The sequence below is a fragment of the Pseudomonas sp. NPDC089408 genome (genome assembly GCF_044749445.1).
Lineage (GTDB): Bacteria > Pseudomonadota > Gammaproteobacteria > Pseudomonadales > Pseudomonadaceae > Aquipseudomonas.
The window spans coordinates 57,672-107,075 of sequence record NZ_JBIVHY010000017.1 but is presented as its reverse complement, the minus strand read 5'-3'; the positions used below and the strand labels follow the sequence as shown (position 1 = coordinate 107,075).

The 49,404-nt window shown below is 59.6% G+C and carries 46 protein-coding genes (1 of these 46 cut by a window edge); 14 read left to right on the top strand and 32 right to left on the bottom strand.

Going from position 1 to position 49,404, the window contains the following annotated elements; genetic code table 11:
• Nucleotides 1-72: 72 nt before the first annotated feature.
• The 14 genes from ACIP02_RS22565 to ACIP02_RS22500 all read right to left on the bottom strand — a co-directional run bounded on the left by ACIP02_RS22565 (nt 73) and on the right by ACIP02_RS22500 (nt 11,987).
• Nucleotides 73-495 (bottom strand): hypothetical protein, encoded by a 423-nt coding sequence (locus ACIP02_RS22565; RefSeq protein ID WP_400620819.1) that lies wholly within the window; start codon nt 493-495, stop codon nt 73-75.
• A 192-nt stretch (nt 496-687) separates the two neighbouring features.
• Nucleotides 688-1,416: a TIGR03747 family integrating conjugative element membrane protein gene (locus ACIP02_RS22560; protein WP_400620817.1), complete on the bottom strand. Its 729-nt coding sequence runs from the start codon at nt 1,414-1,416 to the stop codon at nt 688-690.
• 24 nt (nt 1,417-1,440) lie between these two features.
• Nucleotides 1,441-3,567 (bottom strand): type IV conjugative transfer system coupling protein TraD, encoded by a 2,127-nt coding sequence (traD, locus tag ACIP02_RS22555; RefSeq protein WP_400620813.1) that lies wholly within the window; start codon nt 3,565-3,567, stop codon nt 1,441-1,443.
• Nucleotides 3,568-3,576: 9 nt separating this feature from the next.
• A complete protein-coding gene (locus ACIP02_RS22550) occupies nt 3,577-3,996 on the bottom strand; it encodes an integrating conjugative element protein (RefSeq protein WP_400620810.1) in 420 nt (139 codons plus the stop codon).
• Nucleotides 3,993-4,547, bottom strand: coding sequence for a transglycosylase (locus tag ACIP02_RS22545; RefSeq protein WP_400620807.1), 555 nt, complete (start codon nt 4,545-4,547; stop codon nt 3,993-3,995). The genes ACIP02_RS22550 and ACIP02_RS22545 overlap by 4 nt, the downstream gene beginning before the upstream one ends.
• The gene (locus tag ACIP02_RS22540; protein ID WP_400620831.1) at nt 4,529-5,203 is read right to left on the bottom strand and encodes a TIGR03759 family integrating conjugative element protein; all 675 of its coding nucleotides are present in this window, start codon (nt 5,201-5,203) and stop codon (nt 4,529-4,531) included. The genes ACIP02_RS22545 and ACIP02_RS22540 overlap by 19 nt, the downstream gene beginning before the upstream one ends.
• A 56-nt stretch (nt 5,204-5,259) precedes the next feature.
• On the bottom strand, nt 5,260-5,931 hold the full coding sequence (locus tag ACIP02_RS22535; protein ID WP_400620804.1) for a hypothetical protein: 672 nt from the start codon (nt 5,929-5,931) through the stop codon (nt 5,260-5,262).
• Nucleotides 5,928-6,437 (bottom strand): PilL N-terminal domain-containing protein, encoded by a 510-nt coding sequence (locus ACIP02_RS22530; RefSeq protein WP_400620801.1) that lies wholly within the window; start codon nt 6,435-6,437, stop codon nt 5,928-5,930. Before ACIP02_RS22530 ends, ACIP02_RS22535 begins: the two co-directional genes overlap by 4 nt.
• Before the next feature lie 130 nt (nt 6,438-6,567).
• Nucleotides 6,568-7,284 carry a hypothetical protein gene (locus ACIP02_RS22525; protein WP_400620799.1) on the bottom strand — a complete coding sequence of 239 codons (717 nt, stop codon included), beginning with the start codon at nt 7,282-7,284 and terminating at the stop codon, nt 6,568-6,570.
• Nucleotides 7,285-7,350: 66 nt separating this feature from the next.
• Entirely contained in the window at nt 7,351-7,845 is a 495-nt protein-coding gene (locus ACIP02_RS22520) for a JAB domain-containing protein (protein WP_400620796.1), read from the bottom strand.
• A gap of 66 nt (nt 7,846-7,911) precedes the next feature.
• Nucleotides 7,912-8,169 (bottom strand): hypothetical protein, encoded by a 258-nt coding sequence (locus ACIP02_RS22515; protein ID WP_400620793.1) that lies wholly within the window; start codon nt 8,167-8,169, stop codon nt 7,912-7,914.
• A gap of 67 nt (nt 8,170-8,236) precedes the next feature.
• On the bottom strand, nt 8,237-8,791 hold the full coding sequence (locus ACIP02_RS22510) for an STY4534 family ICE replication protein (RefSeq protein ID WP_400620790.1): 555 nt from the start codon (nt 8,789-8,791) through the stop codon (nt 8,237-8,239).
• 752 nt (nt 8,792-9,543) lie between these two features.
• Nucleotides 9,544-11,517 carry a DNA topoisomerase III gene (locus tag ACIP02_RS22505; protein WP_400620787.1) on the bottom strand — a complete coding sequence of 658 codons (1,974 nt, stop codon included), beginning with the start codon at nt 11,515-11,517 and terminating at the stop codon, nt 9,544-9,546.
• Nucleotides 11,518-11,642: 125 nt separating this feature from the next.
• A complete protein-coding gene (locus ACIP02_RS22500) occupies nt 11,643-11,987 on the bottom strand; it encodes a helix-turn-helix domain-containing protein (protein WP_400620784.1) in 345 nt (114 codons plus the stop codon).
• A gap of 137 nt (nt 11,988-12,124) precedes the next feature.
• On the opposite strand from ACIP02_RS22500, the gene ACIP02_RS22495 reads away from it, so the two are divergent.
• Nucleotides 12,125-12,352, top strand: coding sequence for a hypothetical protein (locus ACIP02_RS22495; RefSeq protein WP_400620781.1), 228 nt, complete (start codon nt 12,125-12,127; stop codon nt 12,350-12,352).
• A gap of 94 nt (nt 12,353-12,446) precedes the next feature.
• Here the strand turns inward: ACIP02_RS22495 and ACIP02_RS22490 are convergent, their stop codons facing one another.
• The 9 genes from ACIP02_RS22490 to ACIP02_RS22450 all read right to left on the bottom strand — a co-directional run bounded on the left by ACIP02_RS22490 (nt 12,447) and on the right by ACIP02_RS22450 (nt 19,575).
• Nucleotides 12,447-12,884: a single-stranded DNA-binding protein gene (locus ACIP02_RS22490; protein WP_400620779.1), complete on the bottom strand. Its 438-nt coding sequence runs from the start codon at nt 12,882-12,884 to the stop codon at nt 12,447-12,449.
• Nucleotides 12,881-13,390 (bottom strand): DUF3158 family protein, encoded by a 510-nt coding sequence (locus ACIP02_RS22485; protein ID WP_400620776.1) that lies wholly within the window; start codon nt 13,388-13,390, stop codon nt 12,881-12,883. Before ACIP02_RS22485 ends, ACIP02_RS22490 begins: the two co-directional genes overlap by 4 nt.
• On the bottom strand, nt 13,387-14,142 hold the full coding sequence (locus ACIP02_RS22480; RefSeq protein WP_400620773.1) for a PFL_4669 family integrating conjugative element protein: 756 nt from the start codon (nt 14,140-14,142) through the stop codon (nt 13,387-13,389). Before ACIP02_RS22480 ends, ACIP02_RS22485 begins: the two co-directional genes overlap by 4 nt.
• A 151-nt stretch (nt 14,143-14,293) precedes the next feature.
• A complete protein-coding gene (locus ACIP02_RS22475; protein ID WP_400620770.1) occupies nt 14,294-15,514 on the bottom strand; it encodes an STY4528 family pathogenicity island replication protein in 1,221 nt (406 codons plus the stop codon).
• Complete coding sequence (locus ACIP02_RS22470) at nt 15,508-16,059, bottom strand: DUF2857 domain-containing protein (protein ID WP_400620767.1); 552 nt, start codon at nt 16,057-16,059, stop codon at nt 15,508-15,510. The genes ACIP02_RS22475 and ACIP02_RS22470 overlap by 7 nt, the downstream gene beginning before the upstream one ends.
• A 16-nt stretch (nt 16,060-16,075) precedes the next feature.
• Entirely contained in the window at nt 16,076-17,611 is a 1,536-nt protein-coding gene (locus ACIP02_RS22465; RefSeq protein ID WP_400620764.1) for a ParB family protein, read from the bottom strand.
• Between the two features lie 14 nt (nt 17,612-17,625).
• A complete protein-coding gene (locus ACIP02_RS22460; protein WP_400620761.1) occupies nt 17,626-18,504 on the bottom strand; it encodes a ParA family protein in 879 nt (292 codons plus the stop codon).
• 4 nt (nt 18,505-18,508) lie between these two features.
• Nucleotides 18,509-18,724: an AlpA family transcriptional regulator gene (locus tag ACIP02_RS22455; protein WP_400620758.1), complete on the bottom strand. Its 216-nt coding sequence runs from the start codon at nt 18,722-18,724 to the stop codon at nt 18,509-18,511.
• Nucleotides 18,725-18,837: 113 nt separating this feature from the next.
• The gene (locus ACIP02_RS22450; protein ID WP_400620755.1) at nt 18,838-19,575 is read right to left on the bottom strand and encodes a hypothetical protein; all 738 of its coding nucleotides are present in this window, start codon (nt 19,573-19,575) and stop codon (nt 18,838-18,840) included.
• Between the two features lie 535 nt (nt 19,576-20,110).
• Between ACIP02_RS22450 and ACIP02_RS22445 the strand changes: the two genes are divergently transcribed.
• Nucleotides 20,111-22,204, top strand: a complete 2,094-nt coding sequence (locus ACIP02_RS22445) for a TonB-dependent receptor (protein WP_400620752.1) — start codon at nt 20,111-20,113, stop codon at nt 22,202-22,204.
• A 177-nt stretch (nt 22,205-22,381) separates the two neighbouring features.
• Nucleotides 22,382-23,284, top strand: coding sequence for a LysR family transcriptional regulator (locus ACIP02_RS22440; RefSeq protein WP_400620749.1), 903 nt, complete (start codon nt 22,382-22,384; stop codon nt 23,282-23,284).
• A 9-nt stretch (nt 23,285-23,293) separates the two neighbouring features.
• On the opposite strand, the gene ACIP02_RS22435 is transcribed toward ACIP02_RS22440, so the two are convergent.
• The 7 genes from ACIP02_RS22435 to acnA form a co-directional block, all read right to left on the bottom strand.
• Nucleotides 23,294-24,235 (bottom strand): cupin, encoded by a 942-nt coding sequence (locus ACIP02_RS22435; RefSeq protein ID WP_400620746.1) that lies wholly within the window; start codon nt 24,233-24,235, stop codon nt 23,294-23,296.
• A 390-nt stretch (nt 24,236-24,625) separates the two neighbouring features.
• Entirely contained in the window at nt 24,626-26,269 is a 1,644-nt protein-coding gene (locus ACIP02_RS22430) for an acetolactate synthase large subunit (protein WP_400620743.1), read from the bottom strand.
• Between the two features lie 63 nt (nt 26,270-26,332).
• A complete protein-coding gene (locus tag ACIP02_RS22425) occupies nt 26,333-27,058 on the bottom strand; it encodes a transporter substrate-binding domain-containing protein (RefSeq protein WP_400620740.1) in 726 nt (241 codons plus the stop codon).
• 13 nt (nt 27,059-27,071) lie between these two features.
• Nucleotides 27,072-28,325 carry an OprD family porin gene (locus ACIP02_RS22420; RefSeq protein WP_400620737.1) on the bottom strand — a complete coding sequence of 418 codons (1,254 nt, stop codon included), beginning with the start codon at nt 28,323-28,325 and terminating at the stop codon, nt 27,072-27,074.
• 73 nt (nt 28,326-28,398) lie between these two features.
• On the bottom strand, nt 28,399-29,619 hold the full coding sequence (locus tag ACIP02_RS22415; RefSeq protein WP_400620735.1) for a lactonase family protein: 1,221 nt from the start codon (nt 29,617-29,619) through the stop codon (nt 28,399-28,401).
• Between the two features lie 71 nt (nt 29,620-29,690).
• Complete coding sequence (prpF, locus tag ACIP02_RS22410) at nt 29,691-30,839, bottom strand: 2-methylaconitate cis-trans isomerase PrpF (protein ID WP_400620732.1); 1,149 nt, start codon at nt 30,837-30,839, stop codon at nt 29,691-29,693.
• Nucleotides 30,839-33,466 (bottom strand): aconitate hydratase AcnA, encoded by a 2,628-nt coding sequence (gene acnA / locus ACIP02_RS22405; protein WP_400620729.1) that lies wholly within the window; start codon nt 33,464-33,466, stop codon nt 30,839-30,841. Before acnA ends, prpF begins: the two co-directional genes overlap by 1 nt.
• Before the next feature lie 294 nt (nt 33,467-33,760).
• On the opposite strand from acnA, the gene ACIP02_RS22400 reads away from it, so the two are divergent.
• The 7 genes from ACIP02_RS22400 (at nt 33,761) to fecE (ending at nt 41,312) form a co-directional block, all read left to right on the top strand.
• Entirely contained in the window at nt 33,761-35,080 is a 1,320-nt protein-coding gene (locus tag ACIP02_RS22400; protein ID WP_400620828.1) for a CitMHS family transporter, read from the top strand.
• A gap of 88 nt (nt 35,081-35,168) precedes the next feature.
• Entirely contained in the window at nt 35,169-36,476 is a 1,308-nt protein-coding gene (locus ACIP02_RS22395) for an MFS transporter (RefSeq protein ID WP_400620726.1), read from the top strand.
• A gap of 46 nt (nt 36,477-36,522) precedes the next feature.
• Nucleotides 36,523-37,470, top strand: a complete 948-nt coding sequence (locus ACIP02_RS22390; RefSeq protein ID WP_400620723.1) for an FCD domain-containing protein — start codon at nt 36,523-36,525, stop codon at nt 37,468-37,470.
• 138 nt (nt 37,471-37,608) lie between these two features.
• Nucleotides 37,609-38,529 (top strand): Fe(3+) dicitrate ABC transporter substrate-binding protein, encoded by a 921-nt coding sequence (locus ACIP02_RS22385; RefSeq protein WP_400620720.1) that lies wholly within the window; start codon nt 37,609-37,611, stop codon nt 38,527-38,529.
• A complete protein-coding gene (locus ACIP02_RS22380) occupies nt 38,526-39,557 on the top strand; it encodes an iron chelate uptake ABC transporter family permease subunit (RefSeq protein WP_400620717.1) in 1,032 nt (343 codons plus the stop codon). Before ACIP02_RS22385 ends, ACIP02_RS22380 begins: the two co-directional genes overlap by 4 nt.
• Nucleotides 39,554-40,522 (top strand): iron chelate uptake ABC transporter family permease subunit, encoded by a 969-nt coding sequence (locus ACIP02_RS22375; protein ID WP_400620714.1) that lies wholly within the window; start codon nt 39,554-39,556, stop codon nt 40,520-40,522. The genes ACIP02_RS22380 and ACIP02_RS22375 overlap by 4 nt, the downstream gene beginning before the upstream one ends.
• A 4-nt stretch (nt 40,523-40,526) precedes the next feature.
• A complete protein-coding gene (fecE, locus tag ACIP02_RS22370; RefSeq protein WP_400620711.1) occupies nt 40,527-41,312 on the top strand; it encodes a Fe(3+) dicitrate ABC transporter ATP-binding protein FecE in 786 nt (261 codons plus the stop codon).
• Between the two features lie 77 nt (nt 41,313-41,389).
• Here the strand turns inward: fecE and ACIP02_RS22365 are convergent, their stop codons facing one another.
• Entirely contained in the window at nt 41,390-41,800 is a 411-nt protein-coding gene (locus ACIP02_RS22365) for a hypothetical protein (protein ID WP_400620825.1), read from the bottom strand.
• Nucleotides 41,801-41,984: 184 nt separating this feature from the next.
• Here ACIP02_RS22365 and ACIP02_RS22360 point away from each other — a divergent pair, with 184 nt between their 5' ends.
• From ACIP02_RS22360 to ACIP02_RS22350, 3 genes are read left to right on the top strand one after another with little or no spacing between them, the layout of a single operon-like run.
• Entirely contained in the window at nt 41,985-45,182 is a 3,198-nt protein-coding gene (locus ACIP02_RS22360; protein ID WP_400620708.1) for an efflux RND transporter permease subunit, read from the top strand.
• A complete protein-coding gene (locus ACIP02_RS22355) occupies nt 45,175-46,341 on the top strand; it encodes an efflux RND transporter periplasmic adaptor subunit (protein ID WP_400620705.1) in 1,167 nt (388 codons plus the stop codon). The genes ACIP02_RS22360 and ACIP02_RS22355 overlap by 8 nt, the downstream gene beginning before the upstream one ends.
• A complete protein-coding gene (locus tag ACIP02_RS22350; protein ID WP_400620702.1) occupies nt 46,325-47,740 on the top strand; it encodes an efflux transporter outer membrane subunit in 1,416 nt (471 codons plus the stop codon). The genes ACIP02_RS22355 and ACIP02_RS22350 overlap by 17 nt, the downstream gene beginning before the upstream one ends.
• 152 nt (nt 47,741-47,892) lie before the next feature.
• Here ACIP02_RS22350 and ACIP02_RS22345 read toward each other — a convergent pair whose 3' ends face one another.
• Nucleotides 47,893-48,798 carry a LysR family transcriptional regulator gene (locus ACIP02_RS22345; RefSeq protein WP_400620699.1) on the bottom strand — a complete coding sequence of 302 codons (906 nt, stop codon included), beginning with the start codon at nt 48,796-48,798 and terminating at the stop codon, nt 47,893-47,895.
• A gap of 87 nt (nt 48,799-48,885) precedes the next feature.
• Between ACIP02_RS22345 and ACIP02_RS22340 the strand changes: the two genes are divergently transcribed.
• Nucleotides 48,886-49,404, top strand: the 5' portion of a protein-coding gene (locus ACIP02_RS22340; protein ID WP_400620697.1) for an SRPBCC domain-containing protein. Its footprint extends 15 nt past the window's final position; only the first 519 of its 534 coding nucleotides appear in the window; it begins with the start codon at nt 48,886-48,888; the stop codon falls past the right edge of the window.

Below are 49,404 nucleotides of genomic sequence, written 5' to 3'. Positions count from 1 at the left end.
CCGACACAGCAGTGCTATGCAGCTGTCTCCAATAGAGTATGAGAAACGCTATTTCCTGAGCTTGGAGAGTGTCTAGGAAACCAGGGGCGATTCAGGGCTTAAGATCGATAGATTCCAGCTTCTGGCTTCTATTTCTTTATTCTTTGCGTGTTTTAGTAACTTGTTGTCTGAGATTTCTGGGGTTACAAAACACCAGTTTTTAATCAGGGTGCCACCAAGGCGTGAAACTAGTTCTGCTTCGTTTAATTTTAACTTGCTTATGTCTTTGGTGATTTTGTTACGCTGCTTGATATACAGCCTATCGGGATTGTAGTGTTTGTCTGGGCAGTAGCATTGAAATGCTATGCCGCTTGCTACATAGCCTTCAATACCAAAATCACCTGGAGAAGTAGGCATCTCGAAATAGCCTTCTCCTCCATGCCTATCCTTGAAAATTCGCTGTAAAAGCGACTCCCAAGACTTCCCGTCAAATAGGCCGAACCTAGATTGGAACATCTGGTTTTGACTCCATTCCTTTGCGCTTCCTGGCCCAGTAAGTTTCTGGGACGATGTGGTAATGGCAGGATACTCATAAGCCCGAGCTTGCGCTAGCAATTGGCTACTATGCGGTGAGTGTAGGCAGAGAGCAACGCGGTAGGTCCAGGCGACCGGTACGGTCGTAGTGAGCCGAGCTCGCACAACCAACTGTCAAAGGTATTTTTTGAACGTGGTAGTAGTAATGCCGACCATGCAACCGAGCAGTGTGGCACACGGCAGCAGCACCCAGATGGGATTGATGGACCACGGCAGTGAGAGGTAGATCACCCACGGGCTGATCATCAACGGTAGCAACGTCCGCCGCGCTCGGTGATAGACAAAGCTGCTTTCGCGGTCTGCGCTGAACTTGCGAAGGTCGCGACGCATCAACCCATCGACCGCGCCGGTGATAACGGCCACCAGGAATAGGGGCATCGCCAGGGTGAGGACGGCCAGGCGCACGACGAAGGTAAAAACGGTGAATAAGGCGGCCAATAGGTAGTCCTGCATCACCACATAGGCTTGAGCAAACTGTCCCTGCACCGACATTTCGTGACTTAGGAGCTTCAGCTGAGTGTCAGATTGTGCCCAGCCGGAGCGGACCACGACCCATTCACTCAGGTGCTGAAGGACCTCTGCGGTGGCTTGCGCGGGCTCCTCCACGAGCAGCGAGTTTTTGAAGTGATCGCTGAGCCATCCCAGCTCACTGAGCCACATGGCATGGCTGTGATGCCAGCCCTGGTCGGGCCAGAACCACAGTATGCCCATGAACTCCAGGACGATGGAGAAGATCAGCGAAGCGAACAGCAGACCGAGCATTCGCAGGCAAAGCTCGAGCGTGCCCAAGATGAATCCCGGACGTCGTTGCGCAGGAGGTGGGCTGGCAGGAGAGGTCGTCATAGGGTCTCCGCAGTACTCGGTCGCTTATGGCGCGTGCCTGCGCCCTGGTGGAGGCATCTCGGGATCGAAATCGGCCGTGGGTGCGCCTCCCTCGTTACTCCACCAACGACCCGCATTGGCGTTGTACGATTCGCGCATGCGCGCAGCCAGGGTCTGCAGATCCGCAGGCATCGCATCGTCGCTGGCGGGCTTCGGTAGTGGCATGCGCACCTTCCACAGCTGGCCGCCTTCCTGGAACGAGAACATCTGCCCCTTGGGCAAGGCGATAATGTGCGCCGGTTCGATCAGCGGTACCGCAGTGGTGGTGACGCGATCCTGTGAGGACGAAGTGAAGTCGGTATGGGCATCAGGATCGGCGGTGTCCGTCGCCCCGGAGACCAAGGTGCGTGTCTGCACGTTGACCTTTGGCAACTGGTTAGTCAGCAGTTCCGCCGTCGCGGTTTCTCGCACGCGTAGCATCTGCAGGGTGTTGAAGTTGCCGATGACTTGACCAGCCTTGGCCCGGTTGCCAATACGTGCCTCGATGTCGCTCAAGGTCTGGGTATAGGCCGTGACCTGAATACCGGCACCGCCGCCCTTGTTGATCAGCGGGATGAACTCATCGCCCATCAGCTCGTTGAACTCGTCGGCGTGCAGGTTGATCGGCACCTTGTCCGCGGCGCTGGAGGAACCGGGCAAGCCGTGATCGATACCGTGCTTGTAGATGTGGCCGGCAACGGAGACCAGGTCGGCGAACATCGAGTTGCCGACGGCGGCGGCCACTTCGGCATCCGACAACGCGTCCAGGCCAACATAGACGATGCCGCGTTTGCGGATGACCTGTAGCCAGTCGAAGATTGGCCGCGGATCGTCCAGGTCGGAATAGTTCGGGGCCAGCAGCCGCGCGGTCTTGCCGCTGGTGAGCTTTTCCAACAGTGGCAACAATGAGGCGACGATCTTGTCGAAGTAGGTGCGGTCGTAGCGCACGGCCGAGCGCAGGCCGTCCATGACGGGGTCGAAAATACGTTTGGCGGTCAGGTACTGCTCAATGGCAACGACGCGCTTTTCCCGGCCAACCATGTGCCGCGGGAGGTTCTTCTCGTTCAAGCGGCCTTCGATCTGCACGATCGCTTCCCAGGCCTGCGGATCATGGCGGGCGAAGAAGTGCTGGGCATACTCAATGAACAGCGCGTCGATGTTCACCACATGGCGCTGGATCTGTAGGTAGTCCGGGCGCCGGCCGAGCTCGATCAGCGCTCGGGCGATGATGTTGACGAAGCGCCAGGCGAACTCGCGGAAGGCCGCCGAGTTGCCTTCACCACTCAACTGGCCGGCGATTCGGGTGGCTACCTCCGAAATGCGGCCGAAGCGGCCGATAGCGTTGTAGCGTGCGGAGATCTCCGGCCAGCCCAGGTGAAATACATAGAATTCATGCTCACGGCCGGCGCGACGAGCCTCGACGTACATGCGCTTGAGCAGGTCGGCATCGCCCTTGGGGTCGAAGACGATGACCACTTCCCGGCTCGGTCGGTGGATGTCCTGAGTGATGTACACCTCGGCCAGGCGCGTCTTGCCCACCCGTGTAGTGCCCAGCACCAGGGTATGTCCCACCCGTTCGCCGAGCGGCAGGATGGCTTCCTGTTCCTTCGGCTCGACGCCGTGCAGCAGTGGCGAGCCACCCACCGGCGGTAGCGGACGCACGGGGTTGAACGGGCTGTCCCAGGCGGTCAGACGAGGCAGCAGCGACAGCCCTGGCGGGGCCTTCTCCAGCAGCTGTTCCAGCCGTCGCGCCCACTGGTGGGCAGCCGACTGGTTGACATAGTAGGCCAGCGCCGGGTCCTGAGCTTCGAGCAGCCGCTGCGTGTGTAGGCGCGTCCAGCGAAAGCCGCGGCCCATGAACAGGCGCTTGCTGCTTACCGGGATCTGCCGGCTGGTCAGCGAGTATCGGGGCAGGCGGCGGATATTGCGCCGGTAGCGCAGGACGATCCGCGCCTCGTTGAGCCGTTTCAGGCCGAACGCGGTGTACGCCAGCGCCATACCTGCCCCTACCTCGGGCGACAGTGCCACGGCCCAGGGCGAATGCAGGCACAGCGCACCGGCGCCGGCGCAGATACCCACGGTGTACAGTTCCACCGCAGGTCGCAGCAGGGATTCCATCGCATGCTCGCCCATTAGGTGTCCTCACTGTTCCAGACCGGTGGGCGTGATCAGTACCGGGTAGTGGTCCAGCTCCAACCGCTCGGCGATGTCGTCACCACTGACTGGCCAGATATTCAGCCCAGGCGCTGCCGTCTGGATGCGACGCAGCGCCCGCACGTCGTCGACCTCGACCGCCAACCCATTGGCACCTAGCTCTTGTAGCGCCTGGGCGTGCTGCGACAGCCACTCCAGGGAAGCAGCGTCCTGCCCAACCAGAAATAGCGGCGTCATGCTGGGAAGGCGCAATGCCCTGGGCGGCACGATTCCGGGCAAGAGGCGAGCGCTGCGCACCGGCAGCACCCAGTTCAGCGTGGTGGAGGCGGGCAGACTGCTGGACTCAGCGCTAGCGGCAAACGACAGCCAGGGGCAGAGGGCCAGGGCCACCGAGCGCAAGCAGCTCATGGCAGTGACCCTCCTGGGGCAGCCGCGATTGACTGGACGCGTTGCCAATGACGGCTGAATTGCCGGCGATAGCGCGCCGCAGGATCACCACCGGCAGGCCGGTGATAGCGGCCGGCGGCGACAACCCAGTCACCGGTGTCGGCATAGTGCGCGCGCAACAGCTCGGCGGTGACTGCGAGGTTGGTGCGGGGATCGAGGGCATCGCAGGCGCTGGGGTAACGGTCCGGGTGATAACCTAGGTTGGTTTGTCCAAGCCCGACATCAATGCGCTTGGGATCGTGGCGGCTGAGCGCCTCCCTCAGTGCGGCACACGCCTCATCGCGCCGGGCAAACCGCAGTGATGATCCAGCGACATTCAAGGTCCACGGCCAGGGCATGAGCTGCCCGCGCAGCGGAGTGCCACTTTCTTGCAGGGCAATGGCGAACAGCACCGACGCGGGAATGCCGGCGTGCGCGGCCGCCAATTGATAGGCCGGCGGCGGCAGTGTGCCTGCGTGAACGCTGGTCGCCCCGACCATCGCCAGGGCGAGAATCAGTCGATGCGCTGCCATTTTCCGTCCACCTGCTGATAGCGGGCTGGCAGGGGCCGGCTGGCACCCAACGCAAACCAGCGGCCGCGGTCATGGTTCAAGGTGACCTGGCCTCCGCTGACCTGGGCGGCAGTGACGCCTGCGCTCTGCGCCCATTGGCGCAGGCGCGCGTCGTTGCCTTGGCTGCCGACCAGGTACACATCCAGCCGCGCACCGGCCTGCAGCCACTGTCGGAGGCTGGTCACGCAGGCGGCGCATTTGTCTTCCAAGAACAGCGCCGTGCGGCTGCTGCTCAAGGGGCCGGCATCGTCGCTCATCCCCTGCACAGGCTGCAGACCCGGAAACAGCCGCGCCCAGGCCGCGGAGTAGGCTTTCTGATAGGCCAGTTCGCGCTCGGCACGCTTGGCCTCCAGACGGACCTGCAGCTCGGCGTAGCGCTGCCGCTCCTGATCCGAATTGGCCTCGACACCCAGGGTGGTGAGCGGGTCAAGTTGCGGCGACCAGTAATGGCGGGGGCCGGTCTGCAGACGCTCAAAGGTGGCCCATTCGTCATCTGTCAGACCCCAGGCCTTGGCCTGGTCTGCTGCAGACGCCTGCCGTGCCAGCGGCGACTGCTCGCTAAACTGCACCTGAGCGTCGACATGCTTGGCGACACTCGAGCCCTGGTCGGCGAACACGTAAGCCGGCAACAGGATGAGCGCAACCGCTGAGTACCTATACAACGTTCATCTCCTCACGGGATGGGCAGGGTGCGATCGCCATGGCCCGGGACGTGGAACACGGCCCGGCCCTCGCGAATCGCCCGCAGTTGCCAGCCGTTCAAGCTGTCACCGGGCTGGAGCAGGTGCACGGTGGACAGTGCATGGGCGCCGGCAGGCAACGCGGTCACGAACCTGATGGTGCCGCGCGTCTCGATACCCTGCAGGGCGAAAGGCGGCTGCAGCGCCTTGGCTTTTGATTTTTCACGGTTGGAGGCAGATTGGGATGCGGCGGTAGCTTCTGGCACCTTAGGAGCGGTCGACAGCTTCTCGAGTGCCGCTTCCGCCACGCCCATGCGTTGTGCCAGAGAGCTCAGGTCGGCGCTGCTCGGTCCTGGCGGTACCGCTTGCAACACCTTGACGGACGTCGCCAACTCGTCGAGTTGCTGGCCGAGCATTGCCTGCGCACTGGTGTGCTGGTGCTGGAGGTCTTCCAGGGCCGCGACTCGAGGCTGCAGGGTGGTGAGCTTGGTGCGCAATTCACCGATGTCGCGACGCAGTGACGGGCCAGTGTCGGCCGGCGCATTGCGTGCGGCGGTCTGCAGTTCAGCCAGTTGCTGGTGCTGGTTGTAGCTTGCAGCCGCGAGGACGGCAGCACCCAGGCACAGGGCGCCGATCACCAAGGCCTGAAAATGGTGAACCTTCATGGTGCGGTCTCCAGTGTCGAGAAGGGTGGTTCGGGCGTGGGCAGGCGCAGGGCGTAGCACACGCTACGCTCGACTGGATCAATGTCGAGCCGCCAGGCGGGGCCGCCGATGATGGTCAAGGCATCCAGCAGCGAGATCGGCCCGAGGACGTGATGCACGGCCGGCAAGGGGCGGTGGAACAACCGCGCCACGGCAGGGTTATCGGGACAGAGGGAGTAGCCCGAGTGCTGCAGCACGTGGCGCAGTGCTTCACCGACCGTTGCGTGCAGCACAGGGGCGATCTGGACGTTGACCAGCTGATACAGCGGTTGGCGCTGCTCCAGCGTTGGCCGGGTGCTGGCCAGAGTGTAGCGGTCCTGTCGGACCCAGGCGGGTACCGGGGACTTTGGCTTGGCCACTGCGGTCGGGGCCGGTGCGGGTGGTGCAGGGGCGGGCGCCGGTGGCGGCGTGCTGCAGCCCAGCAACGTGAACATCAGTCCAAGCGAGAAAAACGTGGGGATGTGCATGACCAGGTCTCGACAAAAGATGCCGACACCTTGTCGAAAAGCCAGAGTGCACCCCCACTGAAAAATCGAAGTTCGCCGACCGGATTATGCTGGCGCAACCATGAAAAAGGCGCCCGGAGGCGCCTTGAGGTCAATCTTCGACAAACATGGGTAACTCGGAAAGCGGCGTTGCATCAGGGTCGAAGATCAGCAGGCGGGTGTCGGCCTCACCGGCCAGCAACAGCAGGCGCAGCAGCACCGGTGGCACGTGATCTGCGCGCAGACGTGCAGTCACTTCCTCGGTGCTGAAGTAGGTGCCGCCCGAGGTAATGTTTTTGAGCCAGGGCGTCGAGTACAGCTTGCAGCCCACCGCGTTGTTGCTACTCAGCACGAAACATTCGAAGAAGCCGGACGGTGAACGACACCAGGCGCACACCTGCAGAAACTCGAACTCTTCTGCAGGCAGGTGTGCGCTGTTGATCTCCCAACTGCGACTGTAATGCCCGGTGGCAAAGGACAGCTGCTCGATCAAGTGCTGTGCAGCTTCCTCGCTGGGGAGATCGCTGACGTGTCGCCGGCGGCCATGGTGCAGCCCTGTGACCTGGTAGAGCACCTGGCTGACGGTGCCGTCGGCAGGGCACCGCATGCGGACAAACTCGGGCACGCTTTCGCCGTCAGTAATCACCGCGAAGTCATCATCGAATAGGCACGGCTGGAAATTGATGCCGTCATCCGGCAGGTCATGTAGCGCAGGGTGAAGGGATCGGTAGCAGGGAGGGCAATCGTCGGCATAGCTGATCTGCACCACGCGTTCGTAGCTCAGGTCCTGGAAGCCGCGGAGGAAGGGATTGCGAAGAGGTGTGGACATGATGGCGCTCCAAAAAATGCGAAGGTCACCCCGTACAGGCGGTGACCCTCCAGATGGTGAGGATGGTCAGATCCAGCCGTAATCGGCCAACGACAGCGGTGTGCCTTCGCCCACGATGATGTGGTCCAGCACACGCACCTCAACCAAGGCCAATGCCTCGATCAGGCGAGCAGTGAGCACCCGATCGGCGCTGCTCGGCTCCGAGCAGCCGGAGGGGTGGTTGTGGCTGAAGATCACTGCAGCGGCGTTGTGCTCGAGTGCTTTGACGACGACCTGGCGCGGATACACGGAGGCGCCGTCGATGCTGCCGGTGAAGAGGATGTCGAAGCTCAGCACGCGGTGCTGTGAGTCCAGGCAGAGCAGCGCAAACACCTCATGGTGATAGGGCGCAAGCTGCAATTTCAGATAGGACGCTGCATCACACGGTGAGATCAGTTGCTCGCCGCGCTGGAAATATCGTTGATCCAGCAACTCCAGCGCTTCGCTCAGCAGCGCATCCTCGCGGGCACGCTGGGCCAGTGCAGAGTCGAGATGCTCGACCCGATTGTGGGCAGTGTTCATGGGCAATTCCTCGTGGGAGACGGAGCGCCCCCTGGGGGAGTGCCCCAGACTGGTGAGAGAGGTGAGTCACAGACGTGTAAAACGATGACGCGCGCCGTGCAGCGGGCTGTGGCAGCCCTCGCACGGGTGGGTGGAAAAGGCCTGAATGCCTGCGCCAGTGTGCGGATCGAAATCGGCGCTTATGGGCAGTAAGGCCTGCAGTTCGTTGCGCATAAGAGTGATGCGTTGTTCTACTTCAGCCTCGCTGTAGTAGAGCGACAGCGCGCTGAAGTCCTCGTAGGCAACGGCCTGCAGGCAGTCCTCACAGAGCCAGAAGCTTTCCATGGCGACCTCGGACGTGAATGAGCAACAGGCGCTCTTGGGAGCGCCTGTTGCTGGTGGTCAAACTGCCTCAGGCAGACTGATGGGCTGCGGTGGGTTTGCGCGCGGCGGTCGGGGTTGGCTGACCTTGATCGGAGTCACCGTCAGTGTCTGCCTTATCTCCATCCGTCTCCGCGTGCTCAGCACCCTCAGCACCCTCAGCAGCGGGGGCAGCGTCGGTGCGGGCGGGCGCACGGTAGCTGAACTGGCCATCGACCTTGATCCACTCGATGAAGATCAGTCGGCCTTTGAGGCTGGCGCCGGGTTGCCCCTTGCGTTCGCCTTTCTCGTACAGGAACGGATCGACCCAAAGATCGCCGATGCGAAACGCGATGAGTACCTTGCGTTCCGCGCGGACGTCTTCCAGGTGCTCACGGATCAGCCTATCGGCTTCGCCGCTGGCGACCTTGCAATCGAAGCGGGTGTACTCGACGTCATCCGAGGCACCGTGCAAGGCCGCGATGTCACAGGCCATGAACGCTTGTCCACGGCGGACCGGAACTTCGCGAACACGGTTCAGATAACCGATGCCTTGGGTGTGCAGGTTGAAGTAGGTGGTGGGGGCGTTATTGCTTGCAGTAGTCATGGTGGAGCTCCTGTTCAGCAGAAACGCGGATATCCACCGGCCCTGGCGGCTGGTGAGTTCCGCAAGGGAGAGGTGCAAAAACGTGATCGGTGTGGAGGGCGCTCATCATCGATGGGGCGATGACCGTGCGAGCTGCCGAGCGCGAGTCGCACTTGGGGAGAACCACCCGAAGCGGGCGCAGCCTTGAAGGTCCTGGCTGTCTGGGTGCTGTCAACGACAGCGGCGTGCAACTCATCTATAAAACGCTGCCAAAGGCGCGTCAACCGAGGATTGCAGGCGGTCTGAGGGAGCGGAAGTGGGTGGTTCTCAGTGGATTTTGGACGGCGAAAAAATAGCCCGACGGTCATCAGGCTAGGAGGAGAGGGACCACCTTTGACTCGTATCCGGGCAGCCAAGTCATCGCAAACCTCAAGCTGTCGTTCCGCGCAATCAACCGACCCTTGTCGTGGCCTGGATCGGAACCAACTGGCACGCATCCGCGCACAAAAGGTGCCCAGTCTTTCGCCGGCGGGCACCGGGGCTGAGCATCGTCGCCGAAGCGGATGACCCGTGCAGCCTGGTACAAGCTGCACGGGTCATCCGCCTAGAGGACTTGGAACGCTGAGAAGGCCTCCGAAGAAGCGGTGAGGGTGGCTCCGAACTCAATGAGTCTGACCGAACTGCCCGGAGCGAATCGGTCTGGGATCGCCAGGGGCGATGTGCAGTCCCACTACAGCAGCGCCGCCGGTCGACGTCAAGCGTTGGCGCCACCGCTACTTGGATCTGACCGGGCGCTTGCTCGTCTTCACGGGCTTCGTGCCCTTGCAGTCTGGGTAACGCGTGCACGACCAGAAGTCTCCGGTCCGGCCCTTGCGCTGGCGCATGGCACTGCGGCATTCCGGACAGCTTGGGCCCTTCGGGGCGGGCAGTGGCAGCGTGAGCGAGCGGTGGTTGTGCACCAGCTGAGTCAGCCATGCCGCCTGCTTGGCGAGGAAGGTATCGACGCTGAGCTGGCCTGACTCGATACGGTCCAGCGCCTGCTCCCAGAGAGCGGTCAGTACAGGATCGGCGACCTCTCGTGGTACGGCCTCGATCAGCGTGTGCGCGGCGGCGGATGCCGCCAGGCTGCGTCTTTTTTTCTGCAAGTACCCGTGATCGATTAAGCCTTGGATGATCGCCGCGCGGGTGGCTTCGGTACCAATGCCGATACTGTCCTTGAGCTTCTGCTTGAGCCGCGGATCGTCCACCTGGTTGGCAATGGTCTTCATCGCTTTGACCAGGGTGCCTTCGGAAAAGGCTTTCGGGGGTTGGGTCCGCTGAGCGGAGACAATGGCGTCCAGCACCGTGATGTCAGCTCCTTCGCGCAACGTGGGCAGCGGTTGGCTGGGTTCTGGCCGATCGCTGTCACCGAGCTCGTCGATCACGGCTTTCCAGCCGCGCACTTGGATTTGTTTGCCGCGGGCGATCAGACGGTCTTGACCTGCCTGCAGCAGCACTTGGCTCTTCAGGTATTCATGATCCGGGAGGAATTGGGCCAGGTAGCGGGCGCGGATCAGCGAGTAGACGGCGCGCTCCTGCTCGGACAACTGCGCCAGGTCGATGACCACCGCGGTGGGGATGATGCCGTGGTGGGCGGTGATCTTGGTCGTGTTCCAGGCGCGCGAACGTCGTGCTGGGTCAGCCGATTTCAACCACTGCGACAAGGCCGGCGACGCGGCGGCGAGGGCTCGGAGTACCTTGGGTACGTCATCCAGCATGCTTTCGGGCAGGAAGCCGCAGTCGGTTCGTGGGTAGGTTGTGGCCTTATGGTTCTCGTACAACGCCTGCGCTGCGGCCAGTGTTTCTTGAACGCCCAGGCCCAGTTTGGCGGAACAGACTTCCTGCAGGGTGCCCAAGTCAAAGGGCAGGGGCGGACCTTCGCGGACGGCCTCGATGTCGACGTTGCTGACCTGCGCCGAGGCTCGATGCTCCAGTCGTGCGGCGGCTTCCTGCGCGACGGTTTCAGTGATGCAATGACCGCTGTCATCGCAGGCGTTTGCAGGGGGCTGCCAACGTGCGCGAAAGCGCGTGCCGTCGGCCTCCAAGGTGGCTTCAACGGTCCAGAACGGTTTGGCGACAAAGCTGGCGATGGCGCGATCGCGCTCGACCACCAAGCGCAATGTCGGTGTCTGAACGCGGCCCACTGGCAGTATCCCGTCAAAACCGGCACGGCGGCCTAGCAGGGTGAACAGACGACTGAGGTTAATGCCGATCAGCCAGTCGGCGCGGGATCTCGCCAGCGCACAGTGATACAGCGGCAGGGTCTGCTCACCCGGACGAAGCGCGGCCAAGGCCCGGCGGATGGATGCCTCATCCAGGGCAGACAGCCACAAGCGCAGGATCGGTCCGCGGTAATGGCAACGCTCAATGATTTCGCGAGCGATCATCTCGCCTTCGCGATCGGCGTCTGTGGCGATTACCACCTCGGAGCATGACTGCAGCAGGCCCTGGATAACCTTCAACTGCTTGGCCACCTTCGGTTTGACGACGACTTGCCACTGCCCGGGGATGATGGGCAGGTCCTCTAAGGTCCAGCGCTTGTAACGGTCGCCATAGCTTTCCGGTGGCGCGGTCTCCAGCAGATGGCCAACGCACCAGGTCACCATCACTCCCGACCCCGCCAGGCGGCCGTCGCCGCGCCGCGTGGCTTGGAGCACGCGAGCGATATCGCGTGCTTGCGAAGGTTTTTCACAGATGAACAGACGCATGAGCAGGCACTCCCAGTCGGTTCACAACAGCGTGCCGGGGTGGGAAGGGGAGGCTAGCGGAAAGCCGAATGGGCGCTAATCACTTCAGCGATTGGCCGGAGGGGAACGTGATTGGAGTACGCGGATCAGCGCCGGGCGAGGTGTGTGGCCAGTTGCCGCAAGTTTTCCACGGCATACAGCCGATCGGCTTCATTCAGGTCTTGCAGCAGCTCAGCGATCACCAGCCCTTGATCGAGAGGCCGGCTGCTCGCGGCCAGCAACAGTTCGTCTGCCGTGCATTGGTAGATGTCCGCCAACCGCAGCAGCTTGCTTACTGACAGGTCGACCTGACCCCGCTCCATACGGGAAATGGCCTCGCTGGTTACGTGCAGCTGCACGCCCACTTCTTCCTGCGTCAGATTGCAGGCAGTGCGGACCTTGGCCAATTGGCGGCCAATATGATGGCGTAGGCTAGGCTTCTTCGCGGGCAATGGGGCGTTCTCCAATTCGACCCATATGGTTGACCATCAACCCGCGCATATGAACGCCTCATAAGGTTGACTATCAACCTTATGAGGCGTATCACCCCAATAAAGTGCAGTTGCCAACTCTCGTGGAGGGTAGGGACATGAACGAAAGCAAGGACGGTGGGGCCGAGGCTCTGCAGTTGAAGGCGTACCAGTTGTTGCTGGCCACGCACCTGGAGCCGGACAACCCTGACGCTCGCACCCGGCTTGAGGTATGGCTGCGCGAAAGTCCCGAACACTGGCGCGCGTTCCGCGCTTTGGATGAACATCTGGAGCAGGCCTCGTTGCTGCTGGCCCACAGCAGACTGGCCTCATCATCGCGCCACTGAGCGACCCCCGGCGGCGTGTCCCGCGCTCGGTGGGTGGCCGTGCTGAATCAGCTGCACGCTGGCTCGGCCAGTCCACCGAGTACCACAAGACACCCTACTTGCGTGGGCTCTTCTTGCTCGCGGGTTTACGACTAGTGCTGGCGCCGTCGCCTTTGCCGCCGTCCTGGTTCTTCCCGCGCATGGTCACTGACGCCAGACGGTGGGGCAGGATGCCAATGCGCCGGGCCTCGACCTTGAACGTCACCCGCGCGTTGTCCTCGCTGTCCTCCCACTCCTCTTTGACCGTACGGCCCTCGACCAGGATGCGCATGCCCTTCTGGAAGAGCGTGCTCCAGTGCTCGGCATCGCGGTGCCAGAGTTCGACCGGGGCCCAGTAACCGCCACGGTCCTCGTAGTTGCCGTCACGCGGTACAGGGTTGTCGAAATACACATTGAGCCGCAGCAGGCGACGCGGTTCTTCAGGGTTGGTGTTGAACTCCTGAAACTCGGGAACGCTGCCGATGTTGCCTTCGCCAACAAATAACGTGCTCATGGGATTGACTCCGGGTTGGGGGAAACGGAACTGCCGAGGGCGACCTCGGCGTCGAGTAACTGGTGGGCGGACGCCGAAGCCTGGCGGTGCAGTGAGTGCAGGCTGCTCATTTGTAGGTTCAGCACCACGCGGTTGACCTCCAACTGGTGCAGTGCCTCGCGCACGGTAGGTGCGAGGTGCGGCTGCTCCATCGCCTGCTTCCACACCTCGACGCCCATGCGACTGAAGTCACGGCTGCGCCAGCGCAGAAAATCCGTCCCGGCTGCGCTGTGCTGCACCACCAAACGCAGGTCCAGCAGCGAGAAGGGCGGCTGCGCCACGATCGCCAGCATGCCCGCCATCAACCCTGAGACCTGGGTACGCAGGCGCAGGATCGATTCGGCGAACTGCTGCAGCTCCCCCTTACCCTTAAAAGGCTTTAAAAGGCCTTTTAGGGAGGCACCCTGTTCGAGCTGACGATAGGCATCCGTTGAAAGGCGCCGCGCGATGGCTTCGGCCAGGGTCATACGTCACCGCCTTCCAACGCGGGCGGCGGGATCAGGGGCTCGTCGGCGATCTCAGCCGCTGCTGTGGCCAGACTTGCGTCCATCGTTTGGCGCAGAATGGGCGGGGCGAACCGAGAGCGGCGCGTGCCCTCGAGGACGTCTTGCGGGGGTAAGCCGAACTTTTCGACGGCCTCACGCGCCCGGGCGCTGTTGGCAGCCACGTCGTCGCGGCTGACGCCGGCCAGGCGGTAGCGCTGGGCCAGGCCGAAAACGCTGCGCAGCAGGTGCGCGCCGCGGTCGATCCAGATCTCCATGTCGCCACGGCCAACCAAGGCGGTGTGATGCGCCAGCAGTACCCGTCGCACCAACGTGTCGTAATCGGTCAGCAGGTAGACGGCGAGAAAGCCCAGCTGGCTGCCGATGAACAGCGGCAGGGTCACCGGATGGATATTGAGGTTGTCGCCGACATCGACCTGAGTGGGGAGATCGCGCTCCACCAGGCTGACCTGTTCGGTCAACGTCTGCAGATCAGTCTTCGCCTGCAGCAGCTTGTCTTCGAGTTGCAGCATGAACCAGTCGGCGAAGGGATCGTCCTGGCTGCTGGCCTGCTTGAGCAGGTTGGTCACGCTGATATAGCCGGCCATGCCAAGGATGCCATGAACGCCCTCGCGGGCGGCTCGTCCCTGCCACAGTCGAGCGGCATGGTGGGTGTGCAGGGTGAGCGTGATGCTGCTGCGCAATGAGCCCAGATTGAGCTGGTAGTGATCGACCATCGCCGGATCCTCGCCGTTGAAGTGAGGCAGACGATGAGCTGTGTCATCGCCCTCGGCGTGAATCAACGCGAAGGTGCTGAGCTCGCATTTTTAAAGAGTGGACGTCCGTGGATTTGATCACACTAGGCATCAAAGCCACTGCGTTCCAGCGCTAGGTCGATGCAGCGGGGACGCGGCAACGCAGTTTGAGTTCTTCCAGGCAGGCGAGGGCAAGTGGCGAGGCGATTCGTTGCTCGCCGGGCTGTCGGCGTTCGCGAGGTGGTTCAGGTTCCGGCGCCGCAGTCGGCGGCCGCCGCGGTGTGTGCGCTGGGGCAGTCGTATCGCTGCGTGCGGCCCACAGGTTGAACTCGCCGCGGCACGCCCGCTTGATCAACCCCATCAGATAGGCGACCGGTTTTCGGATCTCGCCGCGAGCGCACCGCACCGCCGCCTCGTTGATTACCGCTTGTTGCTGTTCCGGCTCGAGCGGGCGCATCGCCTGGGAGGCCATGCGCCGCTCGGCAGGGCTCAGTTTGAGATCCTCTGGCCAGCGTGCTCGTCCGAACTCCACGTGCGCCAGTACTGTACTTTTTTTGCTTTTGTCTTTCTGTACTGTACGGCCATTGTCGGCATTCCGAACGGCAGCGGAAATCGGAGGTTTGCCGCAGGATTCGGAATCCCTTGCCGGCGCCGGGAGATTCCGAACCGGGTGGCATTCACCGCGTTCGGAATCTGCCGCCTCGTGGTTGGTCAGCGGCAGTGAGTGTTGCTCCGCCACGGCGGGGGGCGTAGCAAGGAAGGCTTTGTCGGAGGTCGCGACCTTGGAGTCGGCCTGGATGTCCGCGATCACATGCTCGGTGACATCCCTGACGCCCTTGGTGGCATGGGTGATGTTCTGCAGCAGCAGTGATCGGTAGCCACTGTCGAGCTCGAGCTGCTCGGCCGCCGTCAACGGATCTCCGTGCAGCACATAGACGCAGCCGCGCAGACAGCCATGTGCATCCCGCGAACGCTCGACCAGACTGAGCCAGCGGGTGGTGCGCAAGACATTGAGCGCCCGAGCGATCGTTTCCCGGGAGGCCTGGGTGCCGCAGGGGCTGGTGGCCAGGTAGGGCTGAAGGTCTTGATAGCGCGGTGTCTGCACCCTGCGCTCGGTGATCAGCCAGCGCAGCACCTGCCAGGTGTTGCGCTCCAGGGGCGTGAGGCGGCGGTCGAGCAACAGCTTCATCGGCAGTGGATCGTTATCGCCATAGTAGATCGTGCGGATCGGTGCCTCCGCAGCAGCGGCCTCTGCCAGTTTTGCCTGGGCGGCCTGCCATTCCAAGCGCCGCCGAAGTGCGTCGTAGCACTGACGCACGACGTCCTGCCAGTCGACCTCATAGAAGCTCAGCATGGAGCACCTCCGTACAATTCGATCTGTTGCCAGATCAGCGTCAGGCTGATGTGCTGCTCTTCGGCGAGCATCATCATTGCGTCGAGTGGATCATTCTCCGGGTCTTCCTCGCGCAATTGGCTCCAGCGATTCCACACCGCATGTTCCTGCGCCTCGGTGAGTTGTACCGGTCGACCGCGGTGGGTTTCGATCTTCAGTATTCGGCGGCGCAGGGCGGTTTCCGAATGGTCCAGGCCGAAGCAGCGATACATGATGCTGGAGCTGGCGCCGAGCTTCAGCGCTCGGTTGATCAGTCGCTCGTTCAGTTCGTCCCGCTCGGCCTGGGCGATGAGCCGTCTCAATACAGTGGTGTCGACCTTGATCTCGACCCAACTGATCGTAGAGTGGGCCAGCTGCGACAGTGTGGTCGGCGGCAGCGACTGCAGCACCTCAATGTCCTCATCCGCCAGGCCGAGCGCTTTGCAGCGTTGCAAACGCCCGTGGCGCAGCTCATGCAGCACCTGATTCAACATGGCATGATTCAGCAGGTTGAAAGTCGTGGTCATGAGGTGGCTCCTCACGTTATCGGAGAGTCGACAGCGTGGTATCGATCAGCTGTCGTGCATGGCGTATCAGGGCAAACAGTTGCTCCAGCTGCTCGTCTGGCAAGCGCTCAAGGCCAATGGTCAGGGCAGGGCGCTCGGCAAACGGCAGGTCGTACGCGCCAATCAGCAACTGCCCAAACAGAGCGGCAGGCAACTGCTGACGTTGCACCCAGGCCACGTCATCCTGCAGGCGCAACAGCGCCGAGAGCACCAGCTGAATGCCCGTACGTCGAGGGGTGAGGGGGGAGTACTGGTCCAGGGCGAGGATGAAACCGAGACCCTCTGATTGCCGAAGCACCAAGTCGTTGGCATCGGCGTAAACCGCCAGGTCCTGCGCCAGCTCGGCACAGGCTTCCCGCAGGCCGTCGATGTCATCGATACGTTCAATTCCAGTGTTCGGCGGCCCCGTGATGCTTCGGTCTGAACCATCGACCTCAGGTGGTTGGGTCCCGGACGATTGGGTTTCAAGCGCCTGCAGGATATGCGGTAGCCGAGGTTCCGGGTTGGGGGTGACCTCAACACTGGTCACGCCCGGATTACAGTTCGGGGTCTCGGGAATTTGCGCTAGTTCGATAACCTGCTCCCCTGATTGTGCACGGCTGGGGCTCGCGTCTTGTTTAGATAAGCTCGGAATTGGCGGTGCCGGGTTCGGCAGCGCGCGACGGTCCTGATGGATGTCCAGCGCCAGGACTCGCGGCGATTGGTTCAGGTACAGAGCCATCTTGGCGATGAGCTCATCCTGCACATCGCTGGCATCCAGCTCGGGTTTCTCGTCATCGAAGGTGGACAGCACCTCCATCCAGAGCAGCGCAAACTGCTGGGGATCACCGAAATACTGATTCCAGGTAGACTCTGCTCGGCGTCGCAGGGTAATCACGCGCTCGATATTGGGTTTGCCGAGGCCTGCATACAGCACTTGGGGAATGGAGGGCAGGAGAAACTCGAGTGCATCGAACATGCGGCTGATATGCGATTGGGAGACGGGATAGCCACCCTTGCTCAAGCGTGTAGCGAGCTCACGCTGGCTGAGGGCCTCGCCGGGCTCCTGCAGCATGTCCAACAGCTTCGCGACCGCCAGCGCCCGCTCGATAAACGTCAGTTGTCCATGCAGATCGCTTTCTGCCAAGTGCCCGAGCAGGGCATGCGATTCGGATTGCCAGGGGCGGAACAGGCAATTGAGACGAAAGAAACGTTCCTCACGGGTTTCCTGCCATAATTCGCCGAGGATGCTCAGGCGAGTGTTGCCGCCATTACGAATGATGAAGTGCTGCTCGTTGGGCCGGCGTGTGATGGACGGCGGATGGTCAAGGCCACGTTCGCGAATGGAGGCCTTGAGCTCGTCGTACAGCGGGTTGCGCACCACGCGAGGATTCAGTTCGTAGGGTCGCAATTGCTCCAGCGTCACGACCATTGCCGTTTCACCGACTGGGTTGGCCGGCTGTTCTCGGCTCTTCTGCGGGAAGTGTGCCTGCTGCAGTTGACGGGTGACGTCTTCGGAGGTTGGCGGTTTCATCTCGCATCCCCCGATCAGCTACGTCCAGCCAGTCGACGGCCGCTGGCATCAGCTCGCCGACGACCGTTCACGGTCGCCAGACAGAGCTTGTCCACCCACTCGGGAAACAACTCGATCGCCAAGCTGGTCATGACAGCCGCTGCGCAGCGGCTTCGGCTACCGGCTGGAGGCGTGGCTTCGACACGGTGCACCGGCAGCCCCAGCGACGCTGCGTTGAGGTACGCGACTCGGTCCGGAATGACCGTGTCGCAGACGCTGACATGCGGATCACCTTCAAAGGTGTTCTGCAGGCTCTGCATGATCAAACGGGTGTCGCGGCGGTTGGCATTGACCTGGTTGAGCAGCAGCTTCACCGACGGCAGTGCCACGCCCAGATACCGATAGGGCTCCAGTTCTTCGAACAGTCCCAGCGTGCCACGTCGGAGTTCGCGCGCAGCGAGCATTTCCGGGGGCAGCGGACACAGGGCGCAATCGGAAGCCAGCACGGCCATCTCCACCACTACGCTGCGAGCACCTTGGGTATCCACGATCATCACATCGAACTGATCGGCGAACGCCGGCAGCAGGTTGCGTAGGCGCAGGCGGCCATCGGCAGCATGCAGCAACAGGGTGCTCAAGTGTCCCGCCCGGTCGTTGGAAACAATCAGCGACAGGCGAGGGATGACTGTAGCCGTGATGACCTGCTCTGCACCCAAGAGCCCTTCGGTGATCAGCTCGTAGCACCCGACCTCACACGGTGTACTCAAGGCGTAATAGCTGGACAGCGTCGGCTGACTGTCCAGGTCCAGCATCAACACCCGGAGCCCCGCGTCGGCCAGCAGGCCGCTGAGGTTGGCGGCGACCGTGGTCTTGCCAGCGCCGCCCTTGGTCGAGATCAACGAGAAGACTTTCATGATCTCAATCCCCCGTGGAGAGACGGTCTTTCACCCACTGCTCGATTTCGAGCGAATCCCAGCCCACAGCGCGCGTGCCGATACGCCGGCACTGGGGAAACAGGCCGGCTTTCATCAAGTTGTAGATGTGTGAGCGTTTGAAGCCGGTTTTCTGCTCCACCTCATCTCGCCGCATGATGTGGCGGTCGGCGGAAGCGGAGGTAGGGGCTGTCGGTTGCATGATGTCACTCCTTAGCACCGGATGGCGCGTGGTGGGATGTGACATTCAGTCAACAACTGGAATCGATAGAAGTCATTGCCAGGCAATCGCTCGGATTGCCTGGCAATCGCGGCTCATGCCCGCCCGGCTTGAGCGAAACGACGTCGGGCTTCCGCAAATTTCCGATCAAGGGTGCGTTTCTTCAAACCGCGGACACCCGGGAAAAGCGTCGTGATGGCGTCAACGATCGCTGCCTGATCATCGAAGATGGATCGGGGCAGACCCTTCTCCGACTTGCCCAACATCAGAACGAGCAGGGCACCCACGATCACGTAAAGCAGAAGTGCGGCATTTTCAGAAAGAACTCCGGATTTTGACGTGGATTTTTGAGCCTTGGATAGATCGTCAAGCTCAGGTGGCTCCTGGTCGCAGAGTGCCGAATGCGTTCGACGGAGGTTTTCGAGCTCTCGCAGCAAGACATCTCGATCCGCTTGAAGTGCGAGATGCACGCCCAGGCTCACGCAAAGAGAATGATCACTCTCCCGGGAAAACAGAAATGCCGGCTTTTCGTGCGGATAGGTGCGGGCAAACCAACCGTACAGATCTGGATGGCGAATTGACCAGTACGCGCGCTGCACAGGATCATCCAGCCCAATGGGGCCTCCCAAATAGGTTGCCGGTAATTCCCCATAGATGATCGCGTCGCAGATGCGCTCGGCGTAAAGGTGGAGCGTAGGCCATTGGGGGAAGTGCTTGAGCAAGCCGCCAGGATCAGACAGCTCTACTTGCAAGATCTCGGCTTCGTGGTCGGCGAGATCACACCAGAGAATTGCCGCATCAATGGGATGGTAGGAGCTTCTAAATGAGACCATGGTGACAGCCTCCTGCTTAACACTTCCTTTCCGCTGCGTTGCCCTTGTGGCACCACTTCAGCGAACCAGATCCCTTGTTTTTTTGGATCCAAAGATGGTGACAGCACCATCGAAGCATCGTTCCTAGGGCATGAGCTCATTCGCGACAGGTTTCGACGTGGTAGAGCGAAGCGGTTGCTCCGGTCGTGTGAATGTTCCACTGCTCCAGCCAACACAACAAAGACATTATCTTTGTGTTTTTTGTTACATTAAGCGCAATTAGATTTCGACATGTCAATTTGGATAGCCTTACCTTGCTTGACGGTTCAGTCAGCTTTTGATGATTTTTCATGTCGTAAATCAATGTTATTAATAGATTTTTATGAATAATTGTGTTTGTGTATTTGGTCGGGTTGGTCGCTCGAATGAGAAATGCAAATCTCTCAGAATGATTTTTCTTGAAATTAAGATCAATTCTCATTAAATTCTCGCCCCGTCGAAGGGGCGTTGCTGCCTGGTCCTTCGGTGCGGACGGTAGGCAGCCCGAGAAAAGAGAATGAACAGAACGGCCTTTGTTGCAGTGATCAGCATGTGCGGTAGCTCGATAATGGGCGGCGCGCAGGCGAGTGAGCAGGGGCAGCTGACCTTGCCTTCCACAGAAATTTCCGCAGAACAAGCTAGCCAGCCATACCGCTCAACCACCGCCGTCACGGCTACCAAAACGGACATTCCGCTCAAGGATGTGCCACAAACCGTCGATGTTGTGCCGGCGGAGCTGATCAAAGACCGCAACATTACGACATTGCAGGGCGCCCTCAAGAATGTCCCTGGTGTTTCTCAGGACGCAGGTGATGGCCAGCGGGATCAGTTTGTGATTCGCGGCTTTTCGGCGCTGAATGACATGTACCTGGATGGCATGCGTGATGACGCCTATTACTTCCGGGACCTGTCCAATATCGATAGGGTCGAGGTCCTCAAGGGGCCTTCTTCTGTGCTTTATGGGCGCGGATCGTCAGGAGGGCTGATCAACCGAGTGACGAAAAAACCTGAGGCTAACCCTGTTCAGCAGCTCAGCATAATGGGCTCAACTGAAGGGCAGCGCCGAACTGAAATGGATCTGGGGGGGGGCAACGAAGACGATTCCATTCGTGTCAGGCTCACAGGCGCCCTGGAGGATTCTGATGGTTTCCGTGATCGGTATTTTCTTGAGCGGCAGGCCTTCGCGCCTTCTATCCAGTTCAACATCGATCCAGATACAACCTTGACATTGCAAGCTGATTATCTCCACGACAAACGCTTGGCAGACACAGGTCTTCCCGCTTATGGCGATCATCCGGTGGATGCTGATATCGACACGTATTACGGGTCGCGTGATGCGAAAGGCCAGAACTACGTGGAGACGACGGTGAAGGGCTCGACGATCACCCTTGATCGTACATTGAGTGATTCTCTCAGCCTGCATAGTGCTTTGCGGGCATACGATTCTGACGTGACCCGGAAGTACGTGACATTCGGTACTGTCAACACGACGACAAACAAGGTCAGTATCAACCGCGCTGCGCGTTACAAGGAAGAACACGGGGTATTTTGGCAGAATGAACTGAAGCATATGTTCGAGACCGGCCCGTTCAGTCATGAGGCGCTCTACGGTATCGAGGTCGGCTACCAAGATCGGAAGGATAAAGGCCTGACGCTTCGCAACGTCGCCACCTACGATGTGTTCAATCCGCAGTTGATCGACTTCCCGGAGATTCCTGGCTCCACGGCGGCCAACCCGGACGCTGATACCCATATCTCGATTGCCGGCTTATATCTTCAGGACCTCATCACAATCACCCCTCAGTGGAAGCTGATGATGGGCGGACGCTTCGATCGCCTGGCGACGAAGCGTAGTGATGATGGCACCGCTGATATGGACTTGGAACGCACGGACAACACGTTCAGTCCCCGCATTGGCCTTGTTTATGAGCCGACGGACTGGGTGTCGCTTTATGCCACCTACAGCCGGTCCTTCCAGCCAATGGCTGATAATGGAGAATTGCGCCGAAACAGCGATGAATTGGACCCTGAGGAGACCGTCAACAAAGAGGTCGGCGCTAAGTTCGACATCAACGAAAAGTTCTCGGCGACGGTATCGGTGTTCGACATGACCCGAACTGGCATCTTGATGGACGATCCAACAGACACTCGTTTCTCCCTGGACGCCGGTACACAGCGCACCCGCGGTGTTGAACTCTCCATCAATGGCGATCTTGGAAATGGCTGGTCGACTTATGCAGGTTACGCATGGTTGAAGGGTGAAATGATTGATTCACCGGTCGAAGCCATTGTCGGTAATACGAGCCCCCTTACCCCAAAAAGCAGCGCGAGTGTCTGGTTGAAGAAAGAGCTGGGGGCCGGCTTCTATGTCGCTGGGGGCGGGCGATACGAAGGAGAGCGATTCACCTCTCCAAACAATAAGGTGTCGCTTGGCTCGTACACCACGGCTGAACTGGCAGGCGGATATCGTAGCGAGCATTACGACGTGACTCTCAATGTTGATAATCTATTCAACCGCGAGTATTTCGTCTCTGCCAAGGCTGGCAGCGATAATTCAAACTACCCAGGGCCCCCCCGCAGCGCGAGCCTCCGAGTGGATTATCGTTTCTAAGTCGAATGATGTAATTGGTTGACCTGGGCTCTAGTGACCGGGCAATCAGCAGTCGCCCGTGTGGCCTGGTCGGCAAATCATCTGTCAGTCAGGCCTAGCGGTTTTACCGTAACACTTTGTAATATGACCATGCGATGGGCCATGGAGGCGTGACAAGGCGAGGGCGGAGGTACACTGTTGGACTACTTCAATGCGTTGAACGCTTTCGTAGAGGCAGCACGTTTCAATAATTTTTCTCGTGCGGCCGAGGAGTTGGAAGTCAAGGCTTCAACCGTGTCTCGCTATATCAGTGACCTTGAAGCCGACCTTGGCATTGCGCTCTTCAACCGCTCAACCCGCTCGCTGAAGCTGACAGAGGGCGGTCGTACCTTTCTTACGCATGCTCGGCGGGTGCTGGAAGAATTGGAGACTGCGCGAGCGGCTGCATCCTCACTGAACGACGCGCCTCGTGGAGTGCTCCAGCTCAACGTCCCACCTGCTTTCGCACGACACCATATTGTGCCGGCTCTAGGACAGTTCCGAGAGCAATTTCCGCAAATTCAGGTGGATTTGACGTGTGACGATAGTCAGGTCAATCTCATCGATGCCGGAGCAGATCTTGCGATCAGGATCGGATCTCTACCGGACTCTTCATTAAAAGCTAGAAAAATCGCGGACGAGCAGTGGGTGCTGTGTGCTGCAGCCTCCTGCGATAGTGGGAATGTGCCGCTGCACCCCAGAGATCTGAAAAATGTGGGTTTTATCTGTGGCAAGGCGCAGCTCAATCTGAATTGGCGCCTGGGCGATGATGCGTTGACCCAAAGTCAGGTTGTGTCGCTCAGAATCAATGACCTAGAGGCGCAGCTGATAGCCGTTGTAGAAGGGCTAGGAGTCGCTCTGCTGCCCACCTGGCTGGCACATGCACCTTTATGCCGGGGTGAACTGGTGCGTTGGCTTCCGGAATGGGAGTGCCAACCTGATGGGGGCAGGAGCTCGTTGTGGTTCATCTACCCGCCAAAGCGAATAGTTTCCTCGAAGGTGCGCTCGTTCATTGATTTCATGGTCGGGCGTATTGGTCATTCTCCCTATTGGCGGATGTGATCCTCGCGATCAGCTGAAGCGGATATCCAGCGCTCTCAGCCAAGTCTGCAGGCCCGCATCTTGGATAGGGATGAGGAAGGCTTCTTGACTCGATTCGTTGAAGTGCGCATGCCAATAACCTGGAGGGGTAACGAACGCTAAACCTGGATTCCAGTCGATGCGGGTAGGGTTGACGATGTTCCCCGCGTCGTCGATTTGGGTCCCTACGAGGCTGTAGCACCCGGGCGGGCAGTCTACAATAAAGTCCAGTGCAATCGACTGGTGCCTGTGTGGTTTTTGTACTGCACCTGCCGGAACCAAGCCGTACATTGCCCACAGCACATGGGTAACCGTGCGCGTCTGCGGAAAGTTTCGGTTACCGAGAAGGATGCTTATTCGGCTGCGATCGCTTGCCCGCGGATCTGCGGCAGCTTCACGCAGGTAGGCATTTGCCTCTTCTCCTGTGTACAGCGTCGGCACAAAGCGGTCAACACGTTGCTCAACGCCGAGATAACGCAGTAGCGGCTCGTCGTGCACGTAGTAGAATTGGCAATCGGAAGCTGCTTTCAGCTTGGTCGTGTGGGTGGCCGGCAGCGCTATGAAACAGCCTTTGCTCCAGTTAAACGTGGTCTGGTCATAGGTGAGATGCCCTTCGCCCGTGATCACAAACAGAACCTGAGAAGTCGCATTCGGTGAAAGGTGCAGCGTATCTCCAGCAACCAAACGGATGAAGTTCGCGCAAAGTCCTGGGCCTGTGGCTGGACCAATGCAACCCAGGTCTTCGCTCAAATCGAGAGGCACGATTCTCGATTCACCGTCCTGATGAAGAGAGGCAGGAAATGTCCGGTAAGGGATTCTAGAGATGAGCTTTGACCCGATTGGGTTGGCAGCTTTGCTGTACTCAAAGAACTCTGCATCCGCTTGGTAAGAAGGGATGGGTGATTCGATTTGCTCATGGATGGGGCTGTTCACGGTAGGACCTCTCTTCTGAAAATGTCGTATTGCGAGGACCAATGTAAGAACTGAATGTACTTGGATTAAGACCCCTGCCCGCACAGGTGTTGTGTCAGTGGGGGATGTAAGGGGCATTCTGAGCAACGCAGAGAAAATTTGGCAAATGTCGCGAGAACGCGTTCTGGCCTTCAGGACCACAGAGCTAGGAAATCAGCGCCTCGGCTTGGTGAGCGAACCTGCAGTTCCGAAGAAATAAATGGGCGCCTGCCTACGCTAGTTATCTAAAGAGCAAAAAAGCCCGCGAATGCGGGCTTTTTGTTGACCAATGCATCTCAGGGTTGGGCTTTTGCCAGTCACCGTTTGAGAAACCTCTAGCAATCTTGACAACCTACAGGCCATCTAATCGCCTTAAATGCCCATCGAGCGTTCGCGAAGATCCATGTTCAAAATCCGATCGTTCTCGCTGTAGTCGACCGGGCAGTCGATCACGTGCACGCCTGGAGTCTTGATGCAGTGCTCGAGCAGCGGCAGGAAGGCTTCGGCGCTTTCCACGCGGTGGCCATTGGCACCGTAGGCTTCGGCGTATTTGACGAAGTCCGGGTTGCCGTAGTCCAGGCCGAAATCGGTGAAGCCCATGTTGGCCTGTTTCCAGCGGATCATGCCATAGCCATCGTCACGCAGGATCACCACGGTGATGTGCATGCCTAAGCGCACTGCGGTTTCCAGTTCCTGGCTGTTCATCATGAAGCCGCCGTCGCCGCACACCGAGATCACTGGGCGATCCGGGTAGACCAGGTGCGCCGCCATCGCCGATGGCAGGCCAGCGCCCATGGTCGCCAGGGCGTTGTCGAGCAGCACGGTGTTCGGCTTGTGCGCTTTGTAGTTGCGCGCGAACCAGATCTTGTAGATGCCGTTGTCCAGGGCGACGATGCCTTCGGACGGCAGCACGCGACGGATGTCGGCGACCAGGCGCTGCGGGTAGACCGGGAAGCGGTTGTCGTCGGCGCCTTCGACGATTTGCGCTTCGTTGGCTTCACGGATCGCCATCAGTCGGGTGAAGTCCCAGTGCGCGGTATCGTTCAGCGCTTCGCTGATCTGCCAGACGGCGTTGGCGATGTCGCCGATCACTTCCACCTGCGGGAAGTACACGGCATCGACTTCGGCGGAGCGGAAGCTGATGTGGATCACTTCGGTGCCGCCACGGACCATGAAGAATGGCGGCTTTTCGATCACATCGTGGCCGATGTTGATGATCAGGTCGGCCGCTTCGATGGCGCGGTGGACGAAGTCACCGGACGACAGCGCAGCGTTGCCGAGGAAGCGCGGGTGACGCTCATCGACCACGCCTTTACCCATCTGGGTGGTGATGAACGGGATGCCGGTCTTGTCGATCAGCTGCTGAAGAACCTTGGCGGTCATCTTGCGGTTGGCACCGGCACCGATCACCAGGATCGGGCTGCGCGCGTTCTGCAGTTTTTCAACGGCGGCTTCAATCGACTTATGTTCGGCCAGTGGGCGGCGGTGCAGGCTGCGTGGGACCGGCAGGGCATCAGTCTGCTCGGCAGCGATGTCTTCCGGCAGTTCCAGGTGCACGGCGCCCGGCTTTTCTTCTTCAGCCAGGCGGAACGCTTCGCGCATGCGCGCCGGGATGTTGTCGGCCGAGGCGAACTGGTGGGTGTACTTGGTGATGGGGTCCATCATGCCGCACACGTCGATGATCTGAAAGCGGCCCTGCTTGGACTTCTTGATCGGTTTCTGGCCGGTGATCATCATCATCGGCATGCCGCCCAGGTAGGCGTAAGCACTGGCGGTCACCAGGTTGGTTGCACCAGGGCCCAGGGTCGACAGGCTGACGCCGGTCTTGCCGGTCAGGCGCCCATAGGTGGCGGCCATGAAGCCCGCGGACTGCTCGTGGCGGGTCAGGACGAGCTTGATCTTCGACTTGCGCAGGGATTCCAGCAGGTCGAGGTTTTCCTCGCCAGGAATGCCGAACACATACTCGACACCTTCGTTTTCCAGGCATTGCACAACGACATCGGCGGCCTTGGCCATCTTGCTTATTACCTCAGTTATCACGGTTTGAAGCAGGCGAGACGCACCTGCAGGCTATCGACCTCAGCGAGGTGCGCTGACGTCTGTTTGTCCACTGGCCAGTAACGCGCCTCGGACGAAACCCTCGGCAAGTCGTCGCTCGACGAAATCCCGGACATAGGCTGCTCCCGCATCACGGCCGCGTGGCACTGCGACTGCTTGGCGGATAGCGGTGAAGGCTCCCTGCATCACCCGATAATTCGGATTCTTGGCTGCGATTTGTTCCAGCGGTTGCCTGACCCCGGCGGCAGCATCCAGGTCTTGGTCAATGAATAGGTCTACTGCACCTGCAGACGTGTCAGCTCGGTGTAGCTCTGCATGCTGCAACGTACGTGACAGGTACAGGTCGTAAGCAGCGCCGTTGCCTACGGCAAGCCGAAGTCCAGGTTGATCCAAGTCCTCGATTTTGGAATAGGGCGACTCGGCCTTTACCAGATAGGTCCCTTCGATAAGTACGTAGGGTTCACTGAAGCTGATCTGGGCGGCGCGGACAGGCTCGATAGCCAGGAAGGCCAACGTCCACGCGTTTTCTTCAAGTGCAGCGAATACCTTCCCGGCCGCGTCGTATGTGCGCAATTCGAGACCTACGCCCAGCTCTTCGGCCAGCGATTTAGCAAGTGCAACAGAAACACCATGCGGTTCTCCGTCAGCGCCTGGCTGAGCCAGCACTGGGTTACCGAAGTTGATCGCCGCATGCAGAATGCCGTTGGGCGCCAGGTCCTTGAGGACCTGCTGGGCAATAGGGCTCATACCTTCTCCAGGGTTAGAAAATTGGGAATGTGTAGGACACGATCAGGCGGTTTTCATCCGCGCCACGTGCAAAGCTCGATCGATAGCTCGCGTTACGCCACCGGACCGACACGTTCTTCAGGGCACCGGATTGCACCACATACTGCAGTTCAGTGTTGCGCTCCCATTCATGGCCCTCACCGGTGATGGTCGCTGCGTCGGCCTGGTCGCCTCGCAGGTAGCGGGTCATGAAGGTCAAGCCAGGAATGCCGAGAGCCGCGAAGTTGTAGTCGTAGCGCAATTGCCAAGACCGTTCACCGGGCTCGGCGAAGTCGTTGAGCTGGACGAAGTTGACCAGGTAAGGATCAGTTCCATCGAGATAGGGCATGGAGGTAGAACCGTTCATCTTTTGCAGTCCCAGACCAAGCGCATGTCCGCCCAAGCTGTAGGTGAACATGCCGGAAATTGCTCTGCTATCGATACGTCCGCCCAAAGCTCGACCGTCATCGTCGCTATCCATGTAGCGAAGATCAGCTTTGATCTTCCCGGGGCCCACTGGAATCGAATAGTTCGCCCCCACGAAGTGTTGGTGGTAGACCTGTTCCAGCTCTGCATATTGATAGGTCAGTAGCAGGTCTTTTGTGAGCTGGTAATCCAAGCCGCCCAGCCAGAAGGCGTCACCTTCGGCATTGCCTGTGAAACGACGGTTTTTGTTGTTTAGTGTGATCGGTACGCGGTCTGTCGAGTCGCGATCGGTTTGGCGCTCGAAGCGGGCACCGATGAAGGACAGCGAATCGAATTCTTTGCTGGTGAGCAGGCCGCCCTCAAAGGTCTGGGGAAGGAGGCGGCCAGTGTTGGCCTGAACAGTGGGCAGCTTGGGGATCAGAGTGCCGTATTTAAGCTCTGTCTCGGATAGGCGCATCTTGCCAGTCAGGCCCAGGCGGCTGAACTCGTCGGCTGCGCGACCATCATCATGGGTCGGCAGCAGGCCGGTACCGGTTCGATCGGGACTTGAGTCCAGCTTCAGGCCGAGCATGCCCAGAGCATCGACCCCAAAACCGACTGGCCCTGGTGTGTATCCGGACTTCGCATCGAGAATGAAACCATGGGCCCATTCTTCGCGCTTTGACTGGCCAGCACCGTCACGGAAATCGCGGTTGATGTAGAAGTTCGTCGTTTGCAAGGTGACCTTGCTGTCGTCGATAAAGCCATCCCCATAGGCCGTAGCTGCGGCCAGGCAAGGAGTAACGGCAAGAAGCTTGCAACCAATCTTATTTTTGTTATGCATGTGTTGCTCCATCAATTGGAACGTGGGGTATAGGCGTGCCTCCCGGCACGCCAGGATCAGGAAAAACTGAGGTTCAAGCGGTGCGGAAAATCATGCAGACCGGGCTCCCGGTCTCGATGTGATGCTCCAGCAAGCCCAGTTCGCCTTTCGGGCTAATGGAGAATGTCTTGATGTTGTCGCTGTCTTCGTTAGCGACGAACAAGAAGCGACCGTTAGGGGACGCGGTCATGAACCGAGGCTTCTTGCCCTGGCTAGGTACATTGCCGATCGGGTTGATCTTCCCGGTAGGCTGATCCACCGAATAAATGGTCACGCTGTCATGCCCGCGATTGGAAGAGAACAAATGTACTCCATCCGGTGCCATGACCAGCGCTGCTGCACGGCTGTCCCCTACAAAGTCCTGAGGGAGGGCTGGAACCATCTGGAATGGAACCAGGGAGCCGTCATTCTGGTTGTAGCGGTAGCTGGTGATCGTGCTGTCCAGTTCGTTCACGACGTAAGCAAATGACCCGGTCGGAGAGAACACCACATGTCGAGGTCCGGCCCCCTCGCGTGTCTTGATTTCATGCGCTAGTTCAGGCTTCAGTGCGGTCCCGTTCTGCTTCAAATCGAACACAAAGACTTTATCCAGTCCTTTGTCCGGGACCACCAGGAAGCGGCCCGATGGATCGCGTGGGATCATGTGCGGGTGGGAGCTCGCCTGCTCGATCTTGTGCGGGCCAGGGTTGCCCGGAAGGTCGTATTTGCTGATGACGGGTTGCAGGTGGCCGGTCTTATCGAACGGCAGCATGACAATGCTGCCGGTGGCATAGTTGGCCACAGCGAGGAATTTGTTGCTCTTGTCCACGGTAAGGTGGACGGGGTTCTTCCCTTCGCAACTAACCGAGCTCACCTTCGTGAGCGTTCCGCTGGCTGGCTCAATTTGGAATGAGCTGACAGTGGACTGGTCGCCATGCACGCAGAACAGCAGGCTCTGGGTTTGGTCGAGGCACAGGAAGGATGGATTGGTCAGATCGCCGACGGTTTGAACCAATTCGGAGCGACCTGTCTGCGGATCATGTCGATAAACCGTGATGCCTGCACCGCGGGCGTTACGCTCGCGAGTAGTTCTGGAGCCCACATAGACAATTTGGGTTTTGTTCGAGTTGGCAGGCTGCATAGAGTTCTTCTCAGGTCCTGATTTGGCATCTGCCGCTCCCGCGCCGAGGCCCAGAATGGTTGCCGCAGCGACGATGGAAGTAGAAGAGAGCAGCGTGCGTCGAGTAATGGCGGGTAAGAACGGTGATGGGCACATGGCAAAATCTCATCGTTGTTTTTGTTGTGATGAGTACCGCCGACCTTCGAAGGTCGGCGGTAGCTGAGCAATCAGTACTTCGACGGTACGAGCACCCAGCCTTCCATCAGACGACGGGCGCTTCGGCTCATGACGGCCTTGTCCACAATCCAGTTGCCATCGACTTGGGTGGTCTGCGCGCCTACGGCAACGGTGCCGGCGGTGTGGCCCATGTTGACTTGGCGTTCACCGATATCGCCGACGATACGGTTGACCAGCGTGCCTTCCAGAGCGGCCGCCACGGCAACGGCTACGGCGCCAGTGCCGGTGATTGCGTGGTGCAATTTGCCCATGGAAAGGATGCGGGCGATCACATCGATCTCGCCGGCTTCGACTGTCTTGCCACCGGCAGCGCCGTAGGTTTGCGGCGGAGCTACCAGGCAGAGCTTCGGCGTGTGAGGGCGAAGGCGCGTTGCTTCTTCAGCGGTAGCCGCCAGACCCATGGCCACGGTGCAGTGTGCGCGGATGGTTTCCAGCGACTGCAGCAGTTCGGCGTTGCCGTTGACCTGGTCTTGGGTCTCGGTCCCGGTCAGGCCAACGCGCTGGGCGTCGACGAAGATCGTCGGGTTGCCTGCGTTGAGCAATGTTGCCGGCAAGCCTGGGAAGCCAGGGATATCCAGTTCATCCACAACATTGCCGGTTGGCAGAATGCTGCCGCCCGAACCGCCAGGCTGAAGGAATTCCACGACGATTTCGGCAGCAGGGAAGGCGACGCCATCCAGCACGAAATCACCTTCTTCAACGACCTCGCCATCCTTCATCGGGACATGGGCGATGATGCGTTTCTGAATATTGGCCTGCCAGATGCGGATGGTGGCGATGCCGTCACGAGGAGCATCGACGAGCCGTTGGCGAATGGCGAATGGGCCAACGGCTGCGCTCAGGTTGCCGCAGTTACCGGACCAGTCGACCACCGGGTTTTCGATTGCCGGGGCGCCGAACAAGTAATCAACATCGCAATCGGTACGACCCGATTTACCGATGATGACGACCTTGCTGGAGCTGGAGGTGGCAGCACCCATGCCGTCGATCTGCTTGCCATAAGGATCTGGGCTGCCGATGACGCGAAGCATCAGTGCATCACGCTCGGGGCCTGCAGCCGGAACATCTTGCTCCAGGAAAAAGACGCCCTTACTGGTGCCACCGCGCATGAATACGGCAGGGATTCGAACTTGAGTCATTACACTGCTCCTTCCAGTTGCTTAGCTTGTGCAGCCTTGTCCATGCTCTCCACCAGCAGCTGCGGCAGCAGGCCGCCGCGGCGGAAGTAGCGCACGTCTTCATGCGTATCCAGGCGGCTGGTGACAGTTACGTTTTCAGTGGTGCCATCTGCACGCTCAATGACGAGTTGCAGCTTGTCGCCAGGCGCGAAGGTGTCGTCGATGCCTTCTACCGAGAACTTCTCGTGACCGGTCAGGCCCAGCGTCTTGCGAGTTACACCTTCTGGGAACTGCAGCGGGAGGATGCCCAGGCCAGCCAGGTTGGTGCGGTGGATGCGCTCGAAGCTCTCGGCCACGACAACGCGTACGCCCAGCAGGCGAGGGCCTTTGGCTGCCCAGTCACGCGACGAACCGCTGCCGTACTCCTTGCCTGCCACTACGATCAGAGGCTGCTTGCGATCGGCATAGGCTTGGGCGGCTTCGAACACGGTGCTCACGCGGTTTTCCGGCAGCAGCAGCGTCCAAGGGCCTTCGCGGCCGTCAGTCATCAGCTCGTTCTTCAGGCGGGGGCTTGCGAAGGTGGCGCGCTGCGCGGCTTCGTGGTTGCCGCGACGAGTGCCGTAGGAGTTGAAGTCATCAACACCAATGCCATGGCCTTTGAGGTACGAACCTGCGTCGCTGTCCGGCAGGATGGCGCCCGACGGCGAGATGTGGTCAGTAGTAATGTTGTCCGACAGCATCACTAGAACGCGCATGTCTTTCAGGTCGCGTTGAGGGTCGGTAGCAGTCAGCTCATCGCTCCAGTACGGCGGCTTGCGGATGTAAGTGCTGCTCTGGTCCCAAGCGTACTGATCGGTAACGCCGGCGCGCAGGTCAGAGGCGATGACGCCCGCTTCGCGAGGTACCGAGCTGTAGGCCTTGTCGAACAGGTCGGCCGACAGTGCTTTCTTCTCGATCTCGTCCAGCTCTTGATCCGAAGGCCACAGCTCGCTGAGGTAAACCGGCTTGCCTTCGGCGTCGGTGCCGAGCGCATCCACTTGCGGGTCGATGCGGTAGGTGCCAGCGATCGCGTACGCCACGATCAGGGGAGGGGACATGATGAACACTTCACGAGCCAGCGGGTGTACGCGACCTTCGAAGTTGCGGTTACCGGAGGTAGCGGCAACGGTCTCCAGCTTACGAGTGCGGATTTCGTCCTCGATCTCTTTGCTCAGCAGAGGTCCGGACATGCCGTTGCAGGTGGTGCAGCCGTAGCCAACAACGTTGAAGCCCATGTTGTCGAGGTCCACGTTCAGACCTGCACGGTCCAGGTAGTCGGCGACCACCTTGGAGCCGGGTGCGAAGGAAGTCTTGACCCATGGAGCACGACGCAGACCGCGCTTGAGTGCATTGCGGGCGACCAGGGCCGCAGCGATCACACCACGAGGGTTGGAGGTGTTGGTGCAGCTGGTGATAGCGGCAATCACGACCGAGCCGTTATCCAGGCCGGTAGGGATGTCTTTTGCTGCTTCGCCTTTACCCAGCAGGATGCGCTGGTGAGGTTGTTTCGGGCCGGCAATCGCACGACCAACGGTGCTCAGGTCGAGGGTGACGACACGGTCGTACTCGACCGACTCCAGGCTGTCATGCCACAGACCTTGATGCTTGGCATAAGCCTCCGTCAGCTCGGCAATCTCACCGCCGCGACCGCTGAGTCGCAGGTAGTGCAGGGTGCGATCGTCGATCGCGAACATTGCTGCGGTAGCGCCGAACTCAGGAGCCATGTTGGACAGGGTGCCACGGTCCGCCAAGGATAGGGCGGCAACGCCTGGGCCATGGAATTCCAACACGCTGCCGATTACGCCGGCTTTGCGCAGGCTTTCGGTCAAGGCAAGTGCGATATCGGTAGCAACGTAGCCAGATGGCGGAACGCCTTCCAGCCGGACGCCGACGATTTCTGGAACCCGCATCATCAGGGCTTTGCCCAGCATTGCGGCTTCTGCCTCGATACCACCAACACCCCAGCCCAGTACACCGATGCCATTGATCATGGTGGTGTGGCTGTCAGTGCCGACTAGCGTGTCAGGGAAGGCCCACAGATCACCTTCGGTTTCGCGTGTACCGATGACGGTGGTCAGGCGCTCCAGGTTTATCTGGTGAAGGATGCCGTTACCGGAAGGCACGATCGACAGATTGTTGAAGGCCTTGTTGCACCAGTCGAGGAATGCAAAGCGTTCGGCATTGCGCTCGCGCTCGATGGCTTCGTTATCGGCCAATGCGCTGGCATCACCCCATCGCTCTACGTTCAGCGAGTGGTCCACGACGAGGTGAGTAGGGGTGACTGGGTTTACCTGGCGTGGATCACCGCCTGCTTTTGCTACTGCGTCACGCAGGCCGGCCAGGTCGACCAGGGCAGGGGTGCCGAGCAGGTCCTGAAGCACGACGCGAGCGGGGCGGAAGGGGATGTCGCTGTTTTTAGAGCGAGTGCAAATTACTTTCAGCGCCTCGTTCGGCTCTGCCTCGGTACGCAGGACGTTCTCAGCGAGGATCCGGAGGCTCATTGGCAGGCGGGCGAAGTCGCCGCCTATCGCTTTTACAGCTTCCGATACGTTGCAGACGCGGTACTCGCGACCGTTTACGGCCAGGGTTTGGCCAATGTGCTTGCTCATGCCGGGGACCTCACAGGCGTGTTTTTTGTGAGGTGATATTGCACTTTGTCTAAACTTGAGTCAATTTATCTCCAGCAGAAAAACATCGCTCGAGCGCCGAATGGTCACCTTGAAGCCTGAAGAACGGCCATTTATCTGCCTGCCAGCCTTTCCCGCACAAAGACAAAAACGAGGAAATTCAAGATGAAATGCAATCAGACCTACCGTAAATCCGCCCGGCACCAGTCCGCTCAGTCCCTTTCGTTCCGCTAAAGCTTGGCTTCGCGGCACTAAAACAATAAGGAGAGAGCCATGCTGCTGACCGTGCTCGGTTTTTCGATGGTCACCTGTTTCATGTACCTGATCATGACCAAGCGGCTTACCGCCCTGGTTGCCTTGATCGTGGTACCGATCGTGTTTGCCCTGATTGGTGGCTTCTATGCCGGCCTGGGCGGAATGATGCTCGACGGCATCAAAACGTTGGCGCCGACTGGTGTCATGCTGACCTTCTCGATTCTTTACTTCGGCATCATGATCGACGCGGGACTGTTCGATTCATTGGTGCGCTGCATCCTGAAGATCGTGAAGGGTGACCCGCTGAAGGTGTTGGTCGGAACCACGATTCTGACCATGCTTGTGTCCCTGGATGGCGACAGCTCCACTACCTACATGATCGTGGTCGCCGCATTCCTGCCGCTTTATCAGCGCCTGGGAATGAGCGTTCTGGGCCTGACCTGCGTGGTCAACATCGCCAACGGCATCATGAACATCTCCCCATGGGGCGGCCCTACTGCCCGCGCTGCGGCTGCGCTGCATGTCGACGCTATGGACATCTTCCTGCCGATGGTGCCGTCGATGCTGCTGGGCTGCGCTTGCTTGCTCTTCATCGCAATTCTGCTGGGTCGACGTGAGCGTGCGCGCCTGGGCGTGATTGCCGTGGATGATTTCCACAACGGCTCTATCGCGTTGGGTAATGGTTCGCACGAAGAGTGCGATCGCAATCGCCGCCCGCACATGTTCTGGCCCAACCTGCTGCTCACTGCAACGATGATTGGCGTGTTGATGGCGGGTATCGTGCCGATTCAGGTGCTGTTCATGGTCTGCTTCGCAATCGCGGTGATGATCAACTACCCGCACCTGGAGCAGCAGAAAGAACGTATCTCAGCTCACGCGGGCAACGTTCTCGCGGTGACTTCGGTCATTTTCGCCGCAGGCATCTTCACCGGCATTCTTTCAGGTACCGGGATGGTCGATGCGATGGCGAAAGGGCTGTTGGCAGTCATTCCTGATGCGTTTGGACCATACATGGCGGTGTTCACTGCCTTGGTCAGCATTCCATTCACCTTCTTCATGTCCAACGACGCCTTCTATTTCGGCATCTTGCCTGTGATCGCTCAGACCGCCGCTACCTATGGAATCTCGCACTTGGAGATCGCTCGGGCATCGGTGGTGGGTCAGCCTGTCCACTTGCTCAGTCCGCTGGTGCCTTCGCTCTACCTGCTGGTGGCGTTGGCGAAAGTCGATCTGGGTGACCACCAGCGCTTTGCGTTGAAGTGGGCGCTCCTGGTGAGCATGGCCATGTTGGTAGGTGGCGTGATGTTCGGAGCATTCCCGCTCTATCACTCAGCTTCGTGAGTCGGTGGCTGGCCGTCGGCTCTGCTGGCGGTCGGCTGCCGGTGCTTGTAGCCGGCGCAACCGCGCCTAGAAAAATAAAGGTGTAACCATGCCGTACCGTAGAGCCTGGATTGCTGTATTTCTGTTCTCTCTGGCGATGATCAATTACATGGACCGAATTGCCCTGTCCATCGCTGCCAAACCCATCGCCGAGGAATTCAATCTCAGTGCAGTCGGCATGGGATACCTCTTTTCCTCATTTATCTGGAGTTATGCGCTCTTCCTGATTCCTGTTGGTCTGCTGATCGACCGCTACGGCGCCAAGCGCATCGGTGGTTTCGGTATTCTCGTGTGGTCGGCAGCTACGGCGCTGACCGGGGCAGCGATGAACTTCGCTTCGCTGCTGGCTGCGCGGCTTGTTATGGGCGCCGGTGAATCGGTCAGCAACCCGGTCGGGGCTAAGGTGATTCGTGAGTGGATCCCGAGCCAGGAACGCGGCACCATCACCGCTGTTTTCAACAGCGGCTCGTACGCTGGGCCAGCGATTTGCTCGATCGTTCTTGCGATGCTGGTCGCCAGTGTAGGATGGCGCTGGTCCTTCGTGATTGCCGGCGGCATCGGTTTCGTCTGGCTGTTGGCTTGGTACCTTTTCTACGGCAAGCCTGAAGATGTGAAGTGGCTGAGCAACCAAGAGCGTAAAACCATCCTGGACTCGCGCTCCGGTGGTGGCAAAGCGGGTGGTGCTGCAGTCGCTCCGTATGGTCTTAAGCGCCTGCTGAAGACTCCGACCCTCTGGGGTCTTGCTCTGACCCAAGGCTGCAACGTTTACACCCAATACCTCTTCCTGACCTGGTTGCCGAGCTACCTTCAGCAAGAGCGTCATTTGACGCTGGAAAAAAGCGGTCTGGTGACTGCTATCCCTTATGCTGCCGCTGTTGTGCTCTGCATCGGCCTGGGCAAACTCAGTGACTGGTACCTGACTCGTGGCGGGGGTGTGAGCTCGGGTAAGCGCCGCAATGTAATTGCGATCTCGATGCTGATTGCGAGTTGCATCCTTTTGGTGCCATTCGCTGACTCTACTGCATCGCTGGTCTTGATTTCGTCGCTGACCTTGGCAGGTATTGCTTCGACCACTTCGCTGAATTTCTCCCTGCTCAATGATCTGCTGCCAAGTGCCGGGGATGTTGGTCGTGCGGTAGCGTCCATTGTTGTTGGCGGTAACCTCTTTGGTGTGGCGGCTCCTATCGTCACTGGCTACGTTGTCCAAGCCACAGGCTCGTATAACTGGGCCTTCATGATCGCAGGCATCCTACTGGTGGCTGGTGCGGTTATTGCACTGACTATGACTCGTAAGCCAATGGTCCCAGCTACAGTTGAGTCCGAACCCCATTTGGAAATGAGCCCGCAAAAGGCATAATGTAGGTGCTGTGGGGCTCGTCTCAATGGAAGAGCCCCACAATCCCATGCCCCAACTCGGAAAAGATATGAATCTGACGCCTCTTCAAGCCCGCGTAGCTCGCGATATCGTTGCCTATGTTCGCCAAGAACAACTGGCTGCGGGGCATCATGTCTCGGAGCTAGGACTGGCCAAGGCTCTGAAGACGTCTCGGACTCCTATCAAGATTGCTCTGAACTACCTCGCTGAGCGAGGAATGCTGAGTCAGGACCGTAATCGCGGTTTTTTCCTGGCCAAGCCCTATGATGATCTGGCTGAAATTGCCCAAGATCTGTCGGTCTCCATCGACGACCCGATCTATCAGCAGATCGCGGTGATGCGACTGAACGGACAGATTCCTGAGCAGTTTGCTGAAACGGACCTGATGCGTTTATTCAACATTTCACGCTATATGCTGCGTGGGGTGTTGAGCCGCATTCAACAAGAAGGCTGGATTGAGCAGCGTGCCGGCCAAGGCTGGCAATTCCTGCCGATGATCGACTCCGTCGAAGCCTATGAAGAAAGCTATTCCTTCCGAGCGATCATTGAGCCGGCAGGACTCCTCGCCCCAACGTTCATGGTCGACACAGAAGCCCTGGCTCGCTGTAAGAAACAGCAGCAGTTCATTGCAGATGGCGGATACCTGACCATGACGCCTCAGGAGCTATTCGAATCGAATGCTCAGTTTCACGAGACGCTTGCCAGTTTTTCCGGCAATAGATTTCACGTCCAGACGGTTCGTCGTCTCGACCAGCTTCGCCGGCTGGTAGAGTACCGTCAGGCTAGCAAGCGCGCACCTCGGCGAGAGCAGGCGGTTGAGCATCTCGCGATCCTTGCTTGCCTTGAAAAAGGTGATCGGCTGGCAGCAGCTGACCATATGCGTAAGCACCTGGAGCAAGCTCGCCGGCATAAAGTCGCAGCTGAGTTGTTTGAGGCAGTTGAGCTGCCTGTTGAGGCTGCTGTTGAGTCGGCCTGAGCTGACAGTCCGAACCGCTCGTTCTGTGCCGTTGTCTTTCCGCTTTAAATCGCGCATCGCTGACCTTTTGCGTCAGCGTGCGCCCATCCGCTCCGCACCTGTCGACATCCGGCAGAGTGACGTCACCAAGGGACCACTATGCGAACCCCCGCACCACTCAGGATTCTTTTTTCCTGCGCGTTGATTGCTTTCTCCTGCATCAGCCATGCAGCCCCCATCGAAGTGAATGATGGTCAGCACACAGTCAAACTGGCGGATGCGCCGAAGCGCGTGGTGGTCCTTGAATTTTCGTTTTTGGATAGCTTGGCTGCCGTAGGGGTTACTCCCGTCGGTGCCGCTGATGACGGCGATGCGCAGCGGGTGCTTCCCAAAGTTCGCGATGTCATTGGAACGTGGACGTCGGTTGGGCTGCGCTCGCAGCCAAGCATCGAGCAGATTGCATCGCTCAAGCCAGATTTGATCGTGGCTGACCTGAATCGACACGAAGCACTATATGACGACCTATCCCGTATCGCTCCGACTCTGATGTTGCCATCTCGGGGAGAGGATTACGAAGGAAGCCTGAAGTCAGCTCAGCTGATTGGTGTAGCGCTGGGCAAAGGCCCTGAGATGGAAAAGCGAATCGCTAAAAACCGTGCCCACCTTGCTGAGGTGGCAAAGCAGATTCCGTCCGGGGTTACCGTCCTGTTTGGTGTCGCTCGTGAAAGCAGCTTCTCTCTGCATGGCCCGGCGTCGTACGCCGGCAGCGTGCTGTCCACTATCGGTCTCACCGTTCCAGCTGTCCGCCAGGGTGCTGCACCTACGGAATTTGTAAGTTTGGAGCAGCTGCTGGCCCTGAACCCATCATGGCTTCTGGTGGGGCACTACCGTCACCCAAGCCTTGTTGATACCTGGAGCAAGCAGCCGCTGTGGAGTGTTCTCTCTGCGGTGCGTGATCAGCATGTGGTCGATGTTGACGGCGATACTTGGGCACGGAACCGCGGTGTGATGGCATCTGAGCAGATCGTGGACGAGGCGTTGGCTGCACTGAAAGGTCCCCAGGTCGCCCGTAGCCAATGAGTTACCGTAGTCTACTTGCCAGTGTGATGACCCTCCTCGTTGGGGCAGGGTTGTTTTGGTTTTCGCTGTTCACCTGGTCACCCTTCACGCTGACAGCCGTTGATGCCTGGAATGGTTTGGTGCATCAGGGGACCGTAGGTGGAAACATGGCCTACGTCGTCTCACAAATCCGTGTGCCTCGCACTCTCTGCGCAGCACTGGTGGGAGGGAGTCTCGGGCTTGCCGGGGCGCTGATGCAGGGCATCACGCGAAACAGTCTCGCCTCACCCTCGCTTTTCGGGGTGACCGCGGGTGCGGCTACCGGTCTGGCTTTGTTCTCTACCGGCTTGATTGCGCCTATGTTCCCGGGTGGTGCTTTGCTGATGACCTGCATTGGTGGCGCATTGGCCTGGGTTACCGTGTTTAGCCTTGGTGGCGCATTGGCCTGGGTTACCGTGTTTAGCCTTGGTGGTGCTTGGTCACAAAGCACGTCGCAAGGGCGCCTAGTACTGGCAGGAGTGGCCGTGGCGGCACTGTGCGCTGCGCTCACCCGGCTCACAGTCATTCTGGTCGAAGCCCAGGCGCAGAGCGTACTGAACTGGCTAGCGGGTTCGCTTGCAAACGTCACTGATGCGCAACTGAACATACTCTGGCCGTGCGCATTGGTGGGTACATTGTGGGCACTGATGCTCGCGCCTCGACTGAACATCATCAATCTAGGTGAAGATGCAGCTCGATCACTTGGAGTGAGCATCACTGCGCTGCGATTGCAGGTGTTTGCGATCAGTCTGCTACTGGTTGGGGCTAGTGTCTGCGCTGTGGGGCCGGTTGGGTTTGTGGGGCTGATTGCCCCCAACATTCTTCGCCAGTTCCTGGGCAACGATTATCGTTGGCTGGTACCACTGAGTGCTGCCCTTGGTGCTGTGATCGTCTTGGCAGCTGATCTGGTGGGGCGCATGGTTGCTTTCCCGGCCGAAACACCCGCCGGAGCTGTCACTGCGATTGTTGGTGCGCCGTTCTTCCTGTTTCTCGCAAGGCGCAGCTTATGAGCGTGGGTCGCATTCGCCTGGCAGTTCTTGTCGGCTTGTTGGTGTTGGCGGCGTTCGCCAGCTTGAGCATCGGAACCACCTGGTTGAAGCCTGAGGCAGTTATTGAGCGGCTGGTCGCTCACGACGGCGCCGACTTTGAGGTGTGGAATCACCGTCTGCCTCGAACAATCCTTGCTGTCCTGGTCGGTGCAGCGTTCGGCTTGGCGGGCGCCATCGTCCAAGGTGTGATCCGTAATCCGCTCGCTTCGCCGGAGATCCTTGGTGTCACGCAGGGGGCTGGCTTGGCGCTTACCGTGGCGATCATTGGCTGGGCGCAAATTTCGCCTATCTGGTTCCCATTGATTGCATGCGCCGGCGGGGCTGCGGGAGCATTGCTGCTGATCGGCTATAACGCGGGCATCAGCTTTTCAGGCGTTCGCTTTGCGCTGTCAGGGGTGGCTATTGCGGTCACGTTGGCAAGCATTACCGAGTTTTTGATTCTGTCCCATCCTCTGGATATCAACACCGCTTTACTCGCGCTCACTGGCAGCATCTGGGGGCGGAACTGGCACCATGTGGCCCTAGCCACGCCGCTGCTGGTGTTGATCCCAGCGGGAATGCTGTTGGCGAAGTCCTTGAACCTCATCGCCTTGGGAGATGAGGCGGCGCATAGCCTGGGCGTGCGGATGGGACCTAATCGGGGGGGGGCAATCGGCTGCGCCGTGCTCCTGACAAGTGTAGGTGTGGGGATCATCGGCCCCGTTGGTTTCATCGGGCTCGTTGCGCCTCACATGGCCCGGCGACTCGTTGGTGGTCATCACCAACATCTGATTCCTGCAGCGATGTTGATCGGTGCAGTGCTGCTGGTTTCGGCCGATACGATCGGGCGAGCGTTGATTGCACCCAGCGAGATTCCCGCCGGCATCTTCACCGCAGTGATAGGTGCGCCTTATTTCCTGTGGCTGCTGTCACGGTTCAAGAGCTAACGACATGAGCATTATTCAGGCACACAGCGTCGACGTAGGGTATGGCACGTCACCGATTGTCAAAGGGCTGTCCTTCTCACCGCCGGCTGGAAAGGTCACTGCGTTGATCGGCCCAAACGGCTGTGGAAAGTCGACATTGCTTAAAGCCCTCGCAGGAATCATCCGGCCCTCGGCTGGGTCGGTGTCGGTCGATGGAAGTCCGTTGCCCCGATTGAAAAACCAAGAGCTCGCACGTCGAGTGTCTTTCCTGCCGCAGGTGTTGCCAATCCCTGAAGGGGTGAGTGTCCGTCAGCTCATTGCCTACGGCAGAAGTCCGCACAATTCTTTTTGGGGGCGGCTGAGTGGAGCGGACAAGGGGCATGTCGATCAAGCGATCAAGCGGATGGAGCTGGAGGCGCTCGCAGTCCGTCCACTTTCCGATCTGTCCGGCGGCCAGCGTCAGCGTGCCTGGTTAGCCATGGTGCTTGCTCAGGACACAGAAGTGGTGTTGCTGGACGAGCCTACGACCTACCTCGATATCTGCCATCAGGTTGAGCTGCTTGACCTCATGCAAGATCTGGCTAGGGAAGGGAAGACCGTCATTACGGTGCTCCACGACATCAATCAAGCGTGTCGGTACGCAGATCACATTGCGGTAATGCGCAACGGAATCCTCGTGGCTAATGGTAGTCCCACCGAAGTTATGAGTGTCGACTTGGTAAGGGAGGTCTTTGAAGTGCAGGTTCAAATTGTAAGTGAACCTGTTTCAGGTACGCCTATGTGCGTAGTAGAGAGGAGTTCGAGGGGGTAATAAGGAAGTGGTTTGTCTGCATGATTCCTCTCTTGTTTTGCTTGTTGAGGATCATGGATGCAGACATACAGCTTAAATCATCCCGCCATGCAGTTAACATCTGGCGAGTGCGCCAAAGGCTTATCTGAAGCATTATACAATGTGACCTTGTACTCCTGGCCCAGGCTGCTTTCTACCAATGTATAGTGCTTGCCTGCTTTAAAGTCTTGGTAGGTGACGCTAGCGTTACAGGTAGCGCCGTTGCTGTCGCCTTCGCCCTCCACAAAGAGGGTAGCCCCCAGCGTATGCTTGCCTGCCGATACCTCAAAGAATCGACCATCATCGAGCCGCTTGCCATCCACGGTCTCGGCCATTACAGTCGTCGTGGGCTCCTCCTTAAGGCCTATCCAGGCCTCGTCCGCGCTGGCTTTTGGTATCTGGCCGGCGCAGCCGCCCAGTGTGCTCAAGACCCCGAGCAGTGGTACAACTAGCCGCCATTTTGTGCCTATTTTGATCCCCATACGATTTCCCTCAGATGCTGCTGTGATTGATTTTTCTATGATGGTCGGTGCAATCGCTGGCGGCAAGTGAAGACTCGCCATAGATTTCCTAAATTTACTTTAATGGAGGTTTAACAGTAAGTTTTTAAGAAGTCGTGGAAGACTGCGCCGATTCAAGTTTCGGAGACTCGGCATGCTCGGTCTAGTGAAAACTGCACTTCACAAGCCTTACACTTTCTTAGTGTTGGCGATAGTGATTTGCATAGTGGGTCCTTTGGCGGCGGTACGTACGCCAAGCGATGTTTTTCCAGACATTGGGATACCCGTCATTGCGGTTGTTTGGCAGTACGCAGGTCTTGCTCCGGATGCTATGTCGGGCAGGGTTGTCTATACCTATGAGCGTGCACTTAGTACTACCGTCAACGATATCGAACACATCGAATCGCAATCGCTGCCAGGTATGGGCATCGTAAAGATCTTCTTCCAGCCAAGCGTTGACATCCGAACTGCCAACGCCCAGGTCACCGCCGTTTCGCAGACCGTGCTCAAGCAGATGCCAGCTGGCATCACGCCGCCGCTGATCCTCAACTACAGCGCCTCCACCGTGCCGATCCTGCAGATGGCGTTCTCCAGCCCGACGCTGTCCGAGGCGCGCATCCGCGACCTGGTGCAGAACAGCATCCGCCTGCCGCTGACCTCGGTGCCCGGCCTGTCGATGCCGACCCCCATGGGCGGCAAGCAGCGCCAGATCACCCTCGATCTCGACCCCCAGGCCCTGGCCGCCAAAGGCCTGTCGGCCCAGGACGTGGCCAGTGCGCTGGCCGCGCAGAACCAGATCATCCCGGTGGGCACGGCGAAGATCGGCCGCAACGAATTCACCGTGCTGTTGAACAACAGCCCCAGCGCCATCGATGAACTCAACGACCTGCCGGTCAAGGTCGTTGACGGTGCACAAATCACCATCGGTCAAGTGGCCCACGTGCGTGACGGCGCGCCGCCACAGACCAACATCGTGCGGGTCGATGGCCGCCGAGCGGTGCTGATGCCGGCGTTGAAAAACGGCAACAACTCGACCCTGTCGATCGTCGACGGCATCCGCGGCATGCTGCCGCGCATAAACGAAACCCTGCCACCGGAACTGAAGACCTCGCTGCTCGGCGACGCCTCTACTGTGGTCAAGGAATCGGTCGGCAGCGTCGCCCGCGAGGGCGTCATCGCCGCGCTGCTGACCAGCGCCATGATCCTGCTGTTCCTCGGCAGCTGGCGCTCGACGCTGATCATCGCTGCCTCGATCCCGCTGGCGGTGCTGTCGGCGATCGCCTTGCTGGCGGTCAGCGGGCAGACCCTCAACGTGATGACCCTCGGCGGCCTGGCGCTGGCCGTGGGTATCCTGGTCGACGACGCGACGGTGACCATCGAAAACATCAATTGGCACCTCGAACAAGGCAAGACGGTCAGAACGGCGATCCTCGATGGTGCCAAACAGATCGTCGGCCCTGCGTTCGTGGCGCTGTTGTGCATCTGCGTTGTATTTGTTCCGATGTTCATGCTCCAGGGCATCGCCGGATACCTCTTCCGGCCCATGGCATTGGCAGTGATGTTCGCCATGGGGAGCTCTTTTATTCTGTCGCGCACTTTGGTGCCGACCCTGGCCATGTTCCTGCTCAAGCCGCACCGGGTGGAGCAGGGCGAGGGGCGGCACCCGGAGGATGCGTACCTCAACCACCACGAAGGCGATAAGTCGGCCAACCCGTTGGTGCGCCTTCAGGCTGGTTTCGAAGCAGGCTTTTCCCGACTACGCGATGGCTATCAGGGCTTGCTGGAACTGGCTCTGACCAACCGAAAGCGCTTCCTGCTCGGCTTCCTCGGTTGCGTGTTGGCCAGTTTCGCGCTGCTGCCAACATTAGGTCAGGACTTCTTCCCCGAAACCGATGCCGGGGCCATGGCTTTGCATGTGCGCTTGCCTTTGGGCACGCGCATTGAGGAAAGCGCTGCAGCGTTCGATCGCATCGAAAGCCGCATTCGCGAGGTGCTGCCGGCCGACCAGGTGGACTCGATCATCGACAACATCGGCCTGCCCATCAGCGGTATCGACATGGCCTACAACACCAGCGGCACGGTCGGCCCGCAGGATGGCGATATCCAGGTCTCGCTCAAACCCGGCCACGGCCCGACCGCCGACTACGTCAAACGCCTGCGCGAAGTGCTGCCGGACAGCTTCCCGGGCACCACCTTCGCCTTCCTGCCGGCGGACATCAGCAGCCAGATCCTCAACTTCGGCTCGCCGGCGCCGCTGGACGTGAAGGTCTCCGGGCCGAATGATGCCGCCAACCGGGCCTATGCCGCCGAGTTGATGCGCCGCCTGAAGCATATTCCCGGCATCGCCGACCTGCGCCTGCAGCAGTCGGAAAGCTACCCGTCGTTGCAGGTCAACGTCGACCGCAAGCGCGCTGCCGAGCTGGGCATCACCGAACGTGACGTCACCAGCAGCCTCGGCGCCTCGCTGGCCGGCACCTCGCAGACCGCGCCGACCTACTGGCTGAACCCTGCCAACGGCGTGTCCTATTCGGTGGTCGGCTCGACTCCGCAGTACCGCATGAGCAGTATCGCCCAGCTGGAGGCGCTGCCTATCACCGGCAGCAACGGCCACACCGCCGTCCTCGGCGGCATCGCCAGCCTGGCGCGCACCGACACCGCCGACGTGGTCAGCCACTACAACATCACCCCGACCTTGGACCTGTACGCCAACGTCCAGGGCCGTGACCTGGGCGGCATCGCGGCAGACATCCAGCACGTCATCGACGACACTGCGCAGTTACGCCCGAAAGGCGCGACCGTCAGCCTGCACGGCCAGATCACCGCGTTGCACGAAGCCTTTCACGGCCTGGGCCTCGGCCTGCTGGGCGCGGTGGTGCTGATCTACCTGCTGATCGTGGTCAACTTCCAGTCCTGGGTCGACCCGTTCGTGATCATCACCGCGCTGCCCGCCGCGCTGGCCGGCATCGTCTGGATGCTGTTCATCACCGGCACCACGCTGTCGGTGCCGGCGCTCACCGGGGCGATTCTTTGCATGGGCGTGGCCACCGCCAACTCGGTGCTGGTGGTCAGCTTCTGCCGCGAGCGCCTGGCCGAGCATGGCGATGCCATGAAGGCTGCCATGGAGGCCGGCTTTACCCGCTTCCGGCCGGTGCTGATGACGGCCCTGGCGATGATCATCGGCATGCTACCGCTGGCCCTGTCGCAGGAGCAGAACGCACCCCTTGGCCGCGCGGTGATCGGCGGCCTGATCGTCGCCACCTGCGCCACCTTGTTGTTCGTCCCCGTCGTGTTCAGCCTGGCCCACCGCCGCTCAACCCCTCACGCTGTCGTTGGAGAAAACCTGCATGCCTAGTCGCTCCGTAGCTGATCGTCGGCGCCTGAAGCTCATGGGAGGCGCCGGCCTGGGCCTGGCGGCCCTGGTCGTCGCGCTGGGGGTGTATGCCCGTCAGCACCAGGCTGCTGCAGTGCAGGCCTGGACTGAAAGCCGGGCGACACCGGCCGTGGTGACTTTCACCCCATCCATGAATGCTGCCGGCGAAACCCTGAGCCTGCCCGCGCACTTGCAGGCCTGGAACATGGCGCGGGTCAATGCCCGAGTCAGCGGTTACCTGAAAAGCTGGCAGGTGGACATCGGCACCACGGTCAAAGCCGGTCAGCCGCTGGCGGAAATCGACAGCCCCGAACTCGACCAGCAACTGGCTCAGGCAAAAGCGCAACTGGCGCAGCACCAGGCCAGTGCCTCGCTGGCACAGAGCACTGCCGAACGCTGGAAGCACCTGTTCGACAGTCATTCGGTGTCGCGCCAAGAGGTAGACGAGAAGGTCGCTGCCGCCGCCGTGGCAAGTGCCGATGCGGAAGCAGCGCAAGCCGAATATGCGCGCCTCAAGGACCTGGCGGCCTACAAGACCATCCGCGCCCCGTTCACCGGCACCATCACCGCCCGCAACGCGCAGATCGGCCAGCTGATCAAGGCCGATAGCGATAACGCCACTTCGCTGTTCGACATTGCCGACACCCGTCGCCTGCGTTTGTACGTACCGGTACCGCAGAACTACGCCAGCCAAATCTTGCCAGGCATGCAGGTGCATCTCTCGGTACCGGAGCGCCCCGGTCAAACCTACTCAGCCGCGTTGCTCGGGACCTCTACGGCGGTCGATCAAAGCTCTGGGACGCTGCTAGCGCAGTACGCAGTTGAGAACACCATTGGCGCCTTGCTGCCGGGTGACTATGCCAATGCCAACATCACTTTGCGCAGTGATGCCCAGGCCGTGAGTATTCCCGCCAGCGCTCTTATTTTCAGGGCCCAAGGGCCACAGGTAGCGGTACTTGACGCCCAGAGTAGGGCGCATCTGCGGAGTATCCATATCGCTCAGGACCTGGGAAGCAAGCTGATCGTTGATCGTGGGCTGAGCTTGAAAGACGAGGTGGTAGATAATCCGCCCGATGCTCTTCGGGACAATGATGCGGTGCACAGCGTGACCTCCGGAGGTGCACATGAGCCCTCTGTTTAAGTGTTCAGGCTTACTGCTGATCCTGGCCTTGCAGGGCTGTTCGCTGGCCCCTCATTACCAGGTGCCTCAGGCTGAATTGCCGGCTCATTATGGCGAGCGTGTAGGTGCCTGGCAGATGGTGGGCAAAGAACAGATATTGCCCGCGCAGTGGTGGACGTTATTCGAAGACAAGCGGCTGAATGAGCTTCAGGTGCAACTTGAGGCGTCGAATCCAGACCTCGCCGCTGCAGTGGCGCACTACGATGCGGCCGCAGCTTACGCGCAAGGCTTGCATGGCGGCCTTTGGCCGCAAGCGAGCGCGAGTATCGCCCCGCTACGACAGCGGCAGTCGGACCGTCGGCCGTTGCGTGGTGATACCCAGCCATCAATCTACAACAGTGATACCGCTGGGCTGAGCTTGAACTTCGACCTCGATCTCTGGGGGAAGCTTCGTAACCAGGTAGCCGCAGGTGACGCTCAAGCCCAGGCTTCTGGGGATGACTTGGCTGCGGCGCGGTTGAGCCTGCAGAAGCAACTGGCTGTGCTGTATGTTCGATTGCGAGGCTTGGATGTACAGCATCATCTTCTGGGTGATGCGCTGGCACATCGGACTCAGTTGCTCACGCTCATTCAAGATAGGTTCCAAGGAAATATAGCGAGCGAGTTGGATCTCGACCGAGCAACGGCGCGGCTGGCAGAGGCGAACGCGCAGGTGGATGAGGTCGTAGCCCAGCGCCGCCTGGCGGAACATGCGATAGCAGAGCTCGTGGGTAAATTGCCCAGCGAGTTCTCGCTTGCTGACGATCAGGCGCTCTTGGAGCCACCCCAGATACCGCACGATCTGCCGAGCAAGCTGCTGCAGAGTCGACCCGATATCGCAGCCGCCGAGCGACGTGTATATGCGGCCAACGCCAACATCGGTGTTGCCCGAGCGGCGTGGTATCCAGACTTCAGTCTAACGGGACTTGTCGGCGGACAAACCCAGGGCTCTGGAAGCTTGTTGGCTTCGGCTAACCGCTTCTGGGCGGTAGGCCCTGTACTGCAGTTGCCCATTTTTGATGGGGGAAAACGAGTCGCTGATGAGCAAAAAGCCTTGGCTGAGTTCGAGGAGGCTGCAGCGTCCTACCATGGCAAGGTGCTTCATGCTGTGCGGGAGGTTGAAGATAACCTGGCTCAGATCAGCGACCTTGCTCAACAAGCCAGGGACGTGAAAACCGCCGCAAGTGCCGCCGCAGCAGCAGAAAGCATTGCTATGAATAGCTACAAGCAGGGAGCAGTAAGCTTGCTCGACGTTATCACTGCCCAGTTGGATGCACTGCAGACGAAGCAGGATCTTCAACGGCTACAGACTAAGCAGGTAGAAGCATGCATTGGCTTGATGGTATCGCTTGGCGGCGGGTGGGCTCAGCAGCCAAGCTGATACTTAGTAAGTTCATTTGCGACATTGTCAGCGGGAGGAGGATCCACAATCTTTTTTCAGCCGTGGTACTGAACGAACTGGCCAGAAATCGTAATGCAGCGTACCGAAGCTTGATCGGCGAGGAGCCGGACGCTCTTCTGTACTTCCCGCCCTCAGAGCGTAGTTGCTGTTTGTGCCATCAATGCACGGAGCCAGCGATGACCTGCATCGCGCGCAGTTCTCTCGTGCCAAGCCAGCAGTTTGCTGAAGCCTGGGATATCAACGGGTGGATCAACGATCGCGAGCCCAGTCTGCCGAATTGCCAGGCGGTGAGGTACAACAGCGATCAGATCGCTTACCGACAGGATTTCTGGCAGAACCAAAAAGCTCGTGACCGATACCGTGACTCGCCTCGCCCTGCCAATTCTTCGTAAGGCCTCATCGGTCACCCCGCAGAATCCTCCGCCTGATGGGGAAACCAGGACATGGTCCAGTGCGCAGAATCGATCCAGAGAGAGCGTGCTCGATTTGGCATCGGGATGATCGGCGCGCATGACGCATACATAGCGCTCGTTGAAAAGAAACTCGGTGTGAAGACCCGGCACTGCCGCATCGGTGTCGACGAGCGCTATATCAACATCGCCTCGATCCATCTGTACGTGGAGCAATTGGTCATCGATCGGTAAAACCGAAATTTTGATATTTGGCGCTTGCTGACGAAGGGCGCTCAAGAACGGGACTACGATTGCCCGCAACGCGTAATCGGTCGAGGCTACTTTGATGATCATCTCTGCGGTCTGAGGATCGAATGAATCAGGTTGCAGCATGCCTTCGACATCCGCTAGCAACTGCTTAACAGGCCGAGCAAGCGCTTCAGCCCGAATGGTCGGCACGATACCTCGTTGAGCTCGGACAAAGAGGGGGTCATCGAAGCTTTCGCGCAGCCTGTTGAGCATGCCAGTGACGGCCGGCTGCGTGAGGGAGAGGCGCTCAGCTGCTCGCGTCACGCTACGTTCATCCAGAAGAGCATCCAATGCCCTGAGCAGATTGAGGTCCAGTTTCCTGATATCAGCAGCCATGATGGATTGAATAATTTTTCACGATTGGAGTTATTTCACTCTAGCATTCATGCTGATGTAAATCCATTGCATCCAGGAGTACGCATCATGAATGAAATCATCTGGCCTGAAGGTTATCTGCCTGGCTTCACAGAAAACTTCGCCTCCAATGAGATGATTGTCACAGGTCTGTCAGCTGAGGAAATCTGGCCGCTACTCAGCCAGGCTGCCAAGTGGCCGTCCTACTACAGCAACTCAGCGAATGTGGTTTTCCATGACCATGGCGGACCCGATTTGAAGGAGGGTATGCGCTTCTACTTCGAGACGTTCGGTTTTCCCGTCGAAGCCCAGTGCAATGAGTACCTGCCTCCTTCGGCTACCAATCCTGGGCGCATCGCATGGCACGGATGGGCAGGTGAGGGCGACACACGGCTTGATGTGCATCACGCCTGGCTGGTTGAGAACCTGCCGCATGGCCGAGTCCGCATCCTCACGCAGGAGACGCAAAAGGGAAAACCTGCAATAGAGTTGGCCAACGCCGAGCCCAATCCTATGATCAACGGCCATCAAGATTGGCTAAAGGGGTTGATTAAAGCGGCGCGAGAGGCCAAGCAGGCCTCTCTCGGT

Excerpts from the sequence above, each read along its gene's own strand:
- ACIP02_RS22565 (WP_400620819.1), bottom strand. The coding sequence starts at position 495 with ATGTTCCAATCTAGGTTCGGCCTATTTGACGGGAAGTCTTGGGAGTCG.
- ACIP02_RS22560 (WP_400620817.1), bottom strand. The coding sequence starts at position 1,416 with ATGACGACCTCTCCTGCCAGCCCACCTCCTGCGCAACGACGTCCGGGA.
- traD (WP_400620813.1), bottom strand. The coding sequence starts at position 3,567 with ATGGGCGAGCATGCGATGGAATCCCTGCTGCGACCTGCGGTGGAACTG.
- ACIP02_RS22550 (WP_400620810.1), bottom strand. The coding sequence starts at position 3,996 with ATGAGCTGCTTGCGCTCGGTGGCCCTGGCCCTCTGCCCCTGGCTGTCG.
- ACIP02_RS22545 (WP_400620807.1), bottom strand. The coding sequence starts at position 4,547 with ATGGCAGCGCATCGACTGATTCTCGCCCTGGCGATGGTCGGGGCGACC.
- ACIP02_RS22535 (WP_400620804.1), bottom strand. The coding sequence starts at position 5,931 with ATGAAGGTTCACCATTTTCAGGCCTTGGTGATCGGCGCCCTGTGCCTG.
- ACIP02_RS22530 (WP_400620801.1), bottom strand. The coding sequence starts at position 6,437 with ATGCACATCCCCACGTTTTTCTCGCTTGGACTGATGTTCACGTTGCTG.
- ACIP02_RS22525 (WP_400620799.1), bottom strand. The coding sequence starts at position 7,284 with ATGTCCACACCTCTTCGCAATCCCTTCCTCCGCGGCTTCCAGGACCTG.
- ACIP02_RS22520 (WP_400620796.1), bottom strand. The coding sequence starts at position 7,845 with ATGAACACTGCCCACAATCGGGTCGAGCATCTCGACTCTGCACTGGCC.
- ACIP02_RS22515 (WP_400620793.1), bottom strand. The coding sequence starts at position 8,169 with ATGGAAAGCTTCTGGCTCTGTGAGGACTGCCTGCAGGCCGTTGCCTAC.
- ACIP02_RS22510 (WP_400620790.1), bottom strand. The coding sequence starts at position 8,791 with ATGACTACTGCAAGCAATAACGCCCCCACCACCTACTTCAACCTGCAC.
- ACIP02_RS22505 (WP_400620787.1), bottom strand. The coding sequence starts at position 11,517 with ATGCGTCTGTTCATCTGTGAAAAACCTTCGCAAGCACGCGATATCGCT.
- ACIP02_RS22495 (WP_400620781.1), top strand. The coding sequence starts at position 12,125 with ATGAACGAAAGCAAGGACGGTGGGGCCGAGGCTCTGCAGTTGAAGGCG.
- ACIP02_RS22490 (WP_400620779.1), bottom strand. The coding sequence starts at position 12,884 with ATGAGCACGTTATTTGTTGGCGAAGGCAACATCGGCAGCGTTCCCGAG.
- ACIP02_RS22485 (WP_400620776.1), bottom strand. The coding sequence starts at position 13,390 with ATGACCCTGGCCGAAGCCATCGCGCGGCGCCTTTCAACGGATGCCTAT.
- ACIP02_RS22480 (WP_400620773.1), bottom strand. The coding sequence starts at position 14,142 with ATGGTCGATCACTACCAGCTCAATCTGGGCTCATTGCGCAGCAGCATC.
- ACIP02_RS22475 (WP_400620770.1), bottom strand. The coding sequence starts at position 15,514 with ATGCTGAGCTTCTATGAGGTCGACTGGCAGGACGTCGTGCGTCAGTGC.
- ACIP02_RS22470 (WP_400620767.1), bottom strand. The coding sequence starts at position 16,059 with ATGACCACGACTTTCAACCTGCTGAATCATGCCATGTTGAATCAGGTG.
- ACIP02_RS22465 (WP_400620764.1), bottom strand. The coding sequence starts at position 17,611 with ATGAAACCGCCAACCTCCGAAGACGTCACCCGTCAACTGCAGCAGGCA.
- ACIP02_RS22460 (WP_400620761.1), bottom strand. The coding sequence starts at position 18,504 with ATGAAAGTCTTCTCGTTGATCTCGACCAAGGGCGGCGCTGGCAAGACC.
- ACIP02_RS22455 (WP_400620758.1), bottom strand. The coding sequence starts at position 18,724 with ATGCAACCGACAGCCCCTACCTCCGCTTCCGCCGACCGCCACATCATG.
- ACIP02_RS22450 (WP_400620755.1), bottom strand. The coding sequence starts at position 19,575 with ATGGTCTCATTTAGAAGCTCCTACCATCCCATTGATGCGGCAATTCTC.
- ACIP02_RS22445 (WP_400620752.1), top strand. The coding sequence starts at position 20,111 with ATGAACAGAACGGCCTTTGTTGCAGTGATCAGCATGTGCGGTAGCTCG.
- ACIP02_RS22430 (WP_400620743.1), bottom strand. The coding sequence starts at position 26,269 with ATGGCCAAGGCCGCCGATGTCGTTGTGCAATGCCTGGAAAACGAAGGT.
- ACIP02_RS22425 (WP_400620740.1), bottom strand. The coding sequence starts at position 27,058 with ATGAGCCCTATTGCCCAGCAGGTCCTCAAGGACCTGGCGCCCAACGGC.
- ACIP02_RS22420 (WP_400620737.1), bottom strand. The coding sequence starts at position 28,325 with ATGCATAACAAAAATAAGATTGGTTGCAAGCTTCTTGCCGTTACTCCT.
- ACIP02_RS22415 (WP_400620735.1), bottom strand. The coding sequence starts at position 29,619 with ATGTGCCCATCACCGTTCTTACCCGCCATTACTCGACGCACGCTGCTC.
- prpF (WP_400620732.1), bottom strand. The coding sequence starts at position 30,839 with ATGACTCAAGTTCGAATCCCTGCCGTATTCATGCGCGGTGGCACCAGT.
- acnA (WP_400620729.1), bottom strand. The coding sequence starts at position 33,466 with ATGAGCAAGCACATTGGCCAAACCCTGGCCGTAAACGGTCGCGAGTAC.
- ACIP02_RS22395 (WP_400620726.1), top strand. The coding sequence starts at position 35,169 with ATGCCGTACCGTAGAGCCTGGATTGCTGTATTTCTGTTCTCTCTGGCG.
- ACIP02_RS22390 (WP_400620723.1), top strand. The coding sequence starts at position 36,523 with ATGCCCCAACTCGGAAAAGATATGAATCTGACGCCTCTTCAAGCCCGC.
- ACIP02_RS22385 (WP_400620720.1), top strand. The coding sequence starts at position 37,609 with ATGCGAACCCCCGCACCACTCAGGATTCTTTTTTCCTGCGCGTTGATT.
- ACIP02_RS22380 (WP_400620717.1), top strand. The coding sequence starts at position 38,526 with ATGAGTTACCGTAGTCTACTTGCCAGTGTGATGACCCTCCTCGTTGGG.
- ACIP02_RS22375 (WP_400620714.1), top strand. The coding sequence starts at position 39,554 with ATGAGCGTGGGTCGCATTCGCCTGGCAGTTCTTGTCGGCTTGTTGGTG.
- fecE (WP_400620711.1), top strand. The coding sequence starts at position 40,527 with ATGAGCATTATTCAGGCACACAGCGTCGACGTAGGGTATGGCACGTCA.
- ACIP02_RS22360 (WP_400620708.1), top strand. The coding sequence starts at position 41,985 with ATGCTCGGTCTAGTGAAAACTGCACTTCACAAGCCTTACACTTTCTTA.
- ACIP02_RS22355 (WP_400620705.1), top strand. The coding sequence starts at position 45,175 with ATGCCTAGTCGCTCCGTAGCTGATCGTCGGCGCCTGAAGCTCATGGGA.
- ACIP02_RS22350 (WP_400620702.1), top strand. The coding sequence starts at position 46,325 with ATGAGCCCTCTGTTTAAGTGTTCAGGCTTACTGCTGATCCTGGCCTTG.
- ACIP02_RS22345 (WP_400620699.1), bottom strand. The coding sequence starts at position 48,798 with ATGGCTGCTGATATCAGGAAACTGGACCTCAATCTGCTCAGGGCATTG.